This window comes from Streptomyces rishiriensis (assembly GCF_030815485.1).
GTDB lineage: Bacteria > Actinomycetota > Actinomycetes > Streptomycetales > Streptomycetaceae > Streptomyces > Streptomyces rishiriensis_A.
In genome coordinates, this window is the sequence record NZ_JAUSWV010000001.1 from 1 (window position 1) to 56,483 (window position 56,483).

The following is a 56,483-nucleotide window of genomic DNA, read 5'->3' on the forward strand; positions in this document are numbered from 1 at the left end:
CCCGCGGAGCGGGATATGCCCCGGCAAGCCGGGGCATAGAGCGCGAATTGCGCAAGCGCAATTCGAATTCCCGCGTAAACGCGGGAATGAATTCCGTAAACGGAATTCTAAAGCGATCCTGTCCGCGCAAGCGGACAGGGGGATTCCCGCAAGCGGGAATCCTGGGCGTCCGCTGCGCTCCCGCCCTACCGGCTTCGCCGGGCAGCAAGGGGTGAGGGTGCATCGCCCTGCTGCCTGTGTAGTAACTGGGGTTTGGCCTACCACCCCCACCGCTTGCCCGTGGCTGGCCCCGGTCCACGCGTGCCCTGACGGCCCCTCAGGACGGGGCCCACACTACCTGAGCTGATGCTGGATCAGCCACAGTACCGTCCCCGGGGCGCAGTTATTGACCCCGTACCCGGATCCCCCGGACCATGGGAATGCGGCCTAGACTTTGGGGGATCCTGGCCACACCTCCGGAGATAGATCGCAGGTCTGCATCACATACTGCACTGTGTAGACTTTGGGATTCTAAACTCACCACCGGAAGCGGCTGAACCTTGTAAGCCGGCCGATTTCCATTTGTTGCGGACGGCCCATCGGGAATCCGGCCGTACACACGAACACCCCGGACGATTCATGTTCATGGACAGGACGGGTCGAAGGAAGATGTCTCGCGACTTCACTCTGCCGGGGTACAGCGTTGGCTTCGCTCGCGGCTATGCAGGGATGTCGCCGAGGTGAGCCCAGAAGCCGGGCTGGCGATGGATCGGCTCCTACGGTGCTCCTATGACTCCCGTTCCAATGACCACCACCCCGCCGGTGACCGGATGGATTGTCGCCTGGGCAACCATCGCTTGCGCCGTGGGCACCGTCAGCGCGCTAATTCGCCCGCGTCAGGCGGGAAGCGCGGCGAGACCTAGCCTTGATCATTCGCCGCTGAACCCACCCGCGCCCCATCGTGCGCCAACGCAACCGGCGTGCCAGCATGGAATGACGGATGTATTTCGGTAGGACCAACAGGCATGGAGGGTGCACCCCTCCAGCTACCTAACGCACGCTTACCATGTGCCATCCATGTTCGGCGACACAAACATGCGCTTGGAGTAGTCGTGAGAAGTAGATTTATCATAGCGTCAGCAACGATTTCACTCGCCGCAGGTCTGGCAGTCATAGGACCTGCAACCTCCGCATCCGCATCGTCCGGAGTATGCTGGATTTCTCCCTCCCAGGGGAGTGTTGGAAGCAAATTTACCGTCTCGGGTATTGGCTTCCCAAAGAGCAAGACCGTTACTGTCGTATGGCAGTCTGATCCTGATGACTCGTCGCACGTGCTGAGTCTGCGATCTGGAAAGACCTCGAAGTACGTCGGCCGTTTTGACGTCAAGAATAATCGAGTCCCGGGCTATAGTGGAATCGCGCCGGTCCATAGCCACAGCGTGTACGCGGCGGTTTACGGGCAAAAACCCGTGAAGTGCGGCAATTTCACGGTCCAGAGCGTTTTCCACTAGCCTAGATCGTTCATGAGTCCCCGTCGGTTCGCTGACGGGGACTCTGTGCCTATATGCGCTGAGCAACACGGCAAGGGCCCGGCTGTCGCGTCGGGTGGGCGCCGGGTTCCACTTGGCCGGTGCGATAGTGCGGGTTGTCGGGGCGGTCGAAATAGCTGGTCAGTCAGGAGGGTTCATCGCAACAGGACTATCGAAGCCGCCCCCACGCCGGCCGGAGAACGGCCCGACATCACCCGATCAAGTTCAGTAGCTGGTCTGGGTATTTTCTGGTTTCTTGTTCCGTTCAGCAGCTGCCTTTTCTCTCAATGCTACGAACTGCGATCCGGCTTCGGTCACACTCACATATTGAGAAAGGTTTTCGCCCTCAGGAGGTACGCTGCTGATTGAATGTACGCGAATGTATCCGATGTCGCGCAGATGCCGGAGCTCGCGTTCCAGCGCCGACCCCATCACGTAATTTCCGAAATTTCCGGAAGTCAATTTCTTTAGGTTTTCATACATTTGTCCGGACATGGTGTGAAGGAATAGCCTGGACACGGCGTCACCCAGCGCATCTACCTTCCGCTCGAGCTCCCCGAACTTAATCCCGGCAGGCCCAGCCTCGAATGACGCACCCGACTCGATTCGCTCCTTCACCGGTTTCATAAATACAATCAGTGCCATTGTGGCGAAAATTACCCACAACCCTGTCTCGATGAGTGGCACGTAATCCTTCATCCGTCACTAATTCCTCTCTATGTGATACCTTTCGATACGCCTTCCCTCACATGAATCACAACTAAACGTAATCTACCGATTTTGCCGCGCATGCCGCCAACGGTTACACAACGAAGTGGATCGGTCCTGACTTCCGTGGCCCTCGGGAGTCTGCTGACCACGCATCAGCGGGAACGTCAGCGATTGACCGGCGCGAATATTGGTGCCCTGCCGTGATGCCATCTGAGGCGTCACCGCGGGGGTGGGGTTGTCGGCGGGGATATCGACGGTCGGAAATGGTGTTGCCGCAACGTGACCGTGGTCGGCCCTGGCGGTCGGTGGTGTGGTCGGGGCCGGCTGATGCGCTCGGACTCACAGCGGTGCCGCAGCAAGGCGGCACCGCGCCGTGCGCGTACGGGAGTTGCCGACGATGACGAGAGCGGATGTGGATGCCGGTGCCGGGGACCGGCTGGAGTTGGCGGTGCTGGTGCAGTACCGGATGGCCACCACCGAGCAGATGCACCAGATCATCGCCCCGCAGGTGCGGATCGAGCAGACCAGACGGCGGCTGGCCAAACTCCGCGCCGAGGGCCTGGTCGACCGGATCACCCTGCCGCAGGCAGGACGCCGCCGGGTGTGGTTCGCCACCGCGTACGGGGTGCAGGTCGCTGCGGAGTGGCCGGAGCTGCGGGGCCGGCGGCCGCCGCGGCTGGTGTCGGATCCGGTCGCCGCCCGGCAGGGCGAGCGCTCGCGCGGCGCCGCGGGCACACCACCATCGACACCTCGGCGGACTCGCCTGGCTCTTCCCCGGCGCCCTCGCAGGCCAGCCTCTCAGCAACCACCGCCTGGAACCAGTCCGGAGGCAACTGGTCCCGATACGCGGCAGAACTCCCAGGACGAACGCACCCACGGGGCTAAGCACCGAAATCCAGGCTCGGCCGCTGCCCCAACAGCCCTATGGTCCACTCCATGCATGCCGAACAGCTCAAGGCCTCGTCGCGGAAGTGGATGACCGCGGCACTCACGGCGTTCGCGGAGGGGCCCGAGTCATACGACTTCGCGGTTCACCACGCTGGGATCGCCGCCGAACACATCCTCAAGGCCTTCCTCGCGGGCCTCCACCCAGCGTTGATAGTCGAGGCCCGGGACTTCGATTCGCTCCTCCACGCCACCGGCCATGGCGCGCACGCCTCAGCCCCCGCGAGTCGGGCGAAGACGATCGGGCTGGTGGAAGCCCATGCCCGAGTCCACAAGATCCTCCGGAATCAGATCCCGATCAACAAGCAGGCACTGGAGCCCGTCGCGAACGCCCGTAACGGCGTTGCTCACAGCGGCGTTCATGACGTCGCGGAGGTCCAGACGGTCTTCACCACATGTCTGCGGCTGATCGACCCGTTGCTCGCAGAGCTGAAGATCGCTCCGGACGATTACTGGGGCAGCTACGTCCCTCTGCACGACAGGCTGATCGAGGAACGCGTTCAGGCCGCCCGCATCCGGCTGGAAGGCAAGCTGGCCAAGGCACGGGCCATCTTCGAGCAGCGTTACGGGCACTTGGCGTCGAAGGAGCGGGAGATCGTGCTCGCCACGATCACACAACACTCGCCCCGCTACATGGAACACGACCTGGAGACGGCCTGCCCTGCCTGCGGCTCACAGGGTTGGCTCATGGGCGACACCCACATCGAGGAGACGAACAACCCCGTCGTGGTCTTCACTCCCTACGTCTTCGCCTGCTCCGCATGCGACCTCGACGTCGAGAACGAGGAGTTCTGGCAGCTGGGAGACCTCGGTGACGAAGTTGAACTCTCCGACTCGCCGGAAGACTTCTACGGGAACTGGGAGCCAGATCCTAAGTTCATCCCGGACGAGCCCGAAGACCCCACGATCGATGCGAACTGGGAATGACGATGGAGTCCACGTACTCGGTGTCGGACGCCTTGAGGACGGCTACGTAGTCGCTCTCAATCACGTCCAGCTGCGCCAGCAGGCGCTCTTTGTACGTGGGCGGGAGGGGCTTCTTCGGCGGCATGCACCGTGACATCCCTGGCTGGCCTGCCCGAGTTCCGTCACTGGGGGAAAACCGTGCACCAGGGCCCCGTTGGGGGCCTACGCTCCCGGTATGTACAGCAGCACCTATCCCCTGCCGTTGACCGGCGGCGGCTTCCGGCTCGGAGTCTTCGACACCTCGGTGCTCACCCAGGACGTCACCGCGGCGCTCAAGCGCGGCCAGCCGTCCTCGATCCTCGCCGGGATGCGGCACGGGACGCTGCGCGGGTTCATCCCGCACTACGTGTGGGCGGAAGTCCCCCGCGTGCTGGCCGACCGCAAGCGCGAAGGCGGCACCTTCGATCTCGCCCGGGCGGAGCAGCTGTGGTGGCAGCAGTACGTGCCGCTGCTGCACGTCGTAGACGTGAACGGGCTGCCCATGACGGCGGCCGCCGACAAACTCGCCCACGAGGACCTCAGCGACGTCGGCATCCTGCAGCTCGCCGGCGTGCTCGCCCCCGTCGTCCTCCTGGCCGCCGACCGTGACTTGATCCGCCAGGGCGTCGCCGTCCCGAACTGGGAAACAGTCCGCAGCGTGCTGGGGAAAATCGGCAAGGCGGAGGCGGGCATGCAGGGCAGCACCAGCGCGCTCCTGGGAACCGGCTACACCCTGGCCGGTGCCGTGCGGCTGGCACGCGCCCACCCGGTGGCCGCAGGAGTGGCGGTTGCCGCCGCCGGCGCCTACGCGTACCGCAACCGTTCCCGGTTCACCAGCGACACCCGCGCGGCGCTCGCCAGGTTTGGCACCGAGGCCGTGAAGGTCCTGGGTGAACCATTCGTGCAGCACGAGGTGCACGGGCGCGACTGGGCCCAGGCGCAGCGCGGCACCGCTGGAGGCGACGTGCTGTCGCAGGTCGCCCGGATGCTCGCCCGCGCGCCCGAGCCGATGACCCGCACCGACATCCTCGCCGCCCTCCCCACAGCAGTGCAGGAACCGCACCGCCGGCAGATGAACGGCCTCGGGCGGCTCCTGCACCGCTTCCCCGCCTTCCACCAGGCGGCACCCGGCCGATGGCAGCTCGGCAGGACCAACATGCAGATCACCGCCCCGCCCTGGGCGTAGAGCGGCGGCACGGCAGCGGTATGCCCTGCAACAAAGACGCAAGCAGCCAGTGCCTGCTTGGCACTCTTTTGCCGCTTTAGCCACACGAGTAGCGGCCACACGAAACGATCAGCTCATGACCTTCAGCGATCCCTCAGCAGGCCACTTCACAGCCACCTTTCCCCAGCTCCGCGACTGGGCCTTGATCTGGGACACGTACGACCTGGCTGTCCACGGAACCCACCGGATGCCGCGCTTCTACACCGGCGTACGGCACGAGAACTGGTGGGGCAGCGCAGTGCAGATGGACGTGCTGCTCGACTTGGCCAAGAAGCACGGCATACCGGTCGCGTGGGTCACGCCTGCCCAGACATTGAGCAGTCTGGCCGCCGCGGATACCGCACACGACGACAAGCTCGCTGTCCTGGTGGACGGCGAGGACGACATCCAAGCCCTGTGCCGCCTCAAGCTCGATGAGTGCACCGATGAATGGATCGCCGGTGAAGTCAAGGCAGGGGAGAAGGCCATGGCGGCATGGTCCGACGGTCACCGTGAAGCCGCCGCGTGCCTTGCCGTCGCCGGGGTCGAGCAGATGCTCCACAACCTGACCCACGTCCCCCGTGGGAAAGGCGCTCACGGGAGGCTTCACAAGGCCGGCAAGAAGAAGCCGAACGACTACTTGCCCAGGCATCAGTACGTCCTGGCCCCGCTGAATGCCTTCTACACCCCGTACGACCCGGGTAAGGGCGATGCGGTCCCGACGACCCTCTCCCGGCACGCTGTGGTGCACCACCTGCCCCTGTCCCACCTGAGCCCAGGGCACTGCATCATCGCCGTCATGCTCCTCATCTCGATCATCCGCGAGACGCAGGAACGCTATGACGACATCCGGGACGACTTGCTCATGCAGGCCATCGACTAGGGCCGACGTGCAGAGGCGGCGGACTGCCAGGGATCAGGGGTAGCTACGTGCGAAACTCCCTGATCCCGGCATTTGCGATGCCGGGATCAGGGCATTGCCACGGGTGGTTATCCGAGCCAGGTGATGGTGAGGACGGACAGGCGGCGCAGAGGCCGGTTCACCCAGTAGGTGAGGGAGAGCTGGCCGACGGAGGCGTGGCGGACGTCCTCGCCCTCAGGGTCGTCGGCGTTCCAATGTGGGAAGCCCCACGGGTCACCGGCGGCGGCGTCCAGGACGTCCCACACCATGTCTTCGACGTGTTCGGGCAGGGTGGCGAGGACCTTCGCGGCCGGGGCAGAGAAGCGGACCGCGTACGGCTGCTGTGCGGTCACCGGCGCCTGCCGCGGAGCTCCGCCATGTCGATGAACTCGCTGTCGTCGTAGCCGGAAGCGACGAACGCGTCGACGGCCGGGGCGGAGACGAGGCGGCCCTGCCAGTCCTGGAGCACCGCGTACAGCCCGGCGAGGGAGAACGTGCGCCGTGATTCCTCGAGCGCAGCCGCCCACTCTCGCTCGAAGGCCGGCACCCAGGTGTCGGCGCGCCGGTCGGCGCGCAGCTGGGCAAGGAGTTCGGCCGGCGCCCCGGGCGCGGGAGCGTACGGCGTGACGGGTGCGTGGTCGGGCTGCGTGCTCATCTGGTCCTCCCGGCAGGGTGTATGGCCACCGTACTCGCGACGCCAGTCTGTGGTTGTCCTACTGCGGAGGTTGCGGGGTGGAAGTGCTCTGTTCTGCTGGCTGGTCAAGCTGCTGCTGCCGTCGCCGTTGCTCGTTTCGAAGGGATTCGACGCGTTGTGCGAACCGGGCGAGCAGCTCTTCATGCTGATGCGGACTGAAGTCGCTGTACTCGCCGACTCCTAGCAGTGCCGCGTTCAATTCCTCTTCGATAGCGTCCGCGCTCTGCTGGAGGAAGTAGCTTCGTTCGCGGAATTTGTAGTAGCCGCTGAAGCCGGATGCGCAGGTGACGACAAAGCTGATGCCGATGATGACCTTTTTTTGCCAGTTCAGGCCAGGGTCGAGGGCCGCAACGGCGGCGATGCTGGCGGATCCAATAGTGATCAGAGCGTGCAAGCCGTTGTGTCGTCGGCGATACCTGCGGCTCAACGCTGCGTACTCATCGATCACTTCGTGGATGTTTTCGCGGTACAGAGCCCGCTGGCCAGTGACCGAGGAGTGCGTCCGAGCACTGAGGAAGTGGAGCTGATCCAGCAGAGTAGCCAGTTCCTGTTCCAGGTCTTCGCGTTTGACGATCAGCTCAATGTTATTCACCGACGGAACAGTTACGTCGCTTAGGGCGAGCCAAATCAGCACCGCAATGCTGGACAGAAGGAGAGGTAACCATATTGCGGTCGCGGTACCGGCAACCGATCCGAGCCCTCGACGGTTCAGCTCAACGGAGGTAGCGATACCGGAAAGCAGTGATAGGGGCCCGATCGTTCCTGCGGTGACACCAAGGATAGATCGAATCTTGAGAATGCGGAGCAGTCGCCTCTTTTCCTGAATGTTGCGGCGAATTCCATGAATGAACTCTCGCGCTCTCAGATTCTCGCCGTTTACCGATAAGGTGACCTGGGTGGAGTTGCCGTCCGCACTGTCGGCCATATTGCCCCCTCACGCTCTTAGAAGTCGAGATCCAGGTAATCGATGTCATTGATCTCCACCTGCGACAGTCCCATAGCGCGACCGCCGCCGTCCTGGAAATACACTTCTTTGAACCCTTCGGCGATGATTCCGCGCATCTGCTGGTCGCTGGACCCGGCGTCGCGGGCGTCGAAGAGGCGGCGGGCGTACTCCGGGGAAGGTGCACGGTGAGCCTGCGGAACCGTCCGTCGTCGGTCGTGCCGACCGGCGCTGTGTAGCCGAACCGGGCCCGGGTCTCCACCGTGATCCCCGTGCTGGTGGCAGCCTGCTTCTGCCGGCGCTTGCGCACCAGCGGCTGCCACCGCTGCCGTACCGCGTCGTCGATCTTCGCTGCGACGTCGGCGCGGGCGTGCTTGCGGGCGCCGCGGCGGTAGCGGTTGACGGAGTCGGCGGTGACGCCGATCTCCGCCGCGACGGCCTTCGTGCTGCCGAACTGCTTGAGTAGGAACCCGATCTGGCCCTTCAGGGTCTTCGGCGGGCTCTTGGTGAACGCCTGCGCGGTCGGCCCTCTCGATCGCGTCCTCGATCTCTCCCACGGCACTACTCCCCTTCGTCCAGGACGGCGTCGCCGCCCTGGATGTGGCGCGCCGGGTTCAGGCCCTGCTCCATCAGGTCGACCACCCAGGCCATCTCCTGGACGCCCTCCAGCTTCGCCAGACCCGGTGTGGCCCAAGGCGGAACCCGCCCGGCTGCGGCTTGCCGCTGGCCGCATACGGCAGGAAGTCCAGCGGGCTGCTGCCGGGGCTCGGTAGACGACGCAGTCGGACAGCACGGCGGGCGGGAACAGGCCCGTCATCTTCGCCACGTTGGTGAGCTTGCGGTGCATGTTGACCCGCGCCTTGCTGATGACGGCGGCCCGGATGTCAGGGCGCCAGGTCGGCCGCTGAAGGGCCGGCCACCGTTCGCCTTCCTTGTAGCGCTTGTTGGGGGCGCTCGCGGAGCTTGCCGACGCCGCCCTTCACTGTGGCCTTGATGGCGGACAGGACGGCGGTCAGGGACGGGTCGGCCTGCTTGTGCTGCTCCATCGCGGCGAGGAACTCCGCGTCCGTGAGGTCCTTGGTGACGCCGAGGTCGGCGAGGGTGTCCACGTACGCGTTCTTGAGCCGGTCGTGCCACGGGTCCAGGTACGCGCCGGTTTCGCGGCGCAGGTACGCCTCGATCGGCGTCACGTTGTAGCCGAGCTCCTGGGCGTAGGCGACGGTGTGCGTCTGGTACCAGGCCGGACCCGTCGGACGGCTGCCGTCTGGGGTGAACGGCGACGGCAGGCGCGGGCCAGGTCGATGTGGCTGAGGTCGACCAGCCAGCTCCCGGGGATCTTCGGGTTGAACTTCGGGGTGTGGAAGGCAGCGTGCACTCCTCATCGCTGAGGAGGTCCACCGGCCGCACCCACTGGTAGGCCTCCTCGCTCAGGAAGCCGCCCGTCCAACCGGAGTTCACAACGACCGGGTGCTCCGGGGTAGCCTCCGGCGGCGCCGGGTCCATCGGCTCCGTGCCCAGCCAGCCCGGGTTGTGGCCGGACACCCAGTTCCCGCTCTCCCGGTCCTGCACGGCTTTGGTGGGCGGGCGCAGCGCGGTCATCAGCTCCAGGCCCGAGACGGCCGTAGACCCGCGCGGGGTGATGACCCGGGTCGCGAAGACGCCCAGGACGCGGGCGATGTCGGCCGGCTCCATGTCCGCGACGCTGGGCCAGGACCGCTCATCGAGGGCGTCCCATGACAGCACCGCGAGCTGCACGCACTGCCGCTCGCGGCCCTGGGCCTTGCGGTAGATCCGCGCCCAGGGGCCGAACCAGCGCTGCGTGAGCTGCCACTTCCCCTTCGCCACCTGCTTGACGACCAGGTGATCGGCGGGCAGGCGCAGGGAGCGGCGCTGCTCGTGACCCTCCAGGCGCTCCGGCAGCCCGAGCGTCACGGCGGCCGCGGCGGTGAGCACGATCAGCGGATCGGAGTCCTTGCCGTAGCGGTTGAGCTTCGCGGCGCCGAGCCCGGACTCGCGCAGCGTCCACTCCACCAGTTCGGGGACCGTACGCGCGGGGCAGTCCAGCACGATGCCGTCGACGCCGTACGCGGAGCCGTCACCGTCCAGCACGGCGAGCGGACCGTGCGGGAACCGTGAGTCGAACGGGGGCTTGGCGGCCTTCGTCGCCGCCGGAGGCCGCGAGGTCGCCTGGCGCGCGGCCGGACGCTCCGACGCGGCCGCCTGGGCCGGTCCCGCCGTCTGCGCCTTGGATGTCTCGGTCACTGCCGGGCCCGTGGACGTCTCCGGGACCGGCGCCAGCGGGGACTGGGGAGCCGGGGCGGGCGCGACGGCGGGAGCTGCGTGGGTGGGGTACTTCGCCGCCCAGCCGCTCAACAGCCGCTGGTACGCCTCCAATCGGGGCGGGCGCGGCTCGGAGCGGCCCTGGGCTGCCGGCGCAGCTGACCGCCGAGAAGATCGCGAAGCAGCTCTCGGGTTCGACTGGGGCTTCATAGGGCCGCTGTCGCATCACCCTGCGCCTGGGCGGGGCGTACCCGGTGTGGTTCGCCACCGCGTACGGGGTGGAGGTCACCGCGGAGCGGCCGGAGCTGCGCGGCCGAACGCCCGCCGAGGCTGGCATCGGATCCGGTTGTTGCGCTGCGGGTGACCCACTGCTCGATCGTGGTCACGGCCCACCCCCTCCAACTTCCGTCCCCGCAGTGCCCGTTCCTGTACGGTTGGCCTTGCTCCGAAGACGCAATGAGAGGTGGTGAAGCCGATGCGGCGAGTACCCGCAGCGAGCTCGGTGCTGCCCTCAGAAAGACTCGGGGCACATGCAACTTCCTGCCTGGGCCGTGGCCTTCGTGGTGTTCCTTTTCGGTGTGATTTTCGTTCTGACGTTCATCCTTGATCAGATCCCCAAGCTGAGCAGCAAGGCGATCAAGGCGATCAAGTCCGTCCGCGCCGTCCGGGACGAGCTGACAAGCCGGCCCCCGAAAGAGCTCGATGGGTAGCTGCCCTACCCGGCGATGCCGAGCACAGCGGCGGAGGTGTTCTCCTCGCGCACACGGCGCCGCGGCCGTGGTGTCGGCGGGCCAATCCTGGTCCACCTCATCGGGCCTCGGCGCCGTGCCAAGGGCGCCGGCACCGTTGTTCCACGACGGAGGCCCCGCTGGCGAGGGTTCCTGCAGAACCAGCGAGGCCAACTGCGCGCCCTCCTTGGCGGGCGCCGGACAGCATCCGCACGCTGATCTCGACCGCATGGTCCCCCTACTCCTTCACCCCGCCTCCGTCGTCACAGCCGGCGGGAACGCAGCCAGGTGAAAGTAAGTAGCCCCCGCAGTGCCAAACACCGTCCCGTGACGACGTCTTCGGTCCCGTCGTTGACAGCGCGGTCAAGTGAAGTACGACAGGACCCCGGGAGCCGTCGTTCCTGGGGTCCTGTGCTTGCCGGGGTGATGGCTTCACGGCTGCCGTCGTGGGAACCAGCCCGTAGGTCCGGCATCGGCTTTCCGTCGGGGTGGCGATCTTTTCGGTGCAGCAGCATGGCTCTTCGTTCCATCTAGCTGCCACTATGACCCCTGGTGACGGAACGGATGATCTGTGTGAAGGAGCACCATGGTCTCGTCCTTGGCGGTACGCAGGGCAAGCCGCTGGCAGGACTCCGTTCGGCTGCTGCTGTTGATCGACGCAGCTGCAAAGCCGCCGGCCGAAGGAGAGACTCCGCCTGCGTCCACAGTGGGTGTGGTGCACACCCAGGTACGGCTGCAGAAGCTCGACTTCTGGGTACGCTATCCGGACTACCTGGCCTTCGAGCTCATGAACGAATTCGAGGCGGCGCCTGACGAGACAGGCCTACTCGCCCTCGCCTCGGACATCCTGGAGTCGGAAGAGCCGGACCTCCGGCGCTTTCCCATGCTGCGCCACAAATTTGGCGCCTTCGAGGAACTCGACGATGCCCTGGCACCGCTGGTGGAGCGTGGTCTGCTCCGGAAAACACAGATCCTCGGCCGCACCGGGCAAAAACGCGTCGTCGAGCACGTGTACTTCCTCCTTGACCGGGGCCGCGAAGTGGCAGGCACGCTGGTGCAGGACGCGCCCGCACTGGAGTGGTACCTCAACCGCACCCGCCTGGTCGTGGCGCTGGTCGACGGTCTTGGGGGAACGCAGATCAAGAACCGGCAGTACCTCCTGAGCGACTACGCCGACACCCCGTGGCGGCAGTACATCGCACCCATCACCGAGCAGGCACGTGCACGGCTGCGCCAGCTGAAGGCCGCAACTGTGGTGCCCATGACCGACGTCGACCAGGAGGCCTCGTGACCGCGTCGACCAAGACCAGTACCACTGAGGCCGCCGGCGTCCCCCTGGCCGGCGACATTCTGCAAAGCGTTGCCGCGAAGATGGGCCTGACCGCAGAACAGGTCGAACGCTCGCTCGCTGAGGCCAACATCACCCTGAAAAACCCTGCGGCGGCTGACCGACGGCTGCGGATGCTGCACCTTCGAGCCTACGGCGTGAAGCATTCCGGTGAGCCGTTCACTGTGGAGCGGGGCTTCTCGACGGGTGTGTCAGCGATCGTTCATCCCGACAACAGTGCAGGCAAAACCAGCCTGCTGGAGTTCCTCGTCTGGCCGCTGCGCGGCGAGCCACGAGACTTGCCACCAGACGTCCGCTCCTGGGTGCGGCATCTGCGCCTGGACCTGGCCGTGGCCGGTCGCCCCATCCGGATCGCGCTCGACATCGACCCCGACGCCCATCCGGCGCTGACCGGACGCATCCTGACCGCGGACACGACAGAGCAGCTGCTGGCCGCCGACGACAGCGGGAACGGGCTGCGGCTGCTGGAGCAGGCTTCCGGAACCGCTGAAGTGGACCGAAGCATCGGATCCTTCTTCCTCGACGCACTGCGCATGGGACACACCACTCTGTGGCAGACCGGCGGCGGCGCCGACGGCGGCGGCGCACCCCAGGTCCACGGCTGGGCCTCGTACTTCGGAGCGTGCTACCTCAATCCGGGCGGCGATGAGATCCTCCTCGGGGATGTCAACGCTGTCGGACTGTCTGCCCGGCTCATGGAGCTCTTCGTCGACATCCCCTACAGCACCGTCCTCACCCAGCTGTCAGTCGCCGGCAAACGCGAGCGGAAGACCCTCGCCCAGGAGAAGCGCCGCGCAGAAGGGGACGCCGACGCGCGCAAGAGCGACCGGGAAGCCTGGCAGAATGAGCTAGAGCAGATTTCCCGCCAGATCACCGATCTCCGGAGCCTGGCGAGCCAAGACGTCTCGCCCCTCCTCCAGGCTGCGGATCAAGCGGCGGCGCGTCTTCAGGGAGCGCAGGGAGTGCTGCGCGAGACCGAGCAGGACCTGGCCGAAACGAACGCGGCCCGGGTGCGCGCCGATCAGGCGCTGCTGGATGCCCGCGAGACCTGGCAGGCCCGCCGGGTGCTGGGCCGGCTCAACCCGGTGTGCTGCCCGCGCTGCGAAGAGCCACTCGACCGGGAACGCCATCAGCAGGAACGTGAGGACGCCTCCTGCGCGGTATGTACCCGGCAGTTGCCCGAGGTCGACGAAGAGACTGCCGAAGTGCTCCTGCAGGACCTGGAATCGCAGCTGGAAAGCGCCCGGGAAGCTGAGGAAGCGGCGGCCCAGCAGCGTGATGCCGCCACCGCCACGGTGACGGACGCAATCGCCGAGCAGCGGGGGGCCGCCGCCGCGTTGCAAGAGGCGCTGGCGACATCGCAGAATCATGAGCGCCTTCGCCAGCTGGAGCTGCAGGCAGCCGGTCTCGAGGGGCGCCTCGCCGCCACCGGTTCTGCTCCCGAAGAACCTCCTGTCCCTGTATCCGCTCAAGTTTTGGCGGCCGTGTACGAGGCCGTCCGGGAGGCCGTGGATGCCTCAGCCAAGCGGCTCTTTCCGGCGATGAACGCGCAGATTGTCGAGCTCGCGACCCGCTTTGGGGTGCAGAACCTCGACAGCGTCCGCCTCGACCGCTCCGGCAAGGTCAACGCCGTCAAGGCAGGCGTGAAGACATCGTTCAAAAGCCTTAGCCGTGGTGACCGGCTCCGGATGCGGATCGCTACGGTCATCGCGCTGCTGCGAGTCGGGGCGGATCGCGGTGTGGCCGCTCACCCCGGCCTGCTGCTGATCGATTCGGTCGCTGCCGAGGAAGTCACCGAAGTACCCGCCCGCACGCTGATCGCCGAGCTGCAGGCCATCGCCAAAGACCTCCCTGATCTGCAGGTCGTGCTTACCACCGCGCAGCCCGAACTCGTGGACGCCCTGCCTGCCAGCCACCTCATCACCCGCGACGATGAACACCTGTTCTAATCTGTTCTTTTGGGCCCGTGTGACACGCAGAAGGGAGAGGGACGGTGGCTTCGAGCGTGGACCAGGCCCTGCAGGATTGGGCCAGCCGCGCGAGCGACGAAGAACTGGATGCCGGACCGCTCCTGGAGGACCTCGGCGGAGCAGACGCCGTCGTGGCCGAGGCAGGCACCTGGGCCAGCGGTCCGCAACTGCCCTACCTCCTCACCGCAGTGGCCCGCGGCCTCGACAGCCTTCCTGCCGACCAAGCCCGCGTGCTGCTCTCGGCTGCGGCCGAAGGGCTGCGCCAGCCCCACTCGGCGTGGGTCCTGGCCGACGCCCTGGACATCGTATGCACCCAACCCGATCTCACCGCTCGCCTGGGCAGCCGGATCCTCAGAGATCTTGCGACGCTCGCCGAGGACGCGCTGTCCGGCGAATCGGACGCGGCGTTCGCGCAGCCGGCCGTCGCCGGCCTGCTGCGCCTGGCTGTAGCAGGAGGCAACCCGCACCGTCTACTCGCTCTGCTCACCGAGATCACGGGCACCGAGCCAGCCGAAGCCCTGGAACGCCTACCTGTCCTGATCGGCATCGCCCGCGATCACTTCGCCGACACCGACCGCCTCCTGGACGTCCTAGGAGCTCTGGAGAACCAACCCGACCTCACCCCCGACAGCCGGGCCGACGTAAGTTTCGAGCTGGCCATGGCCGCCGAGCGAACAGCGCTGGAAGCCGGAGACCTCAGTACGGCCGACGAGCAGCTACGTACAGCCCTGATGCGGTTCTCGGAGATCGACCGCACCCACGAAGCACGCTTGGACGCCCGAGCCCACGCAGCCGCCATCACAGCGGTCCTCGCATTCGCCGACCTCGAGAAGAATCCGACAGCCGCGGACAGAGCCCGCCAGCAACTCACCGAGGCGTCCAGCCATCTCAACGCCACCGCCGCGCAATTGGCGGCCTGGACGGGCCGCATGCACCAACTCGACTGGCTCAGCGCCCGAGGGTTGGCCCAAAGCGCCTGGTCACGGCTCGTCACCACATTGACCATCGCTCAGACGCACCTCGACCAGCCAAGCTGGTACAACCCTGCCGCGGCCCTCAACGATCTCCTGCACATCTACGTCGCCAGCCGCAGCATCCTCACCACAGCACCTGACGCGCCAGGACTCACCGCTCTGATCAGCCCGACCGTGGAAGCTCCGTTCGTGCGCAGGGAAGGCCTCCTGCATCAAATGGAACTGGCGCTCGCTCACGACCCCCAGTTCACCAGCCACCCAGACGCTCAGGCGCTACACGACGCCGTGCAAAGACGGCGCCAGCAGTCGACCATCGCAGCAGCGCCTCAGGAGAGGGTGCCGGGAAAACTTCTGGAAGGCCGCCCAGCGCTTGCCGCACTCTTCCACGCTGACGGCGTGGCCGACCCGCACGATCTCGACCTTCTTGAGCAGCGTGCCGACGAACTCACACGGGGATTCACCCCCACAGGCAACGCCCGCGTCGATACCCACCTCGTAGCGCTACTCGACATCATGAAGACCAGTCCGGCCTGGAAACCCAGCGACAGCCACTACTTCACCACTGTTCTCGAGCACTTCCTGCGCTTCCTCTACGACCGGTTCGACGCCCAAGCCAACCTCTATGGCGACCGCACCGCCTACCTCGGGCCGGCCCGCAAAAACGCTGAGGACGTCGACATCCCCTGGAACGAAAAGAACCTTCAGGACGACTTCCACCAGCACCTCAGCCCCCTCTTCCCGCCCGGAAGCATCGAGCGGGAGAAGTGGGACGTGGCCAGCGGTCGTGCCGATGTGATCTTCACTCCACAGCTCGGCAGCCGATTCGTCGCCGAGATCAAATGGCGCACCAAGGGGTGGAAGACCCAGGACGTCATTCGGCTGGACTACCTCGCTCAGGCCGCAAACTACACCGCCACCGGACCCCCCTTCGCCCTCCTCCTCGTCGGAGACGCCAGCGACCACTCCGCCGGCTACCGCGACATCGAAGACAGCATCTGGGTCTTCAGCCACGCCCGCACCGCAACGGAAATTCCACGCCTGGTCGTGACAGGCGTTCTCCCGACCGCACGTAAGACCCCGCACGCCCTGCGGGTACAGCGGCCAGCCAGCACAAGAGGCAGACAGCAACGCGGCGACCAGGCCTAGCTAGGCTCTATACGGATGCCGCCTGCAGATTCACCTCAAGGAATAGCTCTTCGCTCGCGGTAAGGCACCCTCGGCTAGTGACCCCCGGTGTGCCTTCCGTCCGACGCGCCACGCGGGCGCGGCCGACCGCCGCAGCCGCATGGATCGACCGGACAGGCACGGCGCGCCGGACCCTGAAGCAGATCTCGGGGCGCCGTGGGGTGATGTCACCGCGACCGCGTTGCGGTTTCTCCCAGCTGCGGGTTCAACTCTTCGGCGGCCTTGCCTGTGGAGGGGCTCTGTGTGGTGGTTGCGTAGGTCACGAGCAAGAACGTTTGTCGATGCGTTGTGGGTTCTGGCACAGATCTTGGGGAGCGGCCACGGAGTGTCACCGGGGCGGCACGAGTTGGGTCAGCCCGCAGGGCGGTTTGCCGGGGCAGTCAAAATTTCCGGGCACTCTCGCGAGCCGTACTGGCATCGTATGAATCATGGCAGCGATAGACGACACATCCGAGCCTGACAGGTCTGTCAGCAGCGCTTATCCGCCCCTGCTGGAGGCAGCGTGGCTGTATCAGGCGGATCAGGTGTGTCCGGAAGACCTGCCGATGACCGCTGCGCAGGCAGTCGCAATTGGAATGGACACGCCGGCCCTGTGCGAGCTCGCTGGTCTGCCGCGTCATGCGGACCCCCGGGACATCCGTGACACATTCGAGCAGGCTCTTCAAGAATTGGGGATCAAGCTCCCCGATCACCACCTGGCCCAACGGTACGCGCTGCGCAGGCTGGCCGCGCGATTCACCGCCGGGGAGGTGGATCTTGCCGAGTTGGCATCGGACGAGTGGTCGGAGACGGAGGTCGAGACCGCTGCGGAGCAAGCATTCGTGGCGCTACTACCGCCCTGCGCATGCTGTATCGAATACACGCTGGGGCTCGACGAGGCGGCATGGGAAGCACAACTGCAAGTCGTGGCCCGTGCCTTGATCTCACACCCCACTGTCGGACCGCACTTCTGACGATTGAGGTCAGAAGGCGTTTCTGGCGCAACATCTGGGGTCACGGTCGCGGAGAGTCACTGAAGCAAGATCATCTTGCGGAGTAGTTCGAACCCTGCTCTGCCGTAGAGCTGCCTCTTGATCTTCTTGATGCGGTTGACGGCCCCCTCGATGCTGCCGGAGCTCCAGTCGAGAGTGAGCCCGGCGGTCACGGCGTCGAGGTCTCGGAGCAGGTGGAGTGCAAAGCCGGTGAGGCCGGGCAGCTGGCTGGCGTCGACCGCGTCGATCCAGGTGGGGAGTGTGCAGCCGAGGCGGTCGGTGAGTATCTCGCCGAAGTCGCGGACGTGTCCGGAGGCTGTGCCCAGTTCGGGGCAGCGGGCCAGGACGTCCTTCAGGCCGGCCCGCTCTTCCTTCGGTCAGGGCGGTGGGGTGCCGGGAGGGGTCTGGCCACGTGCAGCCACACGTGGTGCCAGCCCGCCGCCTCTCTGTCGGTCGGGTCCTTGCCCTGGCGACGACCGCGTTGACGACCCTGCGCTGCTCCCCGGGATCGGTGAACCGGCGCTGCGGATAGCTGATGGGCGAGCGGCAGTCCTCCAGCCCCGCCTCCGCCGTGCATGCGGCGACCGGGCGGTAGTCGTGCTGGCGCCGGACGAAGGACGCCACCAGCGCACGCCTCTGGTTCGCGGCCACCAGCGGGCCGTAGGTCCGTTCGGTGAGGAAGCTGCTGCCGTCGGGATGCCGACGGCGGGGACCGGCTGACGTTGGCGATGCTGGTGCAGTACCGGATGGCGACCACCGAGCAGATGCATCTGATCACCGCCCCGCAGGTGCGGATCGAGCAGACGAGGCGCAGGCTGGCCAAGCTCCGTGCCGAGGGCCTGGCCGACCGGATCACTCTGCCGCAGGCTGGGCGCCGCCGGGTGTGGTTCGCCACCGAGTACGGGGTGCGGGTGGCTGCGGAGTGGCCGGAGTTGCGGGGCCGGCGGCCGCCGCGGCTGGTGTCGGATCCGGTCGCGGCGCGGCTGCGGGTGAGCCACACCCTGACGGTCACCGAGACCGGGCTGCAGTTCCTGCTGGACGCGCGCCGCCGCGGGGAGGTGTGCCGGCCCCTGGACTTCCTCCCGGAAGTCCACCACCCCATCGGGGGCGGCGAGGCGGTCATCCCGGACGCGCTGCTCTACCACCAGCGCGGCAGCCGGAACGGTGGTGAGGGTTCGATGCTGCGGGCGTTCCTCGAGGTCGACTGGGCGACCATGGGCCCCGAACGCCTCGTATCAAAGCTCCGCGCCTACGCCCGCCTCCACCAGTACGCACCCGCGCCGGTCGGCCGGCGCCGCACCGTGGAGGCGGTCCAAGAGGAATGGCGGCAGCACCACCCGCTCTTTCCACGGCTCCTGTTCGTCCTGGACGGCACCGGCCCCGTCGGCACCGACAACCGCATCCGTGCCCTGCACGCGGCGGTTGACGTAGACCTCGCGGTCGCCCTGCTCCTGCGGGAAGTGAACGTGCTCGCCGCGCCGATGACCGACCTCCTCCAGCACGGACCCGCCGCAGCTGTTTGGCACCCCGTACAGGACCCCGAACGCCGGGTCGGATGGATGGACCCACAAGTGCCGTAGACGGTGCGCAGCAGGCGAATGCGCACCCGTTCGTGGTCTGCGCAATGCCCCCCGGCCACAGGCCCGACCACAGGGTTCCGAACCCCGACCACAGGCCCGACCACCGCAGGTCACAGGGTTGCGCAGCCCATTGCGCACGCCAGGGCACCAGTACGCCGCCACCGCCGATCCGGCTGCGCAAGTCCTATCGGTGCAGGCCGGTCAGGGTGTTGTATGCCTCTTGGATGAGGCTGTTGCCGCGCCCGGGAGCGGTGTTGGCCAGTGCTACCAGGGCGGTGCGGTGGTGGGGGTTGAAGCCGGCGAAGGCGGTGAAGCCGCAGGTGCCGCCGGAGTGGTGGTAGAGGGTGGAGCCGTCGGTGCGGGGGCGGATGTTCCACACCAGTGACAGGCCGGTGTTACGGGGTGTGTGAAGCCGGGGGCGGAGGACTTCGCGGAGGGCGGTGGTGAGGGTGGGTGGCGCTCCGGCTGCAGCGGGGTCGAGGAGTGCCTCGAGGGTGGTGAGGAGATCGCGGGCGCTTGACCGGAGGATTCCTGCGGCGGGCAGGCCGGGGATGTGGAAGGGGGGTCGGGTTCGGTGGTGGCGGTAGCCGGTGGCCTGGGTGGTCCCTGGGCGCGTGGCTGTGGCGCAGTCCGTGTCGCGTAGGTGGAGGGGGTGCAGCACGCGGGTGTTGAGGAGTGCGGGGTAGGGGGTGTGGTCGGCTGCTGCGGTGAGGGCGTGGCCGAGGAGGCCGAGGCCGAAGTTGGAGTACCGGACCCGGGTGCCGGGGGCGGTTCGCAGACGGGTGCGGGTCAAGGCGTGCAGGACGTCTTCGGTGGTGAAGGCGGCGTAGGGGTTGGTGAATGTGCGGGGAAGGGCGCTGCGCAAGAGGCCGGGGGGAAGCCGGGGAAGGCCGGAGGTGTGGGTGGCGAGGTGGGTGAGGGTGATGTCCTCACCGCCTGCGGGCAGTGCTGTTGCGCGGGGGAGGTGGCGGGCGAGTGGTTCGTGGAGCTGCAGCTCGCCACGGGCTGCCTGCTCGGCCAGCAGCAGGGCGGTGAAGGTTTTGGTGAGGGAGCCGATTTCGAAGCGGGTGCCCGTATCGGCCGGTGGTCCTCCCGCATGTGTGGTGCGGCCCCGGGCCACGAAGGCGCGCCGGCCTTGATGGTGCAGGCCGATGACGATCGTGCTGGCGCCGGGTGCCGCGCCCAGCAGGGTGCGCGTCGCCCGGTGCACCGTAGCGGGGTCGAGCGTGCTGTGTACTTCATCGACTGGGCCGCTCGGGCAGGTGCCGGAGGTGTAGACGGTCATGCGTGCCCCTGTCCTTTCAGGTGTGCTGCAGGCCCATGACGGTTCCGTTCAGGACGCGGTTGAGGGCGATGGTTCCGGCGATGGCGGCCACGATGGTGGGGTGCTGGTGGTCCTCGAAACGTGTGGCGGGATCCTCATCGACCGGCTGGCCGTCCCGTGGCAGCAGACCGTCAGGTTCCTGGAGTTGTGCCAGGTGCTGCCAGTCGGAGACGTCGAGCACGGGCTGAGGAAGGCACATGCTGATGATCAGCAGTTCGCCGACCAGGTCCCACTGGCCGTTCTCCGTCCAGATGTCCGTCCAGACCGGCAGCCAGCGGGCGAGGTAGCTGGCCACATCCTCAGGCAGGCCATCCGGTCGCCGGCCCCAGTCGGTGAGGTGGAAGACGGTGTGGGTGACGGCGTAGCCGGTCATCCAGTCGATGTACCAGGGGGGCGGGGTGCTGCCGAGCCAGGTGGCCCGGGTCAGCTGCTCCCAGTCCCGTGGGCCGCCGCTGAGGTCGTGGCCGGTCAGGCGTAGGGCGTTGGCGACGGCGAGACGCCGGTTGGGTACATGCTCGACCGCCTGTGCGGTGCCGGTCCGGGCCATCTGGGCGGCGAGCCGGTCCAGGCCGGGATGGCGGTAGCCGGCCCGGGTGAAGTGGCCGTACCCCTCCAGGGCGTCGGTGGTGACGGGATGGTGCAGCTGCCGCTGGTAGAGCAGGTCACCGTCCTGAATCTGCGTCCAGCAGTACTTCATCAACTCGCGGGCCAGGACCTGCTCGCGGTTGCCGGCGGCTCCGTCGCGCAGGACCAGGGAGGCGGCCATTGCCGTCTCCATCAGCACCTTGTAGGCGTTCATGTTCCCGGTGATGCTCTCGCCCTTCAGCGCGCCCCGGTGGCGGTGGGTGTGCAGCCAGCCCAGGGCGCGGGAGCTGAGATCGTGGGCGGCCTGGGCCAGGGCTGTGCTCATGCGCTCTCCAGCCCGAGCAGGCGGCAGGCGATCGCGGCGTCCAGCATGCAGCGCTCGCCGCCGCCACGCAGTGCGATTTCGCTGGTCAGCAGGGACGGGTCCAGGGGCAGCGTGACGCCCTCTGCGGTGAGCCAGGCCAGCCAGCGGACCAACCGGGCGGCGGTGGCGTAGTCCTGACGCAGAAGCGCGCGCGTGGCTCCGCGTGCCAGGGCGAGCACGCCGGAGCGTGCGGCCTGGTGCACGGGCCCGTCCAGGCCGGGCAGGGCGAGCGAGGCAAGCCGGCCCATCCGCAGCGACCACGGCACCCAGCCCTCCCCGCACCCCCCGTTTCCGGGCTCACCGGAGGCAGGCCTGTGACGGGGTGCGGCCTCATCACACCGGGGCGGCCCCGGCGGAGCGGAGAGCGGCAGGGAGGCGGCGGCCGGATCGAGGCGGGCCAGAACACTGACCAGACCCCAGTCGATCCAGGCCCTGACCCACGCCGGCTCGGGCCCCTGCGGAGGGGCGGGAAGCGTCGACGGCGCCGGAGGCAGCGCCGAAAGCGTCAGACAAACCGCCTCCGACTCCTCCGGCAGCAGCACCCCGCCCGCCAACAGGTACGGAGCCAGGACGTCCGCGCCCAGGATGCGCACCGCACCCGCCGCGACAGCAACACCAGGCACCGCAGCCCGCTCCCCCGCGCCCCTTGCGACGGCAGGGACATCCTCCTGCGACCCCGCCCGCAGATGCGCCGCCACGACGGCGGTGCCCCCGCCGCCCCGCAGGACTTCGAGAGCACCGCCTGCCAGCACTTCGGCCGACGCGCTGTGCGCATCGCGCAGTACCTCAGTGGTCACCGGCGCCGGGGCTCCTTCGGCTCCTTGGGAGAGAGGAGCAGAACCAGAGCCAGGAGCCCCAAACCATCACCCTCGACGGAGGGCAGCGGAGCACCGCTCACCTCCGCCTCAGAAGGCGTCATCGCCGCCTCCACGAGTTCCGCATCCAGGACCAGACCGGTTCGCTGCAACGTCGCGACTGTCATGATCACTCCTCACAGTAGGTCGACACCTGCAATTCCATCCTCTGCACGGGACGCCTCCCCACCGCACTCACATACGCCCGAACGGGTGAACGACGGCTTCTCGGGAATCGCCTCGTCAGCCGTAACGCGATTCGCCGCGGGATCGCGTTCCGCGAGGCCGATGACCTTGTACCGTGCCGAGGGCCATCGGGTGCGCACGTACTCCTGGCCGGGGGCCAGCGGGGACCTCTGGGTCCACTTCGTGGACGAGCCGCTGGCCGACCCAGGCTTCCGCACCGTGCAAACCCCAGACTCTCTCGGGCCTTTCGGAGCCGCACCAGGACCTGCATGGCCTTGCGCGGAAGCCCCGCCGACGCGCCGGCAACGTCCAGCCGCGCCGATCCCCCGACCGCGCGCCCACCCACCCGTCCCTTCCCGCTTCCCCTCTTTCTGTTGGTGACCTGCGGTGATGCTGGCGTGAGACTACGGGTCACGTGCCGCTGCGGGCGGGGTGTCGGCGGGGATATCGGCCCGGTCGGGAGCGGTGTTGTCGCACTGCGGCCGCTGGCCAAGCTCCGTGCCGAGGGCCTGGTCGACCGGATCACCCTGCCGCGGGCGGGGCGCCGCAGGGTGTGGTTCGCCACCGAGTACGGGGTGCGGGTTGCCGGGGAGTGGCCGGAGCTGCGTGGCCGACGGCCGCCGAGACTGGTGTCGGATCCGGTCGCCGCGCGGCTGCGGGTGAGCCACGCCCTCACGGTCACCGAAACCGGGCTGCAGTTCCTGCTCGATGCGCGCCGCCGCGGCGAGGTGTGCCAGCCCCTGGACTAGGGCCCGTCGTTTGGATCATCTGGTAGTTGGCCAAGGCTACTGACTGGAGAGTCGATCGCGGTGCCGGTCGCGGCGTACGCGTCGGCGCGGAGAACTTCCGCGAGGGCTCACTGGACCAGTTCGATGTGGGGATGCTCCGGGGACGCAGGGCAGACGTGGAGTTGCAGGCTGTAGGCGCCGGCGATGTCGAGGAGAGTGAAGTTCGAGGGCGGGGTGCCGATGAGGAGCGGAGTCGGGCTCGTCCGTTCCTCATCGGGCATCCAGCTCTTGCTGCCGGAGTTCCATTCCGAGGACGCGATGGTGAGGAGCGGGGTCGTCTCGGTGCCGCATTCGGGGCACGGGCGGGGCATGGGGTCGGTGAGGCCCCAGCGGGTCCAGCCGCCGGTCTTCCACCCGGGGGCGTGGCACAGGTTGCGGAAGTAGAATTCCTGCGGATCCAACGCGCCGGTGCTGTCCCACGCGAATCCGGCTGTCTCCCACAGGTTCACGTCGCCCAACTGCTGCTGCAGTTCCTTGCTCAGCTCCAGGGGGCTGGGGTATTCGGTGATCTGTTCCGGTGCGAGCAAGCACGGTTCCGGCAGGTACCAGTCGAACTGGATCACGGGCGGCTCGGGCGGGGCCTCGAGGACGTCGGTGACGGAGGCGGAGGAACGCCAGAAGAGGGCGGTTCGGGGGTGTGCAAACTCCTCGTGGTCGCAAGGGCACCACAGGACCTGGAGAAGGTCGGCTCCGGGAGGGCTGGCCGGGAGAGGGACGTCGCGGGCGTAGAGCTGGGCCACGGGGATCATGGGAATCGGGCCGTCGAACCACGGGTGGCCCTCGCGGAGCCGCTGCTCGATCTCCCGTTCCTCGGGCGTGATCGCGGGTGCCTGGGGGTCGCGGAGCCGCCGCTCGGCCGCTGCTGCATGGATGCGACGCAGGATCCGGATCTCGTCCGGAGAGTGCATCTCGTCTGCCGCTTCACTGTCGTGCGGCTCTACGCAGTGGGGCCACGGCTCGTCGGCGGGCCACAGGAGCGGCCCGCCGACGGAACTGTCGTGCACGGTCGGCGACCCCGGCCGCGGGTGCAGCCGGGTCGCCGTGCGTGCCAGCGGGGCCAGTTGAGGGAAGAGCGCGGTGACGTCGAACAGCCGCGGCGGGGTGGTAAAGATGGCGTTCATGGCAGGGATGCTGCCAGCAGCGTCTGACAATGGGGGTACCGATCTACGTCAGCTGACACCGCACAGCTTCCCTATGTCAGCAGGCGGACCAGAGGGAGATGCCAGCGATGTGGAGTCCGGCCAGGTATATGGTCGCGGTCTTCTCGTAGCGTGTGGCGATGCCGCGCCACTGCTTCAGGCGGTTGATGCACCGTTCGACGGTGTTGCGCTGCTTGTAGGTCTCGCGGTCGAACGCTGGCGGTCTCCCGCCCCGGCGGCCCCTCCGCAGCCGATGGCCACGTTGATCTGCCGGAACGGGGATCACCGCGCGGATGCCGCGCTTGCTCAGGTGGGCGCGGATCGCGCGGGAGGAATACGCCTTGTCGGCCATGACTACGTCAGGCCTGGTTCGGGGCCGGCCGCGGCGACGCGGTACACGGAGCCTGGCCATGACGTCCATGAAGGTGGGTGCGTCGCCCGCTTGACCGCCGGTCAGGACAAACGCGAGGGGACGACAGCGGCCGTCGGCGGCAAGATGGATCTTCGTTGTAAGTCCCCCGCGCGACCGCCCGATGGCGTGGTCGTGCGGCTCGGCCGCAGGGGCCCCTTTTTGCGGGCCCCTGCGGCGTGCTGATGAGCGCGCACGATTGTGGAGTCCACCGAGACGACCCAGTCAAGCTCCTTGTCGGCGTCGGCCTGGGTCATCAGCGCCGTGAACACCCGTTCCCAAGTGCCATCGACGGCCCACATCCGCAGTCGGTTGTAGACGCCTCGCCAGTTCCCGTACTTCTCCGGCAGATGGACCCACTGGGTTCCCGTCCGGAACTTGAAGGCGATCGCGTCGATCACCTCACGGTGATCCCGCCAACGGCCACCCCTCTTCGGCTTCCGGTCCGGAAGTAACGGCTCGATCCGCGCCCACTGGGCGTCAGTCAACGACATGCCCAGATCAACGTCCCACTGATCCAAACGAAACTGCCTAGACGCCCGGTCCCAGGTGCCTCGCCCACCGCCCCGCCGACTGCGCAATGAGGGCCGGCTGAGCACGGCTGCCGTCGTGCCATACCCCATGGCGTCACGCGCACCGGGCTCTGCGCGGCTGTTTCTGATTCCATGATCAGTCGTTATCCAGGTCGTGGATGATCACGGTGACGACGCTGTGCTCTTTGCAGCTTTGCTGGACGCCTACTGGCTAGACTCCGCGCCCGATGTGAAGCACGGTGCCGTGGAGCGTGACTGTGTCACTGGTCTGCTGCCGTCTCGGACCGGCCGGGCTGTCATAGTCGCTGTCGCCGCTGTCACCGTCGTTGCCGCGATGTTGGCGGTGGTGATGTAGGCCGTGCGCTGCGGGCGCCCCATACGGGACCCGGAACGCCCGGATCGGATGGATGGACCCACAGGTGCCGTAACCGACGCGCCGTAGGCGGTGCGCAGCGGGCGATTGCGCACCCGTTCGTGGTCTGCGCAATGCCCCCGACCACAGACCCGACCACGGGGCCGGAACCCCGACCACAAGCCCGACCACCGCAGGTCAGCGCGTTGCGCAGACTAGCGGCCCGCGTCGGGCGGGCACGGGCAGGGGATGTCGGTCGCATGATCGCCCTGACATGGCCAGCCGCGGTGGATCTACTCCTGTCGTGGGCCGATGACGCACTGGCCGATCTGCGCTGCCAACCAGGAGGCATGTCGTTCCTCAGCCTCCTGGTCACTGCTCCTGCGGAGCACGTGGATGAGCACATTGTGGTCACCGGAGCGTTCGTCGAGGTCGGTGGTGCGGCAGTTGAACAGCAAGGAAACGCGGGCGTTGTTGGCTTCGCCGTGGATGCCGCTCCCTGGTACGTCAGGCCAGACCAGGCCGGACCACCAGATCTCACCGATGTTCGATCCCACCACAGCTGCAAACTCCTCCTCGATGCTGTCCACAGGCCGGTATTGCATCGATGCCCAGAGCGGCAGGTGCGCAGCAAGAAAGTCCGGATCACCGGAGAGCTCGGGTGTGTGGACACCGACGTGGAGACCCGTCGGGTCAGAAGGATCCCGCACCCAGTCCTCGGCATCCTCTTTCCGAAACCACGCGTCCGACAGCGCCTCGCGCAACCGCAACACCTCCGCGACGGTGCGCAACTCGACGTCCACGGAAACCTCCGCACACTGCCGGTCGCCCACTCCCACCAGCTGCCGCGCCACGCGCAGCGCCAGGACCGGATCACTGGTCCGGAAGACCGGGTAGGCGACGGGATTGGACATGCGGGCACCTTGCCACAGCCGACGTGCGGGTGCGCATCGGTTTCGTGCTCTGCACAGTGCCCCCCGACCACAGGCCCGACCACGGTGGGCCGGGACCCCGACCACAAGCCCGGCCACCACAGGTCACAGCGTTGCGCAGACCATTGCGCAGAGCCAGGACACCCCGAAACAGACCGCGACCGGCACCGTCCCGGCCGGCGGGGGCAAGGTCACCTTCGAGATCGACAAGACCGATCCCCAGAACCCCACCGGCAACCGGTTCACCGGCGAACGCTTCGAGAAAGCCCTCAACGTCACCCTCAACTCGGTGGTGTTCCGCTCCTCCGGCCAGGACCTGACCACCACCGGCACCTACATCGAGATGACATCCCGCCTCACCGAACCCGTCCTGCTGGGCCTGGCCGTCCTCGCGATCCGCAACCGCGTCAAACGCTGACTACCCGTCCGCGATCCCGAGCACCGGGTCGGCCGGCTGGACCCGCAGACACCGTAAACGGGTCCAGCGGGCGATTGCGCACCCGTTCGCGGTCTGCGCAATACCCACGACCACAGGGCCGGAACCCCGACCACAGGCCCGACCACCGCAGGTCACAGCGTTACGCAGACCATTGCGCACAGCCAGGACACCAGTACGCCGCCACCGCCGGCCCGACTGCACAGGAGGACCGACTGCGCATGCCCCCGCCGCCCGCCGCCCCGTCCTGCGCAGTCGGCGCGGGGCCGGCTGCGCAGTCATCGGTCCGGGGCCTCTCGCCGCGAGGCGGCTGCCCGTCACAAGCGGGCAGCGCTCCCCGATCAACGCTGGGCCGCGCACTGTCCTTGGCCCACCGGCCCCCGCTGCGCAGCACACCGCTCACACCAGCAGCAGGCGCGGGCATCGACCGGGCCCACCGATCAACTCTGGAAGCGCCTTGGGGAGTTGGCAGGCATATGCGTAGCCTTGCGGTTGCACACGTGCACCACACCCGTGTCATGACGGAGAGGGAACGTGACCAGACAATCCACCACCGGACCGTTAGCCATCGGAGCACTTCGCACCCGCACCCGCCTCACCGCCCTGACGGCCGTACTCTGCGCGAGCGCGGCCCTGGCCGGGTGCAGCAGCGGGAACGACACCACCACGGCAGAGTCCACCGCCCCCACCCTCACTGCGTCAGCCGCGCCCCTGTCGACGGCGCCGGCGGACCCAGAAGCCGCGGCGAAGAAGACCGCGCTCGAGGTCTACTGTCTGCGGCACAGTCGGCAGATCCCGTCCCCGTCCAGGACCGCCGTGTGGGCGCACACCGTGCAGGCACCGCGCGTGGTGTGCCGGTAGCAGGCGGCGCAGCCCTGGCACAACCGGCGCCGGGGCGCGGCCCCCAGGCCAGGCAGTTGCGGCACGCATCCGGCGGCGGAACAGCCCAGTGGTGACAGCGCCGGCACATTACGGGTTGCTCCGAGGTCCGCAGAAACGGACAGCCGACATCCCGCGAAGCCCAGCGGGACTGATCGTTCTCAAGGTCAGGGCCATCACCTTGGCCTTGCCCGGGCGGTACCGCGGCCCTGAACACGGGCCAACTTACCCGGCAGCGATCCGCGCTAGGCCGTCCTGGATTCGGCGGACGGCCTCCTCCGCCTCCGTGTATTCCTCAGGACGCGCAAGGACAGTGCCGAAGGTGCCACCACGATCAGCAGGCAGGGCACGCCAGCGCAGAACCGGTTCGAGCGCGTTGATGGCACCGGAGAGGAACCAGGCCAGGCGGCCGTGAGTGCGAGCGAGGGAAATCGCCAGAACGGCGAGCGTTTCCCGCAGGTGTTCGAGCCGGTCGATCTGCGGCATTGCCTCCTGGACATCCGGCGGCCCGACAACTTTGCGCAGGCCAGCCTCAGTCTCATGAGCGAGAGCACGATCGCTCGGAGCCAGCTCCCAGACCTGGTCATGGATCTGTTGCTCGGCTTCTTCGGCCAGCACCGCGACGATCCTCCGCATGTCCATGCGGCTAACTCTAATGAACGAGTCAACGCCGTTCGACACGGCTTCGTTCGATTCCTGACCTGGCTCAATGACACACCTGGGATCAGAAACTTCCCAATGTCGTTGTCAAGCCGAGGCCATGACTGGTTGTGACGGCTGGTAAAGCGATCCGTCGCGGGTCAGCGCCCCGCGCTTTTCCAGGTTCGCCAGGTGATAGGCCACCGACGCAGGGCTGCGCAGCCCGAGCTCCCGCGCCAGCTCGCGTACCGACAGCGCCTCACCCCGGTCCCGGATGGAGTGGCGGATCGCACGGAGGATCTCCTCCTCCCGCACCGTCAGATGCTGTGGCCGCCGGTTCACCGCTGCCGCTCCAGCGCACGGCCCTGGCGTCGCAGCTCTTCCCTGCCGGCCGGTCCCTGCGTCCAGTACGGGTGCCACCACAGGCGTACCGACAGCCGGAGCAGGCGGCGGCGCAGCGCCGTGACATTGCGGGGCCGGGGCGCGGCCAGCGCGCGGTAGGTGGCGTTCCAGGCGTGCTGTGTCTGCAGCAGGTCGTGGGGGAAGTCGGTGCCGTCCATACCGGTATTAGATCGCTTGTTCGATTTACTTGCCAAGCGACACACTCGGCACCGCCAGGCACGGCTGGACAGGCGAGGTTGCGCAGCTAAGTCGGCCCCGGCGCAGGATGCACACCCCGCCTCCAGGAACCGGCGGGCAATCGACTCACTAGACCCACCGCGAGGGCCTAACGCGCCGCCGTCGCCGCGCCAGCTTTCGACGCCGGCCCCGCCGACAGGTCACCGACTCCCTTATCCGTCGCAGAACACGGATTCAAGGTCTCGCGCGGCCAGGAAGCTGCAGCTCGCAGCTATCGAATGCGCCCGCACAGCAGGCGAAAGTGCTGCCCACCGAGCGGGGTTGCGCGGCTAACCGCCGCCCCCGCCACCATGCCTGCCACCTGCTGCCGCATCCGGTGCTGTCCCCCGCCCCCGCCACCACCAGCGGTGACACACCCACGCCCTGCTCACCGCACCCCGCCAGGAGCCGACCATGAACGCCCCGACCCTGCCCAGCCTTCTCTCCGGCCTCGCCGCCGGAAGCTCGGCCCTCGCGGACACCCCGTGGTGGATCATGATCCCGCTCCTGCTCCCACCGTCGGCGTTGGGCACGACGACGCGTACAGGACGCCCTCCCCCTCCGGACGCGTACGCAGACGAGGGGCCCCGAACGGTCTGCCCGGCCCCGGGGCCTCTCCCGCCACCCGGGAAGCTGCGCTCCAGTCGCCGGGCCCCCGCCCGCGCCGTACACAGGTCGTATGAGCGATGACAGTGACAAGGTCTTCCATCCGGGCGAGATCGTGCCGACCTCCGGGATCTACGAGTGCGACTGCGGGCAGAGCCACCGCTACAGCACCGACGTGAAGGGGCACCGGTTCCCGCCCGTGCAGGACGGCTGCACCGGCAGCGGCTGGACACTGAAGGCCGCCTCACACCCCAACCCCTGACCCCTCCCGCCGCCCCGGCCGGTGTTCGAAGAGCACCTAGCGTTGACCGATTGATCTCGCGGCGGGCGCCAGAACGAGGATGCCGTCGTGCTCCGCCGCTGTGACGATGTGTCCTTGCTGCATGAGAAGGCCGGACACCGCGGCCTACACCACCGCCCGCATGCCGTCGTTCGATGCGCGGCCCGACTGACTGGCGGCCAGCGCCGTGGACGCGCAAATAGCGCCAGTCCAAGCCTGTCAGCCAGCATCCACAAACGCGCGTGCCGCCGCTGACACCTGCTTGAACCGATCTTTACTCAGTGCCACAGCGGGCGACTCGTCGTCGAGATGAGGGTTGGAGCCGACGAACCAGGCCCGCACAACATCGGCGCTGTCATGCGCCTGAAGCTGATGGAAGATGCGGTAAGCCTCGCGAAGCCTCGCATCCGAATCCGGTCGGGGCTCGCTCACACGGTTAGCCCAACGGCCGACGGTCCCACGGTCAGTCACCCCGGCGACGATCGCCGTGAGCTTCTGGCCCAGCACCTCTTGTAGGAACTGGGCTATATCGTCGATCGCTGTCTTCATGGCCTGCTCATGGGCTTTCTTGTCCTCAAGCTTCATAGCGAGCTTCTTCCGTTCGACGCGCTACAAACAGCCTGGTGGCGCCTCTCAAGGGGTTCTCGCCGCCTCATTGGCCGCCCAGTATGCCCACACCTTTGCCTCTATTCTCGCCGCGTTGTTCGATCGTGACAAATCGCACGTCTACGCTCATGCCGTTAGGCTGATCATGAAGCGCCCACCTCAAGGGGGTGGAACATGGCCCAACCGCACTTGCATGAGGTGTGGCCTCAAGCACCCAGCTGGGCAGCGGAACCGCCGGAGACCGATCCGAGTTGGCGTAGACGAAGATGTGGTCCCCGTGCCACTCAGCGTTTGGGCCTTCACGGTGGGCGTTGGCGCCCGACAGGGCGGTCGTAGCGTTGGTGAGCTTGGCAAGCAGGTCCTGGGCCGCAACGATCTCCCCGGCAGCCTTCCACTCGTCCTCCAACTGCGCGTAAGCCACGCCGAAGTCGAGTTCACGCTTTGGCAAGCCGATATTGCCGAGGGCCGCAAGCCTTCTGGGGTTGTCTCCCCAATCGTTGACTCGTGGGCCGAAGCGCTTTTGGGCAGCGGACTTGGTCACTCCGCCAAGCACCTCACCGATGGTCTCCCATGAGGTGTCTTTCATCCTCTCGGCGATGACTGCCTGGTCCACGAGCTTCTGTGCTTGGTCCAGCAGCCGCTTGGCCTGGCGCAGAAGCTGACCCGGTGCCGCCTCTGCCGCCGCCCGGGCGTGCGAGTTGGCCAAGGTCTCAGCTGTGTCCGCCGAACTACTCATGGAAGCGCTCACCGGGTTCCCACTGGGGCAATGGATCGCCGACGCCAGAAGGTTCTACGCCCGCGGCGACATGGACCATGACCGCATCGCGCAGCTGGAGAAGCTGGGCATGGTCTGGTCGCACTTTGACGTCGCGTGGGAGGAGGGCCTGTCTGCCGCGCGCGGGTGGGCGGCGGAACACGGCCACCTCCTGGCCCCGTTGGACGCCACCTACCAGGGCGCGAAGGTGGGCATCTTTCTGAAGAACGCGCGGGCCGCCGCCCGGAAGGCTGCCGAGATCGAGCAGCGGCGTGCGGAGGGGCTGCCCGTGGAGTCGGCGGCCGGGGCGCTGTCGGACGAGCGGCGCGAGCAGCTGGAGGAGATCGACGCGTCCTGGTGCCCGTCGTGGCCGGTGACGTGGCAGCGGTGCTTGCACCTGGTGCGGATGCACCTGGACGCGGGCGAGGCGCTGCCCACCGAGGCGGGCGAAGTCCTGCGCCAGGGCGAGGACCTCGGGCGGTGGGTGCAGTCGGTGCGGCTTGCGTGGGACCAGCTCACGACCGTGCAGCAGTGGATGTGCGAACAGGTCCTCGGAATCGAGCCCGCAACCGAAGACGAGAAGCCGCCGCCGCGCCGTACGCAGGCCGACAAATGGGCCATGAACTACCAGGCCGCCAAACAGTTCTACGAGCGCGAGGGACACCTTCAGGTCCCGAGGAAGCACGTCGAGCGGATCGTCGGCGAGGACCAGGAGCAGCGAGAGCACAAGCTGCGGGCCTGGATCGGCAATCAGCGCAGCAGGGCCGCGACGCTCACGCCAGAGCGGATCGAGCAGCTGTCCGCGATCGGGATGCGCTGGGCGTAGCTGCGTACGGGTGAGCCGCGCCTGGTTGAGCCGGTGGGGTGCCGGACGCGCTGCGCAGGGGACATTGAAGTGCCCTCCCGCTTCAGCCGGGAGAGCACTTCAAGAACCCCGAACACCTTGCTTCGCTCGACTGGTGACCTAGACAGGCATCTCCTGTCCTCGGTGAGACAGGGGCAGGCCGTACGTCGCGCTGGGGAGTTACTTGATGGGGCCAAGGGTGAAGCCGCCGTCGACAACGAGCTCTGCGCCAGTGGCGAAGCTCGCCCTGTCCGAGGCTACGAAAGTGACAAATTCGGTGATCTCGTCGGGGCTGGCCTGTCGGGGGATGGCGAAGCTCGAGGTGGGAACGAGTTCGCTGCCGTCGGGACCGTAGGCGAGCGGCGTGTCGATGATGCCGGGGTGGACCGCGTTGACACGGATGTTGTCGGGTGCGAGTTCCGCCGCGGCTGCGCGCATCAGACCGCGCAGGGCCCACTTGCTGCTGCTGTAGGCGATCAAGCCGGGGGCTGCGGCGAGGCCGGCGATGGAGTTGATGTTGACGATGGAGCCGCCGCCGCGGCTGCGCATCGAGGGGACAACGGCCCGGATGCCGAGGAGGGCACCGGTGAGATTGGTGTCGATGACCTTTCGCCATTCGTCGATGGCGATGGATTCGGCGGTGCCCACCTGGAGGTAAGCGGCGTTGTTGATCAGTACATCGACGCCGCCGAAGCGGGCCTCGGTAGCGCTGACGGCGTCCGCCCACGCGTTCTCGCTGGTGACGTCGAGAGCGACGCCGAGCGCTTCGCCGGCGGTTTCAGCGGCGATCTGCTCGCTGTTGCGGCGCGCGGCAACCACGGTGTTGGCCCCGGCCTTCGCGAACGCGTCGACCAAGGCCCGGCCGAGCGCGCCTGCGGCGCCCGTGATCAGGACTGTCTTTCCGGTGAATTCGGTCATGGTCGTTCCTTAGCTTGTCTTGACCGTCACTGCTCGGCGACGAAGTCGTCCGCGTCAGTGGAGTAGGCGAGGTCGCGCTGGGCTTCGAGCGCGGTGAGCCGGTCGCGGAGCGCCGTGGTGGCAAGCTCATAGGCGTCGGAACCGAGCGTGAGCCGCTTGGGTGCGCGCTCGAGGTCGGTGGAAGCGATGATCGCGGCAGCGATCTTGGCCGGGTCGCCGGGAGCGGGGAGCGGGGGAAGCTCGCCCGCCAGCGTGCGGCGAAGCTGTCCCGGCCATCCTTCGGCGTACTCGGGCATCGGCGTGCCCATGTCGGCGCTGGGGCCGCCGAACGCGGTGCGTGCGACTCCCGGCTCGACGAGCGTGACATCGATGTCAAACGGGGCGATGTCGCCGGCGGCGGACTCCCAGAAGCCCTCAATGCCCCACTTAGTTGCGTGGTAGAGGCTCATCGCAGGGAAGGCCACCTGCCCACCGACGCTGGCGATCTGGACGATCCGGCCTCCGCCCTGGGCGCGCAGGTGCGGGATCACAGCTCGGGCCAACTGGATCGAACCGGTGAGGTTCGTCGCGATCTGGCGGTCGATCTGCTCGTCGGACAGCTCCTCGGCGGCTCCGAACAGACCGTAACCGGCGTTCGAGACCACCACATCGATCTTGCCGAGTTCGGCGAATGCACGGTCGACGACCGTCCGCAGAGCGGCGGTGTCGGTCACATCCAGAGCCGCCCGCCACAGCCGGTCGCCGTACTCGGCCGCCAGATCAGCCAGCGCGGCCGTGTTGCGGGCGGTCGCCGCAACACGGTCCCCGCGGGCGAGGAGCTGCTCGGCCAGCTCACGGCCGAATCCAGAAGAAGTGCCGGTGATGAACCACGTCTTGGTCGTCATCGCTCTGCCTTTCCTATAGGTAACCATCTGGTTGGATGCGAGGTGGCCGGTTCGGTGACCATCGACGGGGTCCGCCGGGCCGGGCTCGTCGAGCGGGGCGCCCGTGCGGAGGCGGTGGGGCAGGTCGGGGTCGGCCAGTGCCGTGGCGCCGGCCGATTCCTTTCGGTGGAGGACCGGCGTCAGACGGCGGCCGGGACGACGATGACCTTGCCGTGCACCGCGCCTTCGGCGGCCCGGGCGTGCAGGGCCGGGAGCTCGGCCAGCGGCACCCGCTCGGCGACGGCGACGCGCAGCTCGCCGCTGTCGATCAGCGCCACCAGCTGCGCCAGCTGGTCGGCGTCGCTGCGGACGAACAGGTCGATGCCGCGCACGCCGCGCTCCTCGTCCGAGGGCGCGGGCATCCACACCGTCGTGTTCACCAGGACCCCGCCCGGGCGGACGAGCGTGACGAGCGCGGCCAGTTCCGACGGGTCGACCGGTGCGAGGTTGAGCGCGAGGTCGACCGGCTCGGTCACCGCCGCGGCCACGCTGGTGGTGCTGTGGTCGATGACCTCGTCGGCACCGGCGGACGAGACCGCCTCGCCGCTGTGCGGGCCGGCCGTGGCGATGACGTGGGCACCGGCGTTCTTGGCCAGCTGCACGGCGTAGCCGCCGACCGCTCCCCCGGCGCCGTTGATCAGGACGCGTTGCCCGGCCGTCAGCTTGCCGTGGTCGAACAGTGCCTGGTACGCGGTCAGGCCCACGATGGGCAGTGCGGCGGCGTCGGCCAGGGGGATGTTCTTGGGCGCCGGCGTCAGGACCTCGGCCGGTGCGAGGACGTACTCCGCGGCGGCTCCGTTCCCGTTCATCGGCAGGAAGCCGACGACGACGTCACCGACCGCTATTCCGTCCACGCCCTCGCCCAGCGCGTCGACCGTTCCGGCGACGTCGATGCCGGGAGTGTGGGGCAGGTCCACCGGGATGGGGCCGCGCATGAAGCCCGCGCGGATGTTGCCGTCGACGGGGTTGAAGGACGTGGCGGCGACGCGGATCCGGACCTCGCCGGCACCGGGGACAGGCTGCTCCACGTCCTCGTAGCGCAGGACGTCGGGGTCGCCGTACTCGTGGAAACGTACTGCCTTCATGGCGGTTCTCACCTTCGTTACGATCCAAGTTGCTTCGAATTCGAAGTAACTGTTGAGGACAGTACACCTGCTTCGAATTCGAAGCAAGTGGTATCGGTCACCGCCGGTGTGCGCGCATCGCCGCGGCGAGTTCCGCGGCGGCTTGGTCGATGCAGGCGCGCAGCCGCGGAGCGTCGCTGTGGGCCGTGGCCTGCCAGTCGGTGGGGCCTGCGATGACGATCGTGGGCACGGGTTGGGCATGCACGTCGGTCAGACGCCTGCGCATCACCTGCGCGAGATCGGGTGGTCGCCGGTCTGAACTGCTGTTGAGCGCCAGCAGCACCGGCATGCCGGAGAGGACTCCGTGCCCGAGGACGGCGAGGAACGAATCCAACACCTTGCTCGGAGATGCGGCGAGCACCGGGGTCGCCACCACCAGCCCGTCGGCCACCACGACCGCCGCGATCGCCTCCCGCAGGTCGAGACTGACGCGGCCCTGGACGGAGTGCTGGGCGAGATCGGCCACCAGCCGGCGCAACTCCACCGCCTCCACCTCGGCGCGCGCACCACCTGCCGCCAGCGACCGGCACACAGCCTCCGCGACCCAGTCCGCGAGCCGGCGAGTCGGACGCTGATGGCCGACACCGGCGCTCACGACGGCCAAGGACACCGGAGCCCACGCGGCGGCGCTCATCCCGCCATCGCGTTCATGGCTTTCTCCCTGGGGCCGGGCGCCTCGCCCTTGCTGACGTCGAGGCAGCCGACGGTCAGCTGCCCACCGGTCACGTCGGCGTCGAGCAGGACGCTGAGGACACTCCCTCCGATCCACTCGAGCTGCTGCTGGTCCTCACGTTGCGCGAGGTAGGGGATGCTCATGGCCGGTCCTCGGGATCCGAGGGCGGCGGCGCCGTCCTCCTGCTCGTAACCCTGCGCCGCACCACTGCCCGATCTCCACGTTCTCGAGTGCTCAGTGAGGCCCAACACTGCCCACACCAGGCGCTCGCGGGCTCACAACACCGGGCCCATGAGACCCTCGCGTCCGGCTCACCTCACCCGGGATGACACCGTCATTCGCGGAGGAGTTCAGTTCCGGCTCCGCCCGTGGTGGCCGGCACCGCGGCAGGCCACTCTCTTCGAATTCGAAGCAGTACACTGCGGTCATGCCTGATTCACCGCCGTCGCTCGACCCCGTACAGCTCGGCGCCTACTTCGACCTCATCGAGGTGACCAGCCTGCTCCGGCATGCAGTCGAGCAGCAGCTGCGCGAGGCCGGCAATCTCAGCTATGTGCAGTTCCAGCTGCTGGCCCGCCTCGGGGACTCACCGACGGGCAGTCACCGCATGACCGACCTGGCCGACGGCGTCGTCTACAGCCGCAGCGGCCTGACATACCAGGTGGATCTGCTCGAAAAGGAGGGCCTGGTCGTCCGCGCTCCCTCGCCGGACGACGAGCGGAGCATCACCGTCACCCTCACCGATGCCGGACGTGCGCTGCTCGCCAAGGTGCTGCCGGGTCACGTCGAGGTGGTCAGCGGCCTCCTGTTCGAACCGCTGTCCGGCGACGACGTCAGCGCTCTCGCCGGCCTGCTGGCGCCGGTACGCGAGCACATGCGCTCGACGCCGCCCCGCTCGGCCGCGTCTCGCCGCCGCAAAGGCGGAGCATAAGGACTCGACAGGCGCCGGCGCCCCGGCGACCGCAGCGGATCAGGACACGGCAGGACGCCGGGCAGCCCGCAGTCGCCGGTGAACGGGGCGGAGGCGGAGGTGGAGCCAGGCCGAGTCGTCAGGCTGGTCGGCGTGCGAACTGCGCCGGTGTCGCTCGGTACTGCTTCTTGAAAGCGCGGATGAAGTGGCTGCTGTCGGTGAAGTGCCAGCGCGCGGCGGCCTCGGAGACGCTGAGCCGTGATCCGGGGGCGGTGAGTGCCGCGGCCGCTTCCTCCAGACGCCGGCGGCGGATGTAGGCGCTGAACGACTCGTCCAGATCCGCGAAGGCCCGCTGCAGGGTGCGGACGGAGATGTGCAGGTGCGCGGCGATCGTGGCCGGCGACAACTCGGCGTCCGTGAGCCGGGCGTCGGCCAGATCCTTGGCCGCTTGCGCCAGCGCCGGGATGAAGGTGGGCTCGCGGTCGTCGAAGTGGTCCAGGACCAGCCCCTTGGCCAGTTCGAGCAGGGCGTTGCGGGACGCGTGCGCGGCCGCCGGGCCGAGGCCGCTCACGGTCCGCTGGACCATGGTGGCGTGTGCCATGAGGACCTGCGCCGCGGGCGAGACGGCCTGCCCGGCGCGTGGCTTCCTGGCGACCAGGGAGCGCAGAGCGTCACCGGGGAAGATGAAGATGCGGCTGCCGATCTCGGGCGTGGTGTGGAAGTGGTTTTCCGTCACGACGTGGTGCATGAAATAGGTGCCGGCCGAGACGTAGGCGTCACCGCCCTGGTCGTGCGGGTCCCGCAGGGTCATCGCACCTCGCAGCCCGACATACAGCCTGATGTGGTCGTGCTCATGCGTACCGACCGCCTGGGTGCGCGCCGTTGAGGAGCCCCAGAGTTCGCTGACGACCGTGTCCTGCAGGATCACCGAGCGCATGGTTCCCTCGAAGCCGTCCACCGTGGAAGCGCTGAACTCCGGCAGGGGATACAGGTCGCCCATGCGGGCGTTCCAGGTATCGACGAACACCTCCCACGTTCCCCGCCCCGTACCGGTGGAGTCGCCGTCGACGGTGAACGCGCCCACCTTGGCGCTCGGTCTGTTGCTCATCTGCCCTCCGCGCGGATGGAGTTGTCGCCGGGATCCGATCTCGTGTCGCAAAAGTACACGCTCTCTTCGCACACCCGTTCCTACTCTTGGCTAGCCCCGACCGTTGACGATCTTCCGTCCGTGAGTGCCGCCGACCGGGCTGGCGTTGTGCGGGCCGGCGTCGCCGCGGGGGCACTGCCCGGTGACGAAGTCGTCGCCCCGCCGACCACTGATCCCCACCTGACCGACCTTCGAGGAGACAACCGCGATGATTCCCGATGACGATCCGTCCCGGTCCCTGACCGTGGCCGACCCGGACGACCCCGGCACCACATACGTCTCACTGGTGGGCAACACATACGCCATGCTGGTCACCGGCGAGCAGACCGACGGCCGGTACTGCCTGATCGAGATGCGTGTGCCCGACGGCGGCGGCCCGCCCCCGCACCGGCACGACTTCGAGGAGATGTTCACGATCCTCGAGGGCGAGATCGAGTTCACCTTCCGCGGCGAGAAGCACACCGTACGCGCCGGATCCACGGTCAATGTTCCGGCCAACGCGCCGCACAACTTCCGCAACGTCTCGGGTGCACCGGCTCGCATGCTGTGCATGTGCACCCCGGCAGGCCAGGACGAGTACTTCACGCGCATCGGCGATGTCGTCGCGGGCAAGAACGCGCCGCCACCGCAGCTGTCGCAGGACGAGCTCATGGAGCGGCGCCGCCGGGCGGCCGAGCTGGCCTCGGCCTACCGGAGCGAGTTCCTCTAGCCCACAGGGACAGCGAGCAGGGACGGCCTACCTCCGGCGTGACCGGGGCGCCGGCCGGTCCCGGACCCGCACCGGTCCCGGACCCGCACCGGTCATGGATGCGGCCGTGCTGAGCGGGGTGATCGCGATAGGCGGTCCGGCGGCGCGACCGCGGACAGGCTGACTGTTACTGCTATGCGGAGGAGCGCAGATTGCAAGCGGTGGGACTGGCGGACCGGCTGGCCTCGGCACGAGCCGGTGCGTTGGTGGGCAGGGAGCCGGAGCGGGCGGTGCTCGACCGGATGCTGTCGGGGGCGCCGGACGCTCCGCTCGTGGTGTACCTGCACGGTCCCGGTGGCATCGGCAAGTCCTCGCTGGTGCGCTACGCCGCCCGGCAGGCCGAGCTCGCCGGCCGCCGCGTGGTGCATGTGGACGGACGGCTCCTCGACGCCGACCCGCGCCGGCTGGAGGAGGCCGCGGCCCTGGCCTGCGCCGAACCCGGTGCGGTGCTGCTCATCGACACCTTCGAGCAGTGTCAGCCCCTTGAGGCGTGGCTGCGTGAGAGCTTCCTGCCGCGGCTCGCCGACCGTGCGGTCGTGGTGGTGGCCGGCAGGGTCGCCCCCGACACCGAGTGGTCGCTGGACCCTGGGTGGGCACAGCTGTTCACCGCGCTGGCCGTGCGGCCGCTGGACGTCGCACAGTCCGACGCTCTGCTCGCCGCGCGGGGTGTTCCCGCCGAGCAGCGGGGCGCCTTCGTCGCCTTCGCGGGAGGCAGCCCGCTCACTCTCTCGCTGGCCGCCTCCCTGCCCCCGTCCGCACCCGGCGCACTGTGGGAGCCTGCCGGCGACGTGCTGACGACCCTGGTCGAGAGGCTGGTGGGCGACCTGCCCAGCGCCGTCCACCGGCGCGCCCTCGAGGTCGTCGCGCAGGCCTACGTCACCCGCGAGTCCCTGCTGCGCACAGTGCTGGGTGACGAGGACACCGACACGGTGTTCTCCTGGCTGCGCCAGCTGCCCTACATCGAGGCCTGCCCCGAGGGGCTGCACCCGCACGATGCGGTGCGAGCGACCCTCGAGGCCGACCTGCGCTGGCGGGACCCCGAGCGCTACGACGACGTCCGCGTCCGCATCGCGCTGGCGGGCCTGCGGGCCGTACGCGGCGCCACCGGGGACGACGTGCCCTTACGGGTCGCGGAGTGGATGTTCCTCTTCCGCCACCAGGGCGGACCGGACAATCTCTACAACTACCGAATGCACCCGCACATCGAGGACACTCCGCTGCGTCCCGAAGACGTGCCCGCCGTGCTGCGCATGGCCGAGGAGGCCGAAGGCCCGGAATCGGCGGCCGCTGTCGCGCACTGGCTGCGCCGCCAGCCGGAGGCCTTCCGCGTCCACCGCTACACCGGCTCCTCCGCGCCCGTTTCCTTCATGGCCATCCTGCGACTGGACGCCCCCCTGCCCGAGGACCGTGCCGAGGACCCGGTGATCGCGGCAGTCTGGGACCTTGTGGAGGCGGCCGCTCCCCTGAGGCCGGGCGAGCACCTGGGCATCCGCCGCTTCGCGGTGCAACCCGGCGGGCGACAGCGGCCCTCGCCCCTGATGGACCTCAGCAGCCGACGCGCCATCGGCGAGGAGATGCGCGCCCACGGACGCGCGGTGATGTTCACCGTGTTCGAAGACGCCGACCGCTGGGGGCGCTACCTCGCCGAGGCCGGGGTGCCGCAGGTCGCGGTCGTGGACGTCGGCGGCAGACAACAGCACATCTTCGGCCGGGACTGGCGACGGCAGACAGTGGAGGAGTGGGTGCGGTACCGGGCGCGCACCATGGCCACGCCCGTGCCGACATGGCCCACAACTGCCGCCACGAGTGGCCCGGCCGGCCGACTGTCGCGCGCCGCGTTCGAGGAAGGAGCGCTGGAGGCGCTGCGAACCTGGCACGCCCCTCGCGAATTCGCGACGAGCGTCCTGCTGCACTCCCATCTCGTGCCGCCGGGCTCATCCGACCCGACCGCCGACCTGCGCGGCGCCATCATCACCGCGCTCGACGCGCTGCGGACCGATCCTGCGGGCGTAAAGGCACACGAAGCTCTCACCACCACCTACATCACGGCCCCCCGTACCCACAGGGCTGCCGCCCGACGGCTCGGAGTGCCCTACGGCACCTACCGGCGCCACCTCGCCCTGGCCAAGGAACGCCTCACCGAACTACTGCTGCGACAACCGGCCACGACACCCGCACCGGCCTCGCCACACCAGGTGCCGAAGGAGTACCCCGTGGGCAGCGCTGAGCACGGTTGAGCAGCACAGATGCCTGCCTCGGGCAGGCGCCGGCCGCGATGCTCGTGGCATGACCAGAACGAGTGTCCCGATCACCGTCTTCGCCCGTACGACGTCCAGCCCCGCCCACACCTACCAGGTCATCGTGCCGATCGACCTCGCCCAGGTGTTCAAGTCGTGGGGACCGTTCCCCGGCGTCGCGGAAGTGCGCGACCAGACCGGCACCTGGAACCGGCCGGGGACGTCGCGCCAGACCTGGTTCACCGACGGTTCCAAGGCCGACGAGCGTCTTACCGAGATCGCGGAGGGCCACGGGTTCGCCTATGAGCTGAGTGGTTTCACCAACGTGCTGTCCAAGCTGGTCTCCGGGGTGCGCGGCGAGTGGTCGTTCCTGCCCGACGGCACCGGCACATCGATCCGCTGGACGTACGACTTCCGGCCACTGCCAGGCCGCCGCTGGATCGTCGCGGGGCCGTTCAAGCAGCTCTGGATCCGCTACATGCGCGCTGCACTCACCAGGATGGTGACCGTGGTGCAGGAAACGCCCCATAGCATCGTGGAGCAGTGAGCGACCTGAGCGTCGGCGCCTTAAGAGGTCGTTTTGATCTGCCTTGCCTGTTTATAGACGGATTCCCGATGGGTGAGGATGCGATGCGAAAGAGGCAGCCGGTGTGGCTGGGGTCGATGAGTCCTGAGGTGTGACTGTTGGGGCGGAGTGCTGCTCGTTCCTGTCTCATCCCAGGATGCCCGGTTTCCCAGGCTGGGTGCTTCCGTCGTCATTGCTGTGCGCCTGGGCGCACTCGTTGAGCGGCGGTACGCCGGAGGCATGCCAAGTCGACGTCCTTATCCGAGTGATTTGTCCGATGCCCGCTGGGAGTTGGTCGAGCCGGTCCTGGCGGCCTGGCGCTTCGAGCGCCGTGGCAGAGCTCTGGACTTCGGCCGGCCGCCCGAGCATGACCTGCGCGACATCATGGACGCGATCTTGTATGTGGACCGCACCGGGGTCCAGTGGCGCTACCTCCCGCACGACTTCCCGCACTGGAACACGGTTTACGGCTACTTCGCCAGGTGGCAGCAGGAAGGCGTATTCGCCCAGCTCAACGGCCTGCTCAGGCAACTCTTACGACAGAAGGAAGGCCGGGAGGCCGAACCGTCGGCCTGCGTGATCGACGCGCAGAGCGTGAAAACCTCCACCAGTGTGCTCGCCACCAGCCAGGGCATCGATGCCGGCAAGAAGATCGTCGGACGGAAACGAAGCATCGTCACCGACACCATCGGCCTTGTGCTCGCCGTGTTGGTCACCGCGGCAAGCGTGCAGGACTCCATCGCCGGCACCCAGCTCCTGGACCAGGTCGCCGCCGCACATCCCAGCATCCGCAAAGCGTGGGTCGACGGCGGCTACCGCCAGCACCTCGTCGAGCACGCAGCCACCCTCGGCATCGACATGGAAATCACTCAACGCAAGCCCGGGAGCAGGGGATTCACCCCCATCCCGAAACGCTGGGCGGTCGAGCGGACCTACGGCTGGCTCATGCTCCACCGCCGGCTGGCCCGCGACTACGAAACCCACCCGCACCGATCCGAAGCCATGATCCACGTCGCCATGACCGACCTCATGGCCCGCCGCCTCACCAGCGAGAACACCATCTCTTGGCGCGACCCGGAACCGCGGACCAAACTGCAGATTCCGGGATGAAACAACGGGAGAAAACGACCTCTGAAGAGCAAGCATCCGCAATTGGATCGTGAAAGCAGCGTGCACGCGTCGTCAGGATTCCGCTCGCTTCGCGATCGCATCGCCCTGGTGCCCTACCGGTTCGTCGTCGTACGGCACAGAAGCGGAGCGCCGGGCCACGCCACCGGTGTACGCCATGAGGCGGTCTATCTGGGCAGCGCCGCCACCCACCTACTGGCTCGCCTCACCGGCCCGCCCGAGACAATTACTCGCTCGTGGAGGGGCGTTGTTGCCGCTACGGTGCTGCCGTGGATCTGATGAATTTGTCCGGAGACGAACTCTGGCGATGGCTGCGCGGAACGCGCTGGAAGCCGCCGAAGGCCGCCAAGGCAGACCAGGAACGCCGCGAGACCTACGTGTTCGCCCTGGAACAGGCGGAACAGATGTTCCGTGCCGCCGCCACCGTGGGTCCCGCCGCTCAGCCACTCCTCCTCTTCTACGGCCTGAGCCAGGCAGGTCGCGCCGTCATGGCGACCGCGCCAGTCACAGGGGACGAGTGGCGGCTCGTCGGGCACGGCATCAGCCAGGACCCCAAGACCTTTGCCGGTCCCCTCGCCGAAATAGCCGTCACGACGTCCAGGGAGGGCTCCCGCGGTAGCTTCGTGCGGCTGTCCAAGGCGCTTGACTCTCCTCTCTGGCAAGACTCGGCAGTCCCCCTCGGCACCCTGTGGGACTGCCTCCCGGAGAATCGTCTGTCGCCGCTGAACGCCGTCACTGATGAGCGGCGCACGCCGCTTGGTCTCGACGAGCGAACTTTGTCAGGCGGCCAGCACCCACTGGCCAGCGTCGACATCTGGGACTTCCCGCCGTGGGTTGCGTCCGCGGGAAGTGTCGAAGCGCTGAAGGCCTACATGAAGGCGTTCCCCGGTTCCGAGGGGTTCGACTATCTGTGGCGTGGGTCGTCGGAGGCGAAGGAACCCGACTTCTCCCTGGACCTAGACGGCTGGGGTGGGCTCCCGATGCACTGGCGTGTGCCGCCTGGAAGTGACGGCAGCTTTGAAGACCGGCGTACGCTCATCAGGGCTATGACGAGGCCGTATGGGCGTTCCCGTTACCTGGTTCCCGCCGTAGGCAGCAACGCCAAGAGCGTGCACCCCCTTATGACCTGGTGGGCCGTCCTGCACACCCTGTCGATGTTGGCCCGTTACGAGCCTGCTCAGTGGAGCAAGCACATCCACGTTGACTCCAGTCAGCAGGCCGTACCGCTTGAATCGCTGCTGGAGAAGGCGCTCAGCACGATGCCCATCCTCCTCGCCTACACTCTGGATGAACTTTCCGGAGGCGAACTGACCAGCCGCTGAACGACGGGCGCCGCACCGCTCCAGGCCGTCCCGAGGTGCCCTTCAGGATCTCCAGCAGATGAGCGCGCATCCGGGGGTGATGAATCTTCTGCGCCAGGTCGACCAGTGCAGGATGTGGTCGACCGGGGTGGGTCGGCGGTTGGTGAGGCGGGTGATCAGGCGTCGGATTTCGGCGAGGCTGAGGTGGACGAGCTGGGAGGATCCGTTTCTGCTTTGTCCGTGTCCAGCTGTCGGGCCCGCAGGACGGTCAGGCAGGCGTGGGCGGCCATGGCCAGGGTCATGTGGCGGTGCCATCCGGGGTAGCGGCGGACCTGGTAGTCGTCCAGGCCGCATTCCTGCTTCGCGGTCTGGAAGCATTCCTCGACTGCCCATCGGCTGCCCGCAACACGGATCAGTTCGTCCAGCTGACGCCTCAAGACGGCGCTTCGGTCGCGATCTCACCAGGAGTTAAGTCCGCTATTTGTGCCAACCGCCTGCGTGGATGCGCCGGAATGCGATCAGCTTTCACCACCATGAACGGATGAAGCCGCCAGGTGTTGACCAGGAACCTCGCACGCTCGACGACGTCCAGGCCAAAATCGGCAAGCGCCTCGACGATGTCGCCAAAATCCTTGCTGGTGCCCTGGTCACAGTGGCCGGCGTCATGACTTCCCTGGGCTTGACGAGCGATGTCGTATTCGTCGCACTCAACAATGAGTCGTGGCCCATCTTCGTAGCTGCGCTCAGCGCCGTCCTCGCCATCGTTTGCAGCATCGTTGCCTTGCTCATCCATCCGACACGGCGAGGCAACGTGTGGGAGACGGTTGTCCTGGGGCTCGGTGTCATCTTCTACATGGTGGCCCTGAGCGTGGCGGTCGTCGGCGCGGCCCAGGCAGCGAGTGGGAACGGGCGTCCGACGCTGATCAACATCAAGCTCGAAGGGCCGGATTCCGATCGAAGGCTGAGCTTCGACGTCCACGCGGACGGTGTTGACCGGTGGGCGAGTGTCAACGTGTACGTGACGGTCGTAGATGCAAACATGACTGATCTCCCCGGTATCCCCGACCTCTACAGCGTCAGCCTCAGACCCAATAACAAGGGCGACATCGACCACCAGATCAGCATGTCGCTCGCGGCCCCACGGAATGCCTGGGGAATCGAGATCATCGCCGTGACTGTCGGCGGGAATGGGGACTGCGAAAGCCGGTCGCCGCACGGTCCATCGTGCGCGGTGGTCCAGCTGTCCTGACCGTCCGAGGACAGACGCAGAATTCAACTTCCATGATCTTCCCTCATAGGGTCTTGTACCTGTGTGAATCGTACACTCGTGGTTACGTGCGGTTTTGGGCGCGATGCTGCTGACGCTGACCAGTGTCATGCCGGCCTCTGCCGGGACGGCCCCGATCGAGCCCAATACGGCCGGCGGGCTGCATCTGCCGCCGTCGGCGACGCCGGCCGCAGGACCCGAACTCCACGGCGACGCCTTCGCGGCTGCCGGTGGGCGGCCCGTCTCGGGCAAAACCCCGGAGGCCGGTCCGGCATGGAAAAAGGTGGGGGATACATGGCAGGTGGATCGCACCACCGTGACCCTGCGCAACACGGTGACGGACCCAGACGGCGACCAGAGTGATCTGACGTTCGATGTGTGGACCGTGAACACGGACGGCTCGCCGAAGGCACACGTCGACACCTACGAGAACCAGTACGGCATGCCCGTCTCCGGCTACGTCAAGTCCGGTGAGAAAGCCTCTGTCACCATCGACTACGGCTACCTCAAGCCCGGCTCGACGTACGCGTTCCGTACTTCCGCCTACGATGGCGGCCTGTACGAAACTGACTGGTCCCCGTGGGCGAAGTTCACGATCCGGAACCACGCCGTCGACATCACCTTGCCTGAACCCAACAAGGACGCGCCGGCCGTTGACCTGGACCAGTACCAGAAGCCGCAGGTAACCAACGACCATGTGAATTCATCCCCCGGCAACACCGGTTCCCTGACCAGGGACGAGTTGCCCGCACCGCTCGGCAAGGGCTCTGGCCTACTCCTATCTCACCCGCGCCCGGGCATCGCGAGGTGAGCTGCAAGAGGCAGTTCGCCTCGCTGTCATAGCAAGCAACCACGGTGACGCAGAGGCCCTGAGCAAGCTATCCCAGTTCCTCGAACAAATCGGGCGCCCCCAGGATGCCGAGCACATTGCCATGAAAGCTACACGCAGAGGCGACGTAGACGCCCTGGCGCGGCTTGGTTTCATGAAAGAGCGGCAGGGGCTTCGTGGCGAATCTGAACGGTTCGTACGGCTCGCCGCAACCGCGGGTAGTCGGCACGCTCTCAACGTGCTTGCCCAAATGCGCCTCGACTCCGGACTACGTGCTGATGCCGAACGTCTCGCCCTACTGGCAGCCAATCAAGGAATCAGCGCGGGCCGACAATCACCTTCGATCTGGCAAGCCCTCTGGCCATCCGGCCTGGAACCGAATGGAACACCGACCATCCCCTCACGAGAGGAAGCAGGTCCGCTTGCGGAGCGATAAATAACGCCCCGGCACCGGACTAGCGCGAGAACAGGGACGGCCTAAGGTGCGGCCCCAGTGCTTCATTGACTTTAGCCGTTGTTGGCGATCCTCCTAGCGCACGATATAAGCAGTTCCCTCAGAGCTCCGCCGGCTTCACACGCACTGAGTACCGCAATAATTGCTTCGCTCCAGCGCTTCAATCTGGCAGGATCAGGCGACTCAACTACGGCGTCCTGCTCAAGGAGCGCAGCCAACTCCACCAGATCAAACATTTGATCCTCCGGCAAGCCCATCAGCGGCGCCGAGAAATGCAGCGCTCGAGCAATTAACACAGGCTCACCAGGTGCAGGATCCTGTGAGGTGTCCGGCCGCCTTACATCCCCAGAAAAATTCTCCTCAATTCGCGAGAGGCGATGCTCGACAGACTCTTGCCTCTCGCGCATTTCCGAAAGTTGTACCCCTCGGCGAGCTGCTCGACGTTGCTCCAGCTCGATCCTATTTCTTGCCGCAGGAGTCATTTCTCCCCAAATAGCCCCTCGGCGTTCCTCATTGAAATACCAAATAATCCCCAAAATGTGAGCGGCGGTTAACGAATCGACGCCCTGTAGAATCTCTACAGCGGCTTCTAGTGGAATCTCACTTAGCACCAACGCCGCCAGTTCTGGACTAGCTTCCATAGCCAAAGCGGCTTTAACTGCATCGGGATCTAACTCTGGCGGCCTTTTTTGCAGCTCAGAGAATCTCATGAGGGCCACCTCCAACCTCTGCTGCTCATTTCCATTCCTGCATGCTGCATAGCGCAGCTCGTGCAACCGGTCAGCCAACATGGAAGAATTTCCATCAGACTCGCTGACATAGGTTACCAAATCGTCAATGAACTCGCGCTCAGCGATTCGATCACCGTGAAAGTACCGCGAAATTGTAGCTGTAGAGTATTTCCTCTTCCCGTCGGGTCCTTTGCAGTAATCAGCAAAACCAACTTGCGTCTTCCCGGACTCACGAAGAATTTTTTGGAGCCGTTCACCCAGCTGTACAGCCGTCTCGTGAGGCATACCTCACCTTCCCTAACAGGAATCAGCAATATCGCAGCAAATCGAACATCAGCTTCGAACGCGCGCCCTAGATCGAGATATGGCTGGCAAAATTTCCGGCCCCGGTAATTTGGGTTACCCACTTCGGTAACCGCTTAGTCGGCGTCAAGCTCATGTTGAGCCCCCAGACGGAGGTCTCATGGTCGAACGGCTGCGCAGCGTATCGGGCAGCCAGAAGTAGGGTGAGGAACTACATGCTCGTCGGCGATCTTCTTCTGCTCCTTATGGCCATCCTGCTGCTAGTTGTGCTCTCCTCAGTGATCGGTTTGATCGCTTTCGGGGTCGCCAGGTGGGGTGGAGCCAAAGTTCCAACTGCGATCACCAGTGCAAGCGTGGCCACCGCTACGACGATGCTCATCGGTATCGGCCTGCTCGCTGCCGTCATTCCTCTCGCCACGTAGGAGAGACCGAGTCTCCAACCAGCGGACAGGGTTGTTGTGGAACGGGCGGTGGCTCGCGCTTCCACCAAGCGGAGGCCGGGGCCAGTTGGGTCCCGGCCTCGTCTCGCGCAACGGTCAATCCGCTCCGCCCGGAGACCTCCCGGCATAACCTCGCCAGTCAACTGCACGAGCTGCGCTGGGTGCAGTTCCTCAGCACCGCCACATCCGGCGCCCGAACCCACCAGCTTCCCGGCGCCCTGCACGACCAGGCCGCGCACGACCTGCGCACCCTGTGCCGCGGCGCCGCCCGCCACATCTCTGCCTTCGACATCGCCCGTGACCCCGACGGTGCCCTGACCTTCGCCAGCCTGCTCTACCTCGCTGACCAGGAAGAAGGAGCCCAGTTTTGGTGGCACTACGCCGCGGGCGCCGGCAGCACCACCGCCGCCCTGAGCCTGTACCTGCTCCACCTGCGCCACGGCGACATGCGCGAAGCCCAGCACTGGGCCGGCCAGATCCACTGCCTTAACCGCCTGGACTGGACCTGCTACACACCCGTCCCCCACCAGCCCCCATCCCTCTCTCAGCGTCCGCTACACCCTCCCCCTGTCGGGGCCCACCGTCTGCGAAGACGCGGTCAAGGACGCTATCGACGAACTCCAAGCTCCCCACAGCGGGCTCCTGGGACCCGTCCCCCAGCCCATCCCCGCCCTCGCTGACCACTGGGACGAACTGAACTCGTCACGACATGAGCCCGCCAGCAGGGCACGCCAGCCTGTTCCAGCCTTCATCTGACCGCTGATCAGCGAAACTGGGGCGAGCGGCAGTCGCGGTTGCTGGCGAAGGGGGTGGTGAGGTTCCCGCCTTTCCGCGTACGGCTGCGCCTCCATCGCGCGGTGGTGGAAGGTGACGATGCAGGAAGACCGCTGCCGAACGGAGACCACCTGTGCCCAGAGGCATAACCATTGGCCCGACCCACTACCCCACCAAGGAAGCTGTCCGGAACGTCTGCCGCAGCATCGTCCAGCGATACGGCATCGGCGGTGACGTCACCGGCCCCGACGACGATGCGTTCCTCCGTCATCTTCTCGAATACCACCCCGAGTACGACCTCAAGCGGGGCGACGGCATCGCCCACTTCCGCGTCATCGCCCACACCGATCACGGACGCAGAAGCGTCGGGCTCGCTCTGGTGCGGCTCGACGGCGAGGTGGCCGACTTCTCGTGGAACGCCTGCCTGACCCCGCTCAGCCAGCGCACTCAGGTACTTGCCGCGTTGCGGCACGCGATAGCTGATCAGGTGGCGGCTTCACGGACCGCGGCGCTCGACTCCGGGCAGCCGCTCGTCTGCTCCGTCACCGGGGTACCTATCCAGTCCGCTGCCGAGCTGCATATCGACCATGCGCCCCCGACGTTCCTCGACCTGGCCGAGGGGTTCATCGCTGACAACGGTGGGGTGGACGATTTTCGGATCCTGCCCGATACAGGTGCCGGGGTCAGTTACATCGAGCTGGAGGACAAGGCGCTCGAGGGGCGCTGGCAGAACCATCATCAGAAGCGTGCCGTGCTGCGGCCGGTGCTGAAGCGGGTCAACCTTTCAGATCTGCGGCGGGCAGGAACGGCCGGCACTCCTGCTCCGTGAACGGCCGTGTGTGGAGCGGTTGGAACCCCGAAGCTGGCGCAGTCTGTGCCTGGTGCAGCCCTTGAGCTGACGAGACCGGAGGAACCCCTTAGCGCAGGTCCTCCGGCGGTCTGCCCAGCTTGGGCGATGGCCGTGAAACTGCCCGGGCCCTTGTCGCGGTGCTGTCCGGAAGGGGATGACCCGGGGGTGGCCGATCGGCCATCTATTCGAAGATCCGCATGGGCGTATGAGATCAGGTGACAGGCTGTCAGTGGGCTCCGCATGCTCGTCGTGCGCGGCCGAAACAGGGCCGGACCGAGGCGACCCGCGCTGCGGGGTGGAAGGGATGTGCGGTGTGGCTTTGCGGGCGACGGCTGAGCAGGAAGCGGCCCGGGAGGCGTTTGCCGCAGGCCAAGACTTGGCGTTGGTGGCCGGCGCCGGTACAGGGAAGACTTCGACGCTGGTGATGATGGGCTCGGCAACGCGTGGCCGGGGCCTGTACGTGGCCTTCAACAAGCCGATCGCCGACGAAGCCAAGAGCCGCTTCGGGAGGAATGTGGAGTGCCGTACGTCGCACTCGTTGGCGCACCGGGCGGTGGGTCGCCAGTTCCAAGACCGGCTCGATGGCTCGCGCCACATGCCGTTGAAGCGTACGGCGCAGTTGCTGGGGCTGGACCGCGACCTGGCCGTGGGCAAGAGGCGGCTGAGGGCGACGACGCAGGCGCGGCTGGTGATGGAGATGGTCCGGCGTTTTTGCTACAGCACGGATCAGCAGGTGGCAGCCCGGCATCTGGGCCCGGTGAACGGACTGGATGACCAGGGGGCGCAGTATCTGGCGCAGGTGCTGCTGAGCAGGGCGCGGTGGGCGTGGGACGACATCTGCTCGCTTCAGGGAAAGCTGCCGTTCCAGCACGATCACTACCTCAAGATGTGGGCGCTGACGCGGCCGAGACTGCCTGCGGACTTCGTGCTGCTGGACGAAGCGCAGGACACCAACCCGGTCTTGGAGGAAATTTTCCTGGCGCAGGATGCGCAGCGCGTGTGTGTCGGGGATCCGGCACAGCAGATCTATGACTGGCGGCATGCCAAGGACATCATGAGCGGTTTTCCCGGGCAGCAGCTGGAGTTGACGCAGTCGTTCAGGTTCGGACCGGCGATCGCGGAGGTGGCGAATCGGTGGTTGCGGGCTGCCTTGTCGACGATGCAGCTGACCGGGCATGCCGGTGGTGCCTCGGGACTGGGGCGGGTCGAGGTCCCCGATGCGGTGTTGTGCCGGGGGAACGCCGACGCACTCGCTGAGGTGCTGGGCTTCCTCGAGAAGGGGGTGCCGGTCGCGCTGGCCGGGGGCAGTAAGCCGCTGTTGACGATCGCTGAGGCGGCGATCGACCTGCAGGCGGGCCGGCGGACCTCGCACCATGAGCTGTTCTTGTTCTCGTCCTGGGGTGAGGTGCAGGAGTACGCGGAGCAGGACTCCGCGGCAGCGGAGCTGAAGGCGATCGTGGAGCTGGTCGATACCTACGGGCCGCAGCAGATCATCGCGGCCGTGAAGCGCATGGTCAACGAGGACCAGGCGCGAGTGGTGGTGTCGACGGTGCACAAGGCCAAGGGCCGCGAGTGGAGGAGGGTGCGGATCGGGGCCGGATTCACGCCACCTGCGGAGGAAGCGGCGGCACGAGGCGTGCATCCGGCGGAAGCGCGCCTGATTTACGTGGCGGTGACGCGGGCTCGCGAGGTGCTGGATACAACGGGGATCCAGTGGGCCGAAGCCCAGATCCGGCATGCCTCGCGCGCAACTGTGACCAGTACCCCGGACGGCGTGCCCCTGGCCGCGCTGCCGCTGACCGGACAGCTCCAGTACCCTCGCTCGCCGATGTCCGTCTTTCTGAACCAGCATCTGCCGCGCCCCGAGCGGGTGCTCGGCGCGTACCTGGACCGCTCGCGGGGGCTTCCGCCCGCGGTGCAGCCCATGGATGAGCGGCGCCCCGATTATTCGGCCCTGGGGCACACCATCGACTACCGCCTCCGGCTCAGTCTCGGCTGCGGCCCTGGAGGCGCGGTCGCGTCGGGCATTCGGCTACTCGGCAGCCGGCTCCCGATCGAGGGGGCTCCCGCCCCTGAGGTGCGTGAGACCTTGCATACAGCCGGCACCCACCTGCTTGCCCGACTCCAGAACCACCTCGAAGGAGGGCCTGCACTGGGCGAGGAGGAATTGACCCGGTTGTGTCACGTAGCCGGGTTCTACGAGGCCATCTACCGCAATGGCGTCTTCTCCCGGCGCCGCAACCTGCTGGCCCTCGCCGACGCGCACACCACCGTGGATCACCTGACCGCGGCGGTGCCGGCCTACGTGCTGGAGGACATCTCCGAGCAGATGGAGCTGGCCGAGCAACCTTTCGCACCGTTCAGGGACTTGCCGGACAGACAGCGGGTGTGCGGGCCGGTGTTCGCCGGCAGTGCCGACCTGGGCGGGGCTGATGCAGACTTCATCGTCGGCGGACTGCTGATCGACTGCAAGGCCACCACCCGCCCTCACACGATCAACCGCTCAGCCGTACAACAGCTCGCCGGATACCTGCTGCTCGACTACGACAACGCCTACGGCATCGACCAGGTGGGCCTCTACCTTTCCCGCCAGGGCGCCCTGATCACATGGGACGTCCCGGAATTCCTCAATGCTCTGGGCGCCCGTGTTCCACTGCCCCAGCTACGCACACTGCTGCGAGACCACCTTCGCCGGCCACAGCGCCCGACGCCGTCGCAGAAAAGCTGACCACGGGCCTGGCGATTTCGCCCGTGCCGGAGGAAGCGATCAATGGTCGGCCGGGAGAAGGAGCATTATCGAGAGCGCAGAGTGCGTTTCCCTCAGTTCCAGCGCGGATCAACGTACTTCATGGCGCCCAGGGCAGTGGTGCAGGGCCAGGGTGCCCCCTCGCATCCGGTGCAGGTCGGATCGGTGCGGTCGCTCGGGGCGTGTTCCGTAAGTTGCTGTCCGGCGACGGCTCGGACCGTGCGCTCGTCGGAGCTCATGCCCCGATAGGTCTCGTTGGCCAAGGCCACAGCCCGGTCATAGTCTGCGAGTTGGGCCTGGAGATCATCGGTCATGAGATGTGAGCTTATCGCTGGTCATGAACTCGATCCCGCACCACTGTTCGCAACTCCGCTCACGCGTTCGATCGCGGTACGAGCGATGTCAGACCCTGCTGGCACCATCCGCCCATGGCTCAGATCAGCCCCAAACTCGCCCGCACCTACTTCGCGGAGATCTCCGCCGGTTCTGCCGTCCCACTGGACTTGGACGACCTCTTACACATGGTGAAACTGCGTCGACACAACCATGTCCTCATCGGCGACATCGCGCTGCACTGCTACAAGAACAAGTCGAAGTGGACGTACAACGAACGCGACATCCGCCACGCCGCCCATGCGTTCGCGAACTTCCAGCTGGACGCCGGCGACGTCGTGGAGGTGCAGCTGCCCGCCTACCTCGACCACGGCGAGCAGGACCCGGAGCACCGGGGCCGGGCCGACTGGCGGCAGCAAATTGCGTCCTGGATGTTCTGGCAGGCCCGCGACAAGCACCAGGAGGGGCGGCCCTACGAAGAGTGGGACGACAGCTGGAAGCACCTCGGCGCCAGCGGGCTGCCCGGCGAGCTGACGTGGGACGAATTTGTCGGGGCACGCAGCGGAATCCGGCTCCGGGAGAACATCGCCAACACCCGGCCGCTGGACCTGATCACCTCCGCCGGGGGCAGTCTGTTCCTGCCGAGAGCCTACGCCGCACTCCTTGACCGCTGGGAGAAGGTGGAGGAGGGCCTGGTCGCCCAGGCCCGGATCTGCAAAGGCTGTGCTGCTCAAGGGCCGCGCTGGGGTGGCTGGCGTACGCAGAGCCCGCTCGGCTACGTCACCTTGTGCCCGCCGTGCTCGGGAGCCGCCTTCCAGCGCTATGGCGGTCACCTGCGCGGCGTGCTGTACGAATCGCCCCGCGTGCGCGGCACCCGCGCCGACGACTACCTGTGCTGCCTGTGCGCGGAGACCCGGGCGGCGGTCTGGGACCACTGCCACGACCACGGCTTTTTGCGCGGGCCTCTATGCGGCAGCTGCAACACTTTCGAGGGCAAGAGCCTCCCGCGCTACTTCCTTGAGGGCAAGGAGGGCGCCGCGCTGCACTTGCTGGAGTGCCGCGGCTGCCTGGAACGGCGCACCCTGCCCGGCAGGTACCACGTCGCTATCGTCCAGAAGCGTCTGGAGGCGACCGAGCACCACCGCCACCGCGGGCGCCGCTGCAAGCGCCGACCGTCGGTCCGGCACGTGAAACTCGCCCACGGCGCGCACCGCTTTGAGCTGGAGTGCTGGTGGCACAGTGAGACGTGGACGAAGGACGTCACAGTCCCCGAGACCGCGGCGCTCGTACGAGGCTTCGCCGATCAGGCGCTCGCCGCCCCACAGCCAGACGTCGTAGTGCCGGCCGCGCGTACCGCATCGGGCACAACATGGCCCGCGTGAAAATTGCGGACACGCGAGCAAGCCCCGAACCATCGCCCGGTGCGCGGCTACGTGTCCCTGCGCAGGTGGGCAGCTGCTGCTGGATCTCCCTGGCCGTCGGCATCAGTTCCAGGGCCTCTTGCAGGCCCTGGCGCGCTCGCGCAGCTGGCAGACTCGCCAGCGCTGTTGCTGGACGCTGTGGGGGCGTGCTGCTCTTGGTGATGCCGAAGCGGGGACTGCCGCCGCGCCGTGGGTCTGTTGACCAAAAGCAAACAAGACGCCCCGTAGCGTCGGCTTCTGCGAAATGATCTGACTTGTGACTCCAGATCCACGTGACCGTCGACGGTCCTCGCCACGGGCTCCAACCAAACCGCAGATACGAACCCGCCCTTCCAGCGACGATGCGCACGAGGTCGTCTACTTTCAGCGCCACCCCGACGACGACCCCCTGCAGACGACTCCAGGGCGTTTATTTATGCGCAATGTGTGCCCGGCCAAGGTTCGCGCGACTATGCGTGTGGTGCTCGCCGAGGTGGCCGCTGCCCCGCCAAAGCGCTTCGCCGGCGGTGGGTATTGGGAAGCGATGCGGGGAGACATGGCTGGTTGGTACGAGGTCCGCGTAAACGGACCCGGCCGCCATCACTACCGCTTGTTCTGCTTGCTCGACTACGAAGCGGAAGGACGCGAAAAGCCGCTGCTGGTTGTGATCACTGGGCTAGACAAGCCCTTCCGTACCGTCCTGTCGAGCGGTGACTACCAGTCGGTACGAAATCTTGGCGAGGAGTACCGGAAGCGCAACCCCCGCTCGACGCAGTGAACTACGTCTGGCTAAGCGGCGGCACTGGAGCGGGACTTAGAACGCCGCAGCTCACTGAGGTGCTTCGCGAGCCCACGAGGATCCGCCGCCCGTCCTTCCAGCAGCGGGTCGGTGACCGACTTCCGTTCAGCTGCTGGAAGCGGCTCAAGGGTGATTCGCATCCCTAGTGCTGCTGCCACTTCGGCCAGAGTGCCCAGCGTCGGATTGACGTGTCCCGCTGAGAACAGTCGCCGCACGACAGCGGGCTCCGCACTGATTGCTCGGGCCAGTGCAGCCTTGGAGAGATCTGCCGCATCACGTGCCTCGTCCAGCGCGTTCACGATCCGGTCGATTGTGGCGATACGCATGGACTCAACGACGTAGTGGCGGAGAAACTCAGGGTCCTGCAAGTCCTCGGCAAGGTCGTCCCAGAAAGCGCCATGCTCCGTAGTCATTGCTGCCTCCCTCTTCCTTTGCCGACCACGTAGAGTGTATCAAATAAGTTACACATACGCTAGGCTCATCGCGCTCCCTGCGGCTCGTTTCCTCATCTGGAAAAGTCCCTGAACAGGGGTTTTATCGTATGCGACACCCCTGAGGATCTCTCGATCGAGGGGCCCTCTGACTGTCGCGGAGTGGGCAGCTCTGCTTGCCTCAGCGGACTAGCGGAGTGCCACGGCTGGGCGGGCTTGCTCTCATCGGACGCGTCGGCCACCCGGAGAGCGCGGCCGTACCTGATCACGCTATCCGCATCTCGGGATCGGACTTCATCGCTGCCGGATGCCGCCTCTCAGGGATCTGTGAACTCTAAACGGAGAACTCTCCTAGGGTCCCTCTAGCAGGACGACGTCGTGCTCATAACGCTCTCCGCCAGGCACGAGACCTGCCAAGATGAGGCAGTGAGCGCCCCCCGCCGCCCTCTGGGCACCGGCCCCCAGCCCCTTCCCGCCGTCCCCGACAGCGCCGCCGCTCGAGCGGGAACCGCAGCTGAGCGAGCCGTCGTCCAACCACCATCCGTCATCGCTGAAATCCTGGAGCCAGCCAGCCAGCGGCGCCTGCTCGGTCCAGGCACGGACCGGCCCGCCTGACGTCATTGCAGCCCGAACTCGATGTAATCAATGTCCGTGGATTCGGCCGTGAGCCCTTCGGCACTGCGGCCGTCGTTGGGCAAATCCTTGTGCAGGTGAGCTCCGAACTGCGCACTGGCTCGGGGGCCCACCTGCACAAGGCGCAAGCTCCTAGCGAGCCGATACCCAGTCCTGCCCAGGAGTGCCACGGTGACCACGCCAGCGCGGCAGGCTGTACCGGGTGACTAGCGTCCACGCGGTCCGAGTGGCGTCCTCCACCCACGCATGCCCCGCAGCAGGGAGGCCGCTCACCCCGCGCAGCCACTCGGTGATCTGCTCTTCTGGGATGTGCGTGTTGCCCTTTCCGAGGTACTTGAGGACGTACACCGCGAGGTAGTCCACGTCCTGCGCGCGGCCCTGGCCGTTGAGGATGGGCCTGAGCCTGGAGGCAAACTTCTGTCCGATGCTGTGGTCGACCTCGCCCCAGAGGGAGGCCGTCTCTGGCCCCCTCAGCATGTCGAGCAGGTCGATCAGGTGGGCGAGGTCGGTGTCGTCGGCGAGAGTGATTGGTTCGGTCACAGGCGGCTGCCTCCCGAGAAAGTGGTGGTTGAACCAGACCAGCGCCGCCGATCATCACGGTGTTGGTGCAGGAACACACCGCTGATGGGCAGAACTGCCCGATTCGCTGTCTGTGTTGGCTGAGATCATCGTCGTCTCGGGCGCCGGCTCCCCGTCTCGCACCCTGAAGACTCGGCGGCCGCCTCGGGTGGTCTCAACCGGCCAGCCGAGCTGGAGACGGAGCGGCGCACCTACCCGGGCCGCCGCTCCAGATCGAAGGCGGAT

At 67.2% G+C, this 56,483-nt stretch carries 54 protein-coding genes and 4 pseudogenes; 28 read left to right on the forward strand and 30 right to left on the reverse strand.

The annotated features are described in order from the left end of the window. Window positions 1-1,733 precede the first annotated feature (1,733 nt). Window positions 1,734-2,207, reverse strand: coding sequence for a hypothetical protein (locus tag QF030_RS00005; protein WP_307160573.1), 474 nt, complete (start codon window positions 2,205-2,207; stop codon window positions 1,734-1,736). 409 nt (window positions 2,208-2,616) lie between these two features. Here QF030_RS00005 and QF030_RS00010 point away from each other — a divergent pair, with 409 nt between their 5' ends. From QF030_RS00010 to QF030_RS00025, 4 genes are all read left to right on the forward strand, one after another. Continuing rightward, on the forward strand, window positions 2,617-3,198 hold the full coding sequence (locus tag QF030_RS00010; protein ID WP_307160574.1) for a replication-relaxation family protein: 582 nt from the start codon (window positions 2,617-2,619) through the stop codon (window positions 3,196-3,198). Beyond that, a complete protein-coding gene (locus QF030_RS00015; protein ID WP_307160575.1) occupies window positions 3,156-4,091 on the forward strand; it encodes a hypothetical protein in 936 nt (311 codons plus the stop codon). The genes QF030_RS00010 and QF030_RS00015 overlap by 43 nt, the downstream gene beginning before the upstream one ends. A gap of 214 nt (window positions 4,092-4,305) precedes the next feature. Then, a complete protein-coding gene (locus QF030_RS00020; RefSeq protein ID WP_307160576.1) occupies window positions 4,306-5,295 on the forward strand; it encodes a PIN domain-containing protein in 990 nt (329 codons plus the stop codon). A gap of 115 nt (window positions 5,296-5,410) precedes the next feature. Beyond that, entirely contained in the window at window positions 5,411-6,196 is a 786-nt protein-coding gene (locus QF030_RS00025; RefSeq protein ID WP_307160577.1) for a hypothetical protein, read from the forward strand. A gap of 107 nt (window positions 6,197-6,303) precedes the next feature. On the opposite strand, the gene QF030_RS00030 is transcribed toward QF030_RS00025, so the two are convergent. The 5 genes and pseudogenes from QF030_RS00030 to QF030_RS00050 form a co-directional block, all read right to left on the reverse strand. After that, window positions 6,304-6,567: a hypothetical protein gene (locus QF030_RS00030; RefSeq protein WP_307160578.1), complete on the reverse strand. Its 264-nt coding sequence runs from the start codon at window positions 6,565-6,567 to the stop codon at window positions 6,304-6,306. Continuing rightward, the gene (locus QF030_RS00035; protein WP_307160579.1) at window positions 6,564-6,869 is read right to left on the reverse strand and encodes a DUF6247 family protein; all 306 of its coding nucleotides are present in this window, start codon (window positions 6,867-6,869) and stop codon (window positions 6,564-6,566) included. The genes QF030_RS00030 and QF030_RS00035 overlap by 4 nt, the downstream gene beginning before the upstream one ends. Before the next feature lie 58 nt (window positions 6,870-6,927). Further along, window positions 6,928-7,833, reverse strand: a complete 906-nt coding sequence (locus tag QF030_RS00040; RefSeq protein ID WP_307160580.1) for an SLATT domain-containing protein — start codon at window positions 7,831-7,833, stop codon at window positions 6,928-6,930. A 17-nt stretch (window positions 7,834-7,850) separates the two neighbouring features. Next, window positions 7,851-8,408, reverse strand: a pseudogene (tpg, locus tag QF030_RS00045) (telomere-protecting terminal protein Tpg). 4 nt (window positions 8,409-8,412) lie between these two features. Further along, a pseudogene (locus QF030_RS00050) lies at window positions 8,413-10,275 on the reverse strand (telomere-associated protein Tap); the annotation flags it as partial. 386 nt (window positions 10,276-10,661) lie between these two features. Here QF030_RS00050 and QF030_RS00055 point away from each other — a divergent pair. The 5 genes from QF030_RS00055 to QF030_RS00075 all read left to right on the forward strand — a co-directional run bounded on the left by QF030_RS00055 (window position 10,662) and on the right by QF030_RS00075 (window position 17,289). Continuing rightward, window positions 10,662-10,841: a hypothetical protein gene (locus QF030_RS00055; protein WP_307160581.1), complete on the forward strand. Its 180-nt coding sequence runs from the start codon at window positions 10,662-10,664 to the stop codon at window positions 10,839-10,841. Between the two features lie 604 nt (window positions 10,842-11,445). Further along, on the forward strand, window positions 11,446-12,150 hold the full coding sequence (locus QF030_RS00060; protein WP_307160582.1) for a hypothetical protein: 705 nt from the start codon (window positions 11,446-11,448) through the stop codon (window positions 12,148-12,150). Further along, a complete protein-coding gene (locus QF030_RS00065) occupies window positions 12,147-14,156 on the forward strand; it encodes a hypothetical protein (protein WP_307160583.1) in 2,010 nt (669 codons plus the stop codon). The genes QF030_RS00060 and QF030_RS00065 overlap by 4 nt, the downstream gene beginning before the upstream one ends. A 56-nt stretch (window positions 14,157-14,212) precedes the next feature. Continuing rightward, on the forward strand, window positions 14,213-16,297 hold the full coding sequence (locus QF030_RS00070) for a hypothetical protein (protein WP_307160584.1): 2,085 nt from the start codon (window positions 14,213-14,215) through the stop codon (window positions 16,295-16,297). Window positions 16,298-16,764: 467 nt separating this feature from the next. Further along, window positions 16,765-17,289 (forward strand): hypothetical protein, encoded by a 525-nt coding sequence (locus QF030_RS00075; protein ID WP_307160585.1) that lies wholly within the window; start codon window positions 16,765-16,767, stop codon window positions 17,287-17,289. 56 nt (window positions 17,290-17,345) lie between these two features. Here QF030_RS00075 and QF030_RS00080 read toward each other — a convergent pair whose 3' ends face one another. After that, window positions 17,346-17,663 (reverse strand): transposase, encoded by a 318-nt coding sequence (locus tag QF030_RS00080; RefSeq protein ID WP_307160929.1) that lies wholly within the window; start codon window positions 17,661-17,663, stop codon window positions 17,346-17,348. 372 nt (window positions 17,664-18,035) lie between these two features. On the opposite strand from QF030_RS00080, the gene QF030_RS00085 reads away from it, so the two are divergent. Then, window positions 18,036-18,887 (forward strand): replication-relaxation family protein, encoded by an 852-nt coding sequence (locus QF030_RS00085; protein WP_307160930.1) that lies wholly within the window; start codon window positions 18,036-18,038, stop codon window positions 18,885-18,887. Between the two features lie 184 nt (window positions 18,888-19,071). Here the strand turns inward: QF030_RS00085 and QF030_RS00090 are convergent, their stop codons facing one another. The 4 genes from QF030_RS00090 to QF030_RS00105 are packed head-to-tail and all read right to left on the reverse strand — an operon-like array spanning window position 19,072 to window position 22,142. Beyond that, window positions 19,072-20,172, reverse strand: coding sequence for a serine hydrolase domain-containing protein (locus QF030_RS00090; RefSeq protein WP_307160586.1), 1,101 nt, complete (start codon window positions 20,170-20,172; stop codon window positions 19,072-19,074). 16 nt (window positions 20,173-20,188) lie between these two features. Further along, window positions 20,189-21,121: a DUF6895 family protein gene (locus QF030_RS00095; protein WP_307160587.1), complete on the reverse strand. Its 933-nt coding sequence runs from the start codon at window positions 21,119-21,121 to the stop codon at window positions 20,189-20,191. Then, window positions 21,118-21,957 (reverse strand): hypothetical protein, encoded by an 840-nt coding sequence (locus QF030_RS00100; RefSeq protein ID WP_307160588.1) that lies wholly within the window; start codon window positions 21,955-21,957, stop codon window positions 21,118-21,120. The genes QF030_RS00095 and QF030_RS00100 overlap by 4 nt, the downstream gene beginning before the upstream one ends. Next, window positions 21,954-22,142, reverse strand: coding sequence for a hypothetical protein (locus QF030_RS00105; RefSeq protein ID WP_307160589.1), 189 nt, complete (start codon window positions 22,140-22,142; stop codon window positions 21,954-21,956). Before QF030_RS00105 ends, QF030_RS00100 begins: the two co-directional genes overlap by 4 nt. Before the next feature lie 456 nt (window positions 22,143-22,598). Between QF030_RS00105 and QF030_RS00110 the strand changes: the two genes are divergently transcribed. Further along, window positions 22,599-22,949: a hypothetical protein gene (locus QF030_RS00110; RefSeq protein WP_307160590.1), complete on the forward strand. Its 351-nt coding sequence runs from the start codon at window positions 22,599-22,601 to the stop codon at window positions 22,947-22,949. 107 nt (window positions 22,950-23,056) lie between these two features. Here the strand turns inward: QF030_RS00110 and QF030_RS00115 are convergent, their stop codons facing one another. The 3 genes from QF030_RS00115 to QF030_RS00125 all read right to left on the reverse strand — a co-directional run bounded on the left by QF030_RS00115 (window position 23,057) and on the right by QF030_RS00125 (window position 26,335). Continuing rightward, entirely contained in the window at window positions 23,057-24,109 is a 1,053-nt protein-coding gene (locus QF030_RS00115; RefSeq protein WP_307160591.1) for a hypothetical protein, read from the reverse strand. Between the two features lie 76 nt (window positions 24,110-24,185). Further along, window positions 24,186-25,030 (reverse strand): IS5 family transposase gene (locus tag QF030_RS00120; RefSeq protein ID WP_373428714.1). Its coding sequence is split into 2 segments (ribosomal slippage): window positions 24,186-24,671 and window positions 24,674-25,030, totalling 843 coding nucleotides; the frame shifts between segments, so codons are not numbered across the junction. Window positions 25,031-25,714: 684 nt separating this feature from the next. Beyond that, the gene (locus tag QF030_RS00125) at window positions 25,715-26,335 is read right to left on the reverse strand and encodes a hypothetical protein (RefSeq protein ID WP_307160592.1); all 621 of its coding nucleotides are present in this window, start codon (window positions 26,333-26,335) and stop codon (window positions 25,715-25,717) included. A 154-nt stretch (window positions 26,336-26,489) separates the two neighbouring features. On the opposite strand from QF030_RS00125, the pseudogene QF030_RS00130 reads away from it, so the two are divergent. After that, window positions 26,490-26,771 (forward strand): annotated as a pseudogene (locus QF030_RS00130) (hypothetical protein); the annotation flags it as partial. Window positions 26,772-27,323: 552 nt separating this feature from the next. After that, window positions 27,324-27,650 (forward strand): hypothetical protein, encoded by a 327-nt coding sequence (locus tag QF030_RS00135; protein WP_307160593.1) that lies wholly within the window; start codon window positions 27,324-27,326, stop codon window positions 27,648-27,650. A gap of 243 nt (window positions 27,651-27,893) precedes the next feature. On the opposite strand, the gene QF030_RS00140 is transcribed toward QF030_RS00135, so the two are convergent. The 3 genes from QF030_RS00140 to QF030_RS00150 all read right to left on the reverse strand — a co-directional run bounded on the left by QF030_RS00140 (window position 27,894) and on the right by QF030_RS00150 (window position 28,867). Continuing rightward, window positions 27,894-28,310 carry a hypothetical protein gene (locus QF030_RS00140; protein WP_307160594.1) on the reverse strand — a complete coding sequence of 139 codons (417 nt, stop codon included), beginning with the start codon at window positions 28,308-28,310 and terminating at the stop codon, window positions 27,894-27,896. 105 nt (window positions 28,311-28,415) lie between these two features. After that, window positions 28,416-28,622, reverse strand: coding sequence for a helix-turn-helix domain-containing protein (locus tag QF030_RS00145; RefSeq protein ID WP_307160595.1), 207 nt, complete (start codon window positions 28,620-28,622; stop codon window positions 28,416-28,418). Between the two features lie 23 nt (window positions 28,623-28,645). After that, a complete protein-coding gene (locus QF030_RS00150) occupies window positions 28,646-28,867 on the reverse strand; it encodes a hypothetical protein (RefSeq protein WP_307160596.1) in 222 nt (73 codons plus the stop codon). 737 nt (window positions 28,868-29,604) lie between these two features. Between QF030_RS00150 and QF030_RS00155 the strand changes: the two genes are divergently transcribed. Continuing rightward, window positions 29,605-29,793, forward strand: a complete 189-nt coding sequence (locus QF030_RS00155) for a hypothetical protein (RefSeq protein ID WP_307160597.1) — start codon at window positions 29,605-29,607, stop codon at window positions 29,791-29,793. A gap of 237 nt (window positions 29,794-30,030) precedes the next feature. Here the strand turns inward: QF030_RS00155 and QF030_RS00160 are convergent, their stop codons facing one another. Next, window positions 30,031-30,396 (reverse strand): XRE family transcriptional regulator, encoded by a 366-nt coding sequence (locus QF030_RS00160; RefSeq protein WP_307160598.1) that lies wholly within the window; start codon window positions 30,394-30,396, stop codon window positions 30,031-30,033. Window positions 30,397-30,463: 67 nt separating this feature from the next. Then, window positions 30,464-31,123 carry a hypothetical protein gene (locus QF030_RS00165; protein ID WP_307160599.1) on the reverse strand — a complete coding sequence of 220 codons (660 nt, stop codon included), beginning with the start codon at window positions 31,121-31,123 and terminating at the stop codon, window positions 30,464-30,466. Window positions 31,124-31,133: 10 nt separating this feature from the next. Between QF030_RS00165 and QF030_RS00170 the strand changes: the two genes are divergently transcribed. After that, entirely contained in the window at window positions 31,134-31,997 is an 864-nt protein-coding gene (locus tag QF030_RS00170) for a helicase associated domain-containing protein (RefSeq protein ID WP_444875784.1), read from the forward strand. A 198-nt stretch (window positions 31,998-32,195) separates the two neighbouring features. Here the strand turns inward: QF030_RS00170 and QF030_RS00175 are convergent, their stop codons facing one another. The 5 genes from QF030_RS00175 to QF030_RS00195 form a co-directional block, all read right to left on the reverse strand. Then, window positions 32,196-32,933, reverse strand: coding sequence for an SDR family NAD(P)-dependent oxidoreductase (locus tag QF030_RS00175; protein ID WP_307160600.1), 738 nt, complete (start codon window positions 32,931-32,933; stop codon window positions 32,196-32,198). A 26-nt stretch (window positions 32,934-32,959) separates the two neighbouring features. Next, complete coding sequence (locus QF030_RS00180) at window positions 32,960-33,817, reverse strand: SDR family oxidoreductase (protein WP_307160601.1); 858 nt, start codon at window positions 33,815-33,817, stop codon at window positions 32,960-32,962. Between the two features lie 179 nt (window positions 33,818-33,996). Next, window positions 33,997-34,941, reverse strand: a complete 945-nt coding sequence (locus QF030_RS00185) for an NADP-dependent oxidoreductase (RefSeq protein WP_307160602.1) — start codon at window positions 34,939-34,941, stop codon at window positions 33,997-33,999. Window positions 34,942-35,038: 97 nt separating this feature from the next. After that, window positions 35,039-35,614 (reverse strand): NAD(P)H-dependent oxidoreductase, encoded by a 576-nt coding sequence (locus tag QF030_RS00190; RefSeq protein ID WP_307160603.1) that lies wholly within the window; start codon window positions 35,612-35,614, stop codon window positions 35,039-35,041. Next, window positions 35,611-35,796: a hypothetical protein gene (locus tag QF030_RS00195; protein ID WP_307160604.1), complete on the reverse strand. Its 186-nt coding sequence runs from the start codon at window positions 35,794-35,796 to the stop codon at window positions 35,611-35,613. Before QF030_RS00195 ends, QF030_RS00190 begins: the two co-directional genes overlap by 4 nt. Window positions 35,797-36,080: 284 nt before the next feature. Here QF030_RS00195 and QF030_RS00200 point away from each other — a divergent pair, with 284 nt between their 5' ends. Beyond that, a complete protein-coding gene (locus QF030_RS00200) occupies window positions 36,081-36,584 on the forward strand; it encodes a MarR family winged helix-turn-helix transcriptional regulator (RefSeq protein WP_307160605.1) in 504 nt (167 codons plus the stop codon). 118 nt (window positions 36,585-36,702) lie between these two features. Here QF030_RS00200 and QF030_RS00205 read toward each other — a convergent pair whose 3' ends face one another. Further along, window positions 36,703-37,671 (reverse strand): helix-turn-helix domain-containing protein, encoded by a 969-nt coding sequence (locus tag QF030_RS00205; RefSeq protein WP_307160606.1) that lies wholly within the window; start codon window positions 37,669-37,671, stop codon window positions 36,703-36,705. 247 nt (window positions 37,672-37,918) lie between these two features. Between QF030_RS00205 and QF030_RS00210 the strand changes: the two genes are divergently transcribed. From QF030_RS00210 to QF030_RS00230, 5 genes are all read left to right on the forward strand, one after another. Then, window positions 37,919-38,419 carry a cupin domain-containing protein gene (locus QF030_RS00210; protein ID WP_307160607.1) on the forward strand — a complete coding sequence of 167 codons (501 nt, stop codon included), beginning with the start codon at window positions 37,919-37,921 and terminating at the stop codon, window positions 38,417-38,419. Between the two features lie 200 nt (window positions 38,420-38,619). Then, a complete protein-coding gene (locus QF030_RS00215; protein WP_307160931.1) occupies window positions 38,620-40,695 on the forward strand; it encodes an AAA family ATPase in 2,076 nt (691 codons plus the stop codon). A 49-nt stretch (window positions 40,696-40,744) separates the two neighbouring features. Then, window positions 40,745-41,242: an SRPBCC family protein gene (locus tag QF030_RS00220; protein ID WP_307160608.1), complete on the forward strand. Its 498-nt coding sequence runs from the start codon at window positions 40,745-40,747 to the stop codon at window positions 41,240-41,242. Between the two features lie 258 nt (window positions 41,243-41,500). Continuing rightward, on the forward strand, window positions 41,501-42,370 hold the full coding sequence (locus tag QF030_RS00225) for an IS5 family transposase (RefSeq protein WP_307160609.1): 870 nt from the start codon (window positions 41,501-41,503) through the stop codon (window positions 42,368-42,370). Window positions 42,371-42,666: 296 nt separating this feature from the next. Next, window positions 42,667-43,710, forward strand: a complete 1,044-nt coding sequence (locus tag QF030_RS00230) for a YaaC family protein (RefSeq protein ID WP_307160932.1) — start codon at window positions 42,667-42,669, stop codon at window positions 43,708-43,710. A gap of 155 nt (window positions 43,711-43,865) precedes the next feature. On the opposite strand, the pseudogene QF030_RS00235 reads toward QF030_RS00230, so the two are convergent. Next, window positions 43,866-44,114: pseudogene (locus QF030_RS00235) on the reverse strand (IS701 family transposase); the annotation flags it as partial. A 116-nt stretch (window positions 44,115-44,230) separates the two neighbouring features. Between QF030_RS00235 and QF030_RS00240 the strand changes: the two are divergent. Both QF030_RS00240 and QF030_RS00245 read left to right on the forward strand, forming a co-directional pair. Continuing rightward, window positions 44,231-44,938, forward strand: coding sequence for a hypothetical protein (locus tag QF030_RS00240; RefSeq protein ID WP_307160610.1), 708 nt, complete (start codon window positions 44,231-44,233; stop codon window positions 44,936-44,938). A gap of 103 nt (window positions 44,939-45,041) precedes the next feature. After that, the gene (locus QF030_RS00245; protein WP_307160612.1) at window positions 45,042-45,767 is read left to right on the forward strand and encodes a hypothetical protein; all 726 of its coding nucleotides are present in this window, start codon (window positions 45,042-45,044) and stop codon (window positions 45,765-45,767) included. 525 nt (window positions 45,768-46,292) lie between these two features. Here QF030_RS00245 and QF030_RS00250 read toward each other — a convergent pair. Beyond that, entirely contained in the window at window positions 46,293-47,255 is a 963-nt protein-coding gene (locus QF030_RS00250; protein ID WP_307160613.1) for a hypothetical protein, read from the reverse strand. Between the two features lie 233 nt (window positions 47,256-47,488). Between QF030_RS00250 and QF030_RS00255 the strand changes: the two genes are divergently transcribed. The 3 genes from QF030_RS00255 (at window position 47,489) to QF030_RS00265 (ending at window position 52,065) form a co-directional block, all read left to right on the forward strand. Continuing rightward, a complete protein-coding gene (locus QF030_RS00255) occupies window positions 47,489-47,695 on the forward strand; it encodes a hypothetical protein (RefSeq protein WP_307160614.1) in 207 nt (68 codons plus the stop codon). A gap of 925 nt (window positions 47,696-48,620) precedes the next feature. Further along, entirely contained in the window at window positions 48,621-49,316 is a 696-nt protein-coding gene (locus tag QF030_RS00260; RefSeq protein WP_307160615.1) for a DCL family protein, read from the forward strand. 334 nt (window positions 49,317-49,650) lie between these two features. Further along, on the forward strand, window positions 49,651-52,065 hold the full coding sequence (locus QF030_RS00265) for a UvrD-helicase domain-containing protein (protein ID WP_307160616.1): 2,415 nt from the start codon (window positions 49,651-49,653) through the stop codon (window positions 52,063-52,065). 92 nt (window positions 52,066-52,157) lie between these two features. Here QF030_RS00265 and QF030_RS00270 read toward each other — a convergent pair whose 3' ends face one another. Beyond that, window positions 52,158-52,397, reverse strand: coding sequence for a hypothetical protein (locus QF030_RS00270; RefSeq protein ID WP_307160617.1), 240 nt, complete (start codon window positions 52,395-52,397; stop codon window positions 52,158-52,160). A gap of 114 nt (window positions 52,398-52,511) precedes the next feature. Between QF030_RS00270 and QF030_RS00275 the strand changes: the two genes are divergently transcribed. Together QF030_RS00275 and QF030_RS00280 are read left to right on the forward strand one after the other, a co-directional pair. Continuing rightward, on the forward strand, window positions 52,512-53,798 hold the full coding sequence (locus QF030_RS00275; protein ID WP_307160618.1) for an endonuclease domain-containing protein: 1,287 nt from the start codon (window positions 52,512-52,514) through the stop codon (window positions 53,796-53,798). A gap of 499 nt (window positions 53,799-54,297) precedes the next feature. Then, a complete protein-coding gene (locus QF030_RS00280; RefSeq protein WP_307160619.1) occupies window positions 54,298-54,594 on the forward strand; it encodes a hypothetical protein in 297 nt (98 codons plus the stop codon). An 11-nt stretch (window positions 54,595-54,605) separates the two neighbouring features. On the opposite strand, the gene QF030_RS00285 is transcribed toward QF030_RS00280, so the two are convergent. Both QF030_RS00285 and QF030_RS00290 read right to left on the reverse strand, forming a co-directional pair. Continuing rightward, window positions 54,606-55,028: a helix-turn-helix domain-containing protein gene (locus QF030_RS00285; RefSeq protein ID WP_307160620.1), complete on the reverse strand. Its 423-nt coding sequence runs from the start codon at window positions 55,026-55,028 to the stop codon at window positions 54,606-54,608. A gap of 783 nt (window positions 55,029-55,811) precedes the next feature. Then, entirely contained in the window at window positions 55,812-56,219 is a 408-nt protein-coding gene (locus tag QF030_RS00290; RefSeq protein WP_307160621.1) for a hypothetical protein, read from the reverse strand. Window positions 56,220-56,483 lie beyond the last annotated feature (264 nt).

Coding starts and splice junctions, on each gene's coding strand:
- QF030_RS00005 (WP_307160573.1), bottom strand. CDS start 2,207: ATGAAGGATTACGTGCCACTCATCGAGACAGGGTTGTGGGTAATTTTC.
- QF030_RS00010 (WP_307160574.1), top strand. CDS start 2,617: ATGACGAGAGCGGATGTGGATGCCGGTGCCGGGGACCGGCTGGAGTTG.
- QF030_RS00015 (WP_307160575.1), top strand. CDS start 3,156: ATGCATGCCGAACAGCTCAAGGCCTCGTCGCGGAAGTGGATGACCGCG.
- QF030_RS00020 (WP_307160576.1), top strand. CDS start 4,306: ATGTACAGCAGCACCTATCCCCTGCCGTTGACCGGCGGCGGCTTCCGG.
- QF030_RS00025 (WP_307160577.1), top strand. CDS start 5,411: ATGACCTTCAGCGATCCCTCAGCAGGCCACTTCACAGCCACCTTTCCC.
- QF030_RS00035 (WP_307160579.1), bottom strand. CDS start 6,869: ATGAGCACGCAGCCCGACCACGCACCCGTCACGCCGTACGCTCCCGCG.
- QF030_RS00040 (WP_307160580.1), bottom strand. CDS start 7,833: ATGGCCGACAGTGCGGACGGCAACTCCACCCAGGTCACCTTATCGGTA.
- QF030_RS00055 (WP_307160581.1), top strand. CDS start 10,662: ATGCAACTTCCTGCCTGGGCCGTGGCCTTCGTGGTGTTCCTTTTCGGT.
- QF030_RS00060 (WP_307160582.1), top strand. CDS start 11,446: ATGGTCTCGTCCTTGGCGGTACGCAGGGCAAGCCGCTGGCAGGACTCC.
- QF030_RS00075 (WP_307160585.1), top strand. CDS start 16,765: ATGGCAGCGATAGACGACACATCCGAGCCTGACAGGTCTGTCAGCAGC.
- QF030_RS00085 (WP_307160930.1), top strand. CDS start 18,036: ATGCTGGTGCAGTACCGGATGGCGACCACCGAGCAGATGCATCTGATC.
- QF030_RS00090 (WP_307160586.1), bottom strand. CDS start 20,172: ATGACCGTCTACACCTCCGGCACCTGCCCGAGCGGCCCAGTCGATGAA.
- QF030_RS00095 (WP_307160587.1), bottom strand. CDS start 21,121: ATGAGCACAGCCCTGGCCCAGGCCGCCCACGATCTCAGCTCCCGCGCC.
- QF030_RS00105 (WP_307160589.1), bottom strand. CDS start 22,142: ATGACAGTCGCGACGTTGCAGCGAACCGGTCTGGTCCTGGATGCGGAA.
- QF030_RS00115 (WP_307160591.1), bottom strand. CDS start 24,109: ATGAACGCCATCTTTACCACCCCGCCGCGGCTGTTCGACGTCACCGCG.
- QF030_RS00125 (WP_307160592.1), bottom strand. CDS start 26,335: ATGTCCAATCCCGTCGCCTACCCGGTCTTCCGGACCAGTGATCCGGTC.
- QF030_RS00140 (WP_307160594.1), bottom strand. CDS start 28,310: ATGGACATGCGGAGGATCGTCGCGGTGCTGGCCGAAGAAGCCGAGCAA.
- QF030_RS00150 (WP_307160596.1), bottom strand. CDS start 28,867: ATGGACGGCACCGACTTCCCCCACGACCTGCTGCAGACACAGCACGCC.
- QF030_RS00155 (WP_307160597.1), top strand. CDS start 29,605: ATGAGCGATGACAGTGACAAGGTCTTCCATCCGGGCGAGATCGTGCCG.
- QF030_RS00160 (WP_307160598.1), bottom strand. CDS start 30,396: ATGAAGCTTGAGGACAAGAAAGCCCATGAGCAGGCCATGAAGACAGCG.
- QF030_RS00175 (WP_307160600.1), bottom strand. CDS start 32,933: ATGACCGAATTCACCGGAAAGACAGTCCTGATCACGGGCGCCGCAGGC.
- QF030_RS00180 (WP_307160601.1), bottom strand. CDS start 33,817: ATGACGACCAAGACGTGGTTCATCACCGGCACTTCTTCTGGATTCGGC.
- QF030_RS00185 (WP_307160602.1), bottom strand. CDS start 34,941: ATGAAGGCAGTACGTTTCCACGAGTACGGCGACCCCGACGTCCTGCGC.
- QF030_RS00190 (WP_307160603.1), bottom strand. CDS start 35,614: ATGAGCGCCGCCGCGTGGGCTCCGGTGTCCTTGGCCGTCGTGAGCGCC.
- QF030_RS00195 (WP_307160604.1), bottom strand. CDS start 35,796: ATGAGCATCCCCTACCTCGCGCAACGTGAGGACCAGCAGCAGCTCGAG.
- QF030_RS00200 (WP_307160605.1), top strand. CDS start 36,081: ATGCCTGATTCACCGCCGTCGCTCGACCCCGTACAGCTCGGCGCCTAC.
- QF030_RS00205 (WP_307160606.1), bottom strand. CDS start 37,671: ATGAGCAACAGACCGAGCGCCAAGGTGGGCGCGTTCACCGTCGACGGC.
- QF030_RS00210 (WP_307160607.1), top strand. CDS start 37,919: ATGATTCCCGATGACGATCCGTCCCGGTCCCTGACCGTGGCCGACCCG.
- QF030_RS00220 (WP_307160608.1), top strand. CDS start 40,745: ATGACCAGAACGAGTGTCCCGATCACCGTCTTCGCCCGTACGACGTCC.
- QF030_RS00225 (WP_307160609.1), top strand. CDS start 41,501: ATGCCAAGTCGACGTCCTTATCCGAGTGATTTGTCCGATGCCCGCTGG.
- QF030_RS00230 (WP_307160932.1), top strand. CDS start 42,667: ATGAATTTGTCCGGAGACGAACTCTGGCGATGGCTGCGCGGAACGCGC.
- QF030_RS00240 (WP_307160610.1), top strand. CDS start 44,231: ATGAAGCCGCCAGGTGTTGACCAGGAACCTCGCACGCTCGACGACGTC.
- QF030_RS00245 (WP_307160612.1), top strand. CDS start 45,042: ATGCTGCTGACGCTGACCAGTGTCATGCCGGCCTCTGCCGGGACGGCC.
- QF030_RS00250 (WP_307160613.1), bottom strand. CDS start 47,255: ATGCCTCACGAGACGGCTGTACAGCTGGGTGAACGGCTCCAAAAAATT.
- QF030_RS00255 (WP_307160614.1), top strand. CDS start 47,489: ATGCTCGTCGGCGATCTTCTTCTGCTCCTTATGGCCATCCTGCTGCTA.
- QF030_RS00270 (WP_307160617.1), bottom strand. CDS start 52,397: ATGACCGATGATCTCCAGGCCCAACTCGCAGACTATGACCGGGCTGTG.
- QF030_RS00275 (WP_307160618.1), top strand. CDS start 52,512: ATGGCTCAGATCAGCCCCAAACTCGCCCGCACCTACTTCGCGGAGATC.
- QF030_RS00285 (WP_307160620.1), bottom strand. CDS start 55,028: ATGACTACGGAGCATGGCGCTTTCTGGGACGACCTTGCCGAGGACTTG.